This is a genomic window from Sphingomonas sp. P3_C6 (genome assembly GCF_056402595.1).
Genome location: NZ_JBFUHB010000002.1, coordinates 114312 through 171154, shown reverse-complemented (window position 1 = coordinate 171154; position 56843 = coordinate 114312). Strand labels below are relative to the sequence as shown.

Sequence of the window (56843 nt, the reverse complement as noted above, 5' to 3'; positions counted from 1 at the left end):
GGCAGCCTCGAGCCGGAGCTGATGTTCGCGCTGGCGACGCGCAACAATATCGCGATCCCCTATGCCAGCGTGGAGGAGGTTCGCGCCGCCTACAGCTTCTCCCGCCTGCAGGATTTCCTCGACATCTATTATGCCGGCGCCAACGTGCTGCAGACCGAGCAGGATTTCCGCGATCTCGCCATCGCCTATTTCGATCGCGCCGCGGCCGACGGGGTCGTTCACGCCGAGATCATGTTCGATCCCCAGACCCATACCGATCGCGGCATCCCCTTCGGCACCGTGATCGAAGGGCTGCTCTCCGGCATGGCCGACGCGAAGGCGCGTCACGGCATGACGTCGAAGCTGATCCTGTCCTTCCTGCGCCATCTCGACGAGGATGCCGCCTTCGCCACGCTGGAGGCGGCCGAACCCTGGCTCGACCGGATCGACGCGGTCGGCCTCGATTCGTCCGAACTCGGCCACCCGCCCGAGAAGTTCGCCCGGGTGTTCGCCGCGGCCCGCACCAGGGGCCTGCGCCTCGTCGCCCATGCCGGCGAGGAAGGCCCGCCCGATTATGTCTATCAGGCGCTCGACCTGCTCGGGGTCGACCGGCTCGATCATGGCAATCGCAGCCTGGAGGATCCCGTCCTCACCGCCCGCCTCGCCCGCACCGGCATGACCCTGACGGTCTGCCCCTTGTCCAACCTGAAGCTGTGCGTGGTCGACGACATGGCCGATCATCCGATCGACCGGATGCTCCGCGCCGGCCTGCGCGCCACGATCAACTCGGACGATCCAGCCTATTTCGGCGGCTATATTGCCGACAATTACCGGGCGGCGGCATCGGCGCGCGGGCTCGACCGCGACGATCTGGCGCTGCTCGCGCGCAACTCGTTCCTCGGCTCCTTCCTGCCGGACGATGCGGTGGCCACGCATCTCGCCAGACTGGACGCCTATATGGAGGCGCACCGATGACCGTCTTCACCGAGATCCCGCACGAGGACTTCGTCTCGGCGGTCCGCGCGCTCGCCGTGCAATTGGCCGGGGATGACTGGAAGCCCGATTTCATCATCGGCATCGGGCGCGGCGGCCTGTCGCCGGCGGTCTATCTCAGCCATGCGACCGGCATGCAGATGCTGTCGGTCGATTATTCGAGCCAGGTGAAGGATTTCGCCGACGAGCCGCTGACCAGGCTCGCCGCTCGCACCCGTGCCGGCGAACGGCTGCTGTTCCTCGACGACATCAACGATTCGGGCCGCACCATCGGCCATCTGCGCGAGGTGTTGAACGCCGCCGGCGCGGTGCCCGGCAGCATCCGCTTCGCCACGCTGATCGACAATGTCAGCTCGGCGCAGAAGGTGGACTATCGTGCGCGCACGATCGACCGGCGCATCGACAAGGACTGGTTCGTCTTCCCCTGGGAAGCGGTCGCCCCGGCCCAGTCTCTGGCCGAGGATGCGGCGGCCGTGCCGGAACGGATTGCCTGAAAAACCCTCTCCCATCGGGAGAGCGACGTTACGCCAGCGAATCGAGCGCCTTCGCCACCGCGTCCATCGTGAAGGGCTTGGGCAAGGTCGGCCGGTCGCGATACGCCTCGGCCAGGCTGTCGGCCGATCCGCCAGTGGCGAAGATATAGGGAATGCCCTTCGCGCTCAGCGCATCCGCGATCGGCCAGCTCTTCTCACCGGCGCGCAGGTTCACATCGAGGATCGCCGCGTCGATGCCGCCCGCCTCGACCAGCGCGAGCGCATCGGCGACATTATCGGCAGTGCCGACCATCGTCTTGCCGAGGACGTCGAGGAAATCCTCCAACATCATCGCGATCAGGGGTTCGTCCTCGACGATGAGGATATTGCTCGGCGCAGTCATCACTGCCCCATAGTATCCCGCGCCCATTGCCGCCAAGTCATTTCGCGGCCAGCACGTCCCGCGCCGCCTCCGCAAGCTGTTGAACCGAGAAGGGTTTCGCGAGGAAGGAGACATTGTCCAGGTCGATCGACTTGCGCAGCTGCTCCTCGGCATAGCCCGACATGAACAGGATCGGCAGGTCGGGATAGCGCGCGCGGACCTGGCGGACCATGGTCGGCCCGTCCATCACCGGCATGACGACGTCGGAGATCAACAGGTCGGGCCGCTCGTTCCGGCTCAGCAGGTCGAGCGCAACCTCGCCATTTTCCGCGGTCAGCACGGTATAGCCCTGCCGCGCCAGCGCGCGCTCGGCCACAGCGCGCACCATGTCCTCGTCCTCCACCAGCAGGATGGTGCCGGTGCCCCACAGGTCGGTCGGCTTGGCTTTGCCCTTGGCTGGGCTGGCCGCCTTGGCCGGCTGAGTCGCCGTATGCACGGGCAGATAGATGGTGAAGACCGCGCCCAGTACCTTGTTATCCGCCCCCTTATTGTCGGCGAAGATATAGCCGCCCGACTGCTTGACGATGCCATAGACGGTCGATAGGCCAAGCCCGGTGCCCTTGCCGACATCCTTGGTGGTGAAGAAGGGCTCGAAAATCTTGGGCAATATCTCGGGCGGAATGCCACCGCCGGTATCGGACACTTCGAGCGCGATATAATCGGCGATCGGCAGGATGTCGGATCCCATCCGGCGCACATCCGCCGCGGTCACCGCCATCGTGTGTATCGACAGCGTGCCGCCACCGCGCGGATCCTTGGCCAGCATCGCGTCGCGCGCATTCACCGCCAGATTGACCACGACCTGTTCGAGCTGACCGGGATCGGCGCGCACCGGCCCCAGGTTGCGGCCATGCTTGACAGTAAGGGTCACCGTCTCGCCGAGCAGCCGCTTCAGCAATTGCGAGACTTCGGAGATCACGTCGGGCAGTTGCAGCACCTGCGGCACCAGGGTCTGCTGCCGCGAAAAGGCGAGCAACTGGCGAGTCAGGCTGGCCGCGCGGTTCGAATTGGCGCGGATCTGCTGGATGTCGTCATAATCGCTGTCACCCGGCGAATGGCGCATCAGCATCAGGTCGCAATGCCCGATGATCGCGGTCAGGATATTGTTGAAGTCGTGCGCGACGCCGCCGGCAAGCTGGCCCACCGCCTGCATCTTGGTCGCCTGCGCCACCTCGCGCTTCAGTCGCGTCTCTTCACTATTATCCTTCAGGCTGAGCAGCACCGCCGCATCGCCCAGGCCCCGCGCGCCGGCGATCGACAGCGCGACCGGCTCATCCGGATGATCCTTGAGGCGCACCGCAAGATCGGTCGAATGAGTCGCCCCATTGGCGAAACGCCGGATCGCGTCGGCGACGACACCCTTGTCCTCGCGCACCAGCAGGTCGCCGGGATAGAGCGGCGGCGCGGCCGGATCGACCTCGGCCGCGCGCGCGAACGCATCGTTCATCTGCAGGAAGCGGCCGTCGCGATCGACCAGCGCCATGCCGAACGGCATCAGCGACACCAGGCTGCGGACATGCGCCGTCGCACTGGCGCCGATCGCCGGCGCGCTCGCCCCGCCTTCCTCGTCGAGCATCACGACCAGCATCGGGGCGTCGTCGCCATCAATGAACGGCACCTGCAACACGCGAAGTGGACTGCCGGTCAGCCCTTCGCGTTCGAACCGGACCAGGCCGTGGCTGTCGGTGATCAGGAACCGTGCAAAGTCGCGGCCAGCGACCGCCCCCTCCTCATGTCCCATCGCCCGGGCGCGCAACACGCGATTCGCCGCACGGATCCGGCCGTCCGGGGCGATCAGCGCCGCCATGATGCCGGCCGCGGCAAGGCGGTCGCCGGTCGGGCCGCCGATGACCGTCTCCACCGTGGCCGCGAGATCGAGCGCCTCGACGCCGCGGAAACGCCACACCAGCAGATCGTCGTCGGCCCCTGCCCGTTCGATTTCCGCCCGCAACGGTGTCCCCCGCGCGAGCAGCCGCGCGACCGAGGCAGCGCCGTCACGCCATGCCGCGCGGCCGGCGGTGCCGAGCTCGCTGATCCCCGCTTCATCCACCGGCAGGCCCGGCGGCGTCGGGAAACCGGCGAACAGCGTCTCATAACGGTCATTGGCGCAGACCAGCCGTCCGGCACGGTCGGTGATCGCGACGGCGTCCGGGCTGTTGGCCGCCAGCGTTCGCGCGATGCTCCAGTCTGGTTCGATCGCCTGTCCCCGGCTGGACGGGAACAGCCGGCGGAATGCCAGAAGCCCACCGGCAATCACCAGCGTAGCCGCCAGGAACCCCGCCGCGACGGTGAGATTGCCGACCACGCCAAGGATCAGCAGCGCCGCAATCAGCCCGCACGCGCTCGCGATCAGCGCCGCGCCCCGTGCGGGGGAGAGCGGCGACGCGGAAGATGCGGGAAGACTTGCCATCCCGGTTTGTCTTGGGCCGCGAGGGCGAGGCGTCAAGGGCCAGAGTGGAATTCGAACAGGTTGACCCCTTCGTCACCCCGGACTTGTTCCGGGGTCCACCGTGCAGCAAAACAATCAGCCGATGAATATGCGGAACGGTGGATGCCGGAACAAGTCCGGCATGACGGAAATGGAGATTCGCCTCGACTCGGGGTACTCAGCCCGCGAACCTTTGAAAAACTACCAGATGCGGACGCGTCGTTCCGGCGTCAGATAGAGCTTGTCGGTCGGCTTCGGCTTGAACGCGTCATACCAGGGGTCGAGGTTGCGGACGATCCAGGCGCGCTGCTGCGACGGAGCGTGCGGATCGGTCAGCAGCCGGTTGCGCATGTCCGCCTCGCGGTAACTGCGCCGCCACACCTGCGCCCAGCCGAGATAGAAACGCTGGTCGCCGGTATAGCCTTTGATCACCGGCGCCGGCTTGCCGTTCAGCGATGCATGATAGGCGTCATAGGCGGCGCTCAGCCCCGCGAGATCGGCGGTATTCTCGCCCAGGGTCAGGCGACCTTTCAGCTTCGTGCCCGGCAGCGGCTCATAGGCATCATATTCGGCGACGAGCGCATCGGTGCGCTTGTTGAAATTCTCGACGTCCTGCGGTGTCCACCAATCGGTCAACTGGCCGTGCAGGTCGAAGCTCGCGCCCTGATCGTCGAAATGATGGCTCATCTCATGCCCGATCACCGCGCCGATACCGCCATAATTGACTGCCGCGTCGGCGTTCGGATCGAAGAAAGGCGGCTGCAGGATCGCCGCCGGAAAGGTGATCGCCACCAGGGTCGGGTTGGCCTGGGCGTTCACCGTCATCGGGGTCATGCCCCATTCCCAGCGATAGATCGGCTTGCCGAGCTTCTGGATATTATAGTCGTGCGCCCATTGGTTGGCGCGCAGCGCATTGCCGAAGGCGTCGCCCGCCACGATCTTCAGCGCCGAATAGTCGCGCCACTGGCTCGGATAGCCGATCCGCGGCGTGAAGGCGGCCAGCTTGGCATGCGCCTTGACCTTGGTTTCCGGTGTCATCCAGTCGAGCTTGTCGATCCGCACGTTCATCGCGGCGATGATGTTCTTCACCAGCGCGTCAGCCGCCGCCTTGGTCTCGGGCGGGAAATATTGCGCGACGTACAGCTTGCTGACGTCGTCGGTCAGGATCGTGCTGGTGTGGTCGACGGCGCGCTTCCAGCGATCCTGTTGCTGCGGCGTACCCGAGATGACCGTCCCGAACATCGCGAACCGCTCATTGTCGAACGCCGCCGGCAGCACCGCCGCATAGCCGTCGAGCGAGCGGATCAGCAACTGGTCGCGCAGCACCTCGACCGGTGCCTGGGCAATCAGCCTGGCGATACCGGTGACCGCGGCCGGCTGGGCCACGATCACCGTATCGACCGGGGTGCCGATACCCTTGAAATAGGCGACGAAGTCGAATCCCGGCGCGGCCTTCTTCAGGTCGGCGACGGCCATCTTGTTATAGGTCTTGTTGGCATCGCGATTCTGGATGTTGGTCCAGCTCACCTGGGCGATGGCCGTCTCGAAATCGACGATCGCCTTGGCGCGGGCGGCCGCGTCCGGTTCGCCGGCAAGGGTGAACATGCTGGCGATATGGGCCTGATAGGCGGCCTTCGCCTCGGCCAGCTTGCCCTCGGTCGCGAGGTAATAGTCGCGGTCCAATGCCAGGCCGCCCTGGCGCATCTGCAGCGCGTAATGTTCCGGGTCCTTGGCATCCTGGCCGACGCCGGCGTTGAACGGCACGCCGACACCGTTGATATCGGCCTCCGCCACGAGCGTGGCATAGCCCGACTTCGACTTCAGCCCCTTGATCCGGTCGAGCCAGGGCTTGATCGGGGCCAGGCCCTTCGCCTCGATCGCTGCCGTGTCGAGATAGGCGGCATAGGCCTGGCCGATCTTGGAGCCCTTTGCCTTCTCCGCTTGGAGGATATCATGGGTCCGCTCGCGCGACAGGTCCTGCAGCGCATCGAACGCGCCGTAATTCGCCTTGTCGGCTGGGATCGGGGTATTCTTCTCCCAGGTTCCGTTCACGAAGCCATAAAAATCATCGCCGGGCTGGATCGCCCTGTCCATGCCGGCTTCATCGACGCCGAAATCACCGAAGGTGGGTTTGGCCATGGGCGCGGCCGCCGGTGCGTCGGCGGGGAGCCGGCCTTGCGGTGCGGGGTTCGCCGCGGCGAGGCCGGCGAGCATGGTGGCGGAAAGCAGAAGAACGGCAAAGGACGATGTGCGCATGTCGCATCCTGGAAAGGAAGTGGATGCGAGCGTGTTCTAATCGGATAACACGGCCAGTCAATTTCGCGGCCGTGAAGGTCCCTTATTCGGGCCGACCGTGTGCCCGGGCGCGCCATTTGCGCGCGACCCGCCAGCGCCAGCCGAGCGCCGCCACCGCATAACCGACCACAGACAGGGTCACGGTGATGATGAACAACCCGACCACCGTCGCCGGGCCGGCGGTCGAGAGCAACCAGTGAAGCCAGCTCGAATTGGCGGCGACCTGGGTCGCGATCGGGGCGCCGGGCACCTGGGAATCGAGGTGAAGCACCCATTTGCCGATCCAGTAGGCGGCAACCCACAGCGGCGGCGTGGTGAAGGGATTGGTGATGAAGGTCATCGCCGCGGCAACCGGGATGTTGGCGCGGATCGGCAAGGCGAGCACGGCCGAAAAGGCGATCTGCGCGACCGGAAACAGGATGCCCGTCACCATGCCGAGCGCGACGCCGCGCGGCACGGATCGACGGGTGAAGCGCCACAGGGCAGGTGCAAGCACGCGGTGCGCGACCGGCCGGAGCAGGCGGTTCTCCTCCATGCTCTCGCGCGTCGGCATGGTGCGCTGCCACCAGTCGGCGACGCGCGTGGAAAGGCCGGGCTTCTCAGCCACGATCACGCATGATCCTTCCCTGCTCACGCTTCCAGTCGCGCTCCTTGATCGTCGCGCGCTTGTCGTGATCCTTCTTCCCCTTCGCCAGGGCCAGCTCCACTTTGGCGCGCCCCTTCGAATTGAAATAGATCATCAGCGGCACCAGGGTCATGCCCTCGCGCGCCACCGCGCCGTGCATCTTGTTTATCTCGCGCTCATGAAGAAGCAGTTTACGGGCGCGCTTCGGCTCGTGGTTGAATCGGTTGCCATGGCTGAATTCGGGCACGTTCGAATTGATCAGCCAGACCTGCCCGTCCTTCACCTCGGCATAGCTTTCCGCGATCGAGCCGGTGCCGCTACGCAGCGACTTCACCTCGGTGCCGGTCAGCGCGATGCCCGCCTCATAGACCGTGTCGATGGCATAATCGAACCGCGCCCGCCGGTTCTCGGCGACGATCTTGGTTTTCTCGAAGACGGGGGGCTTGGGACGCGACATGGGACGGGCGATGTAGGCGTTTGATCGCCAGAACGGAAGCGGGGTCGGCACGATAACGTCAATCGAGCCCGACCGGCCTGTTTCTTTTGCCCGAGCAGGCGAAGCGCATGCGCCTTTCACGCAGCTTTGGGCTCATCGATTCAAATCGACGCCAGTCTCCGCCACCCTCGCCCCATGAAAAGAGGACGCCCCACCCGCTACGAACCTGCCTTCGCCCGGCAGGCACGCCTGCTTTGCCGCCTCGGCACGTCCAACGCCGATCTCGCGAGGATCTTTTCGGTCAGCAACGCCACGCTCTATCGCTGGCTGGACCGATATCCCGACTTCGGCCTGGCGGTCGCGATGGGACGGGGAGAACATGCCGGGCTGGAGAAGCCGGGCATGTACAAGCGAGCCATCGGCTACACCTTTCGCACCGAACGCATCTACCGCGCCAACAGCGTCGATCCGGTCGCCGCCGACTATGACTATCGCGTTCACGCCGATGCGAAAGTGGCGCTGCGCTGGCTGCGCAACCGATGCCCTGAAACATGGCGTATCCGCACCGGCCGCCGCGGCGGCCGATCGACGGACTGACCGCGCAGCCCCGCGTCGACCACAGCACGCCTTTTGCCGGAAGGCGCCAACTATTTCGACCGATCCGGCCCACGCTGACCAGAAGGCTGATGGTGCTCAGCATCGATTCTCATAAATCGGGAAGTATATGGCATATAATCATCCATCGACGCCCGCCAAAATGGCACAACTTCTCTCCAGGGAAATCGACACACTGCCGTCGAATATTTCGTTTTGCTCACGCCTTCCGGCGAGACGCGCTAAAAATCGGGGTCGACGTGGGCTGGCAAAAAGCCCTTTTAACTGTCCGGTTTTCGCATCCCCAGCCCGGTATTACTTCATTTGTCTTCGGCATGCTGCGCGGCCGCTCCCGGCATTCACTGCGAAAGGGGCTCGAGACAAGGCATCGCCGATTACACCGTCACTTCCGCCCGAACAGCTTCTCGATATCGCCATGCGCCAGCTTCACCCAGGTCGGGCGGCCATGGTTGCACTGGCCGGAATGCGGTGTGATCTCCATCTCGCGGAGCAGCGCGTTCATCTCGGTGACGGAAAGGATGCGCCCTGCCCTCACCGATCCATGGCACGCCATGGTCGCGGCGACATGGTCGAGCCGCTCCTTCAGGCTCAGCGCCTCGTCGAACGCCGCCAGTTCGTCGGCGAGATCGGTGACGAGCCCGGTCACGTCGCTCTGCCCGAGCATCGCGGGCACGCTGCGCACCAGCATCGCGCGCGGGCCGAACCGCTCCAGGTCGAGCCCGAACTCGGTCAGCTCGGCGGCCCGCGCTTCAAGGCGGTCGCAGGCAGGCTCGTCGAGTTCGATCACTTCGGGCAGCAACAGCGCCTGGGCGGCGACGCCGCCATCTGCCATCGCCTTGCGCATGCGCTCGAGCACCAGTCGTTCGTGCGCCGCATGCTGATCGACCAGGACGAGCCCGTCCTCCGCCTCGGCGACGATATAGGTCTTGGCGACCTGCCCTCGCGCAACGCCGAGCGGGAAGGAAATTGTCTCGGGCGGCGTTGTATAGGCCGGCTCGGCGCGCGCCATCGGCGGAGCGATGAAGGTGGGCCGGCGCTCGAAGACGGCATGGCGGCTTTCGGTACGCGGTGCTTCCCATTGCGCCTCCCTTGTCGGCTCCTCCCACAAGCGCGGCGAGGCGGAGGCGAGCGGTTCCTGTTGCCAGGCGGCCAGCGCCGTCTCCGACGGCCGCTGCACGCTGCGATGCCCTGCCTCGTCGAGCGCGCGCTTCAGTCCGCTGACGATCATGCCGCGCACCATTGCCGGCTCGCGGAAGCGCACTTCGGTCTTAGCCGGATGGACGTTCACGTCGACCATGTCGGCCGGCACGTCGAGGAAGAGCGCCACCACCGCATGCCGGTCGCGCGCAAGCAACTCGGCATAGGCGCCGCGCACCGCCCCCACGAGCAGCCGGTCCTTCACGGGTCGTCCGTTGACGAACAGATATTGATGATCGGCCACGCCGCGGTTGAACGTCGGCAGGCCCGCGACCCCGCCGAGCCTGAGGCCCTCGCGTTCCAGGTCGATCGGCACGCCATTGTCGATCAGCGCCCGGTCGGTCAGCGCGGCGACCCGGTCGGGCAGGCTCTCACCCGCCGAAACCGACAGCGACCGTCGTCCGTCATGCTCCAGGCTGAAGGCGATATCCGGCCGCGCCATCGCCAGCCGGCGCACCACATCGAGGCTTGCCGCATATTCGGACCGTGCAGACCGCAGGAACTTGCGCCGTGCCGGCACGCGCTCGAACAGTGCCTCGACGCGGACCCGGGTGCCGGGCGGAATCGCTGCCGGTCCTTCCGAGACGACCGCGCCATTGTCGACGACCCGCGACCAGCCCTCGGCGCCGCGCAGCCGGCTCTCCAGGGTCAGGCGCGCGACACTCGCAATGGAGGGCAACGCCTCGCCGCGAAATCCCAACGTCGCGACGTTTTCGATCGCTTCGTCGGGAAGCTTGGATGTCGCATGCCGCTCGAGCGCGAGCGCCATGTCGGGGGGCGTCATCCCGCATCCATCGTCGGTCACCTCGATCAGGTCGGTCCCGCCGCTCACGAGACGAATCGCGATACGGCGGGCGCCTGCGTCGATGGCGTTTTCCACCAGTTCCTTCAACGCGCTGGCGGGGCGTTCCACCACTTCACCGGCGGCGATGCGATTGACGAGATGTTCGGGCAGGCGGCGTATTGACATGCATCTGGCTCTAGCCCAAGCGACGGCATCCCGCGACCCGCATCTACTCGGCAAACTGAGCGTGGAATTTTCCAGCTCTGGCCGGGACATCATAGGTGTTGGGAAGCGACTGTGCGAACTGCCGGACCGTAAAGCGGCTGGCCTGGAACGGAACGATCAATGGGCTTCTTTTCGCGTTTCTTCAGACTCACGTCGCACGATATGGCGATCGACCTCGGGACCGCGAACACGGTGGTATATCTGCGCGGACGCGGCATCGTCCTCAACGAACCGTCAGTGGTCGCAGTGGAAACCATCAATGGCGTCAAGCGCGTCAAGGCCGTCGGTGACGACGCCAAGCTGATGATGGGCAAGACCCCTGACAGCATCCAGGCGATCCGCCCCTTGCGTGACGGCGTTATCGCCGACATCGACGTCGCCGAGCAGATGATCAAGCACTTCATCCACAAGGTGCATGGTGGTCAGCGGCGCTTCATGCGCTGGCCGCAGATCGTCATCTGCGTGCCGTCGGGCTCGACGTCGGTCGAGCGTCGCGCGATCCGCGATGCCGCCTCCAACGCCGGTGCGTCGCAGGTCTGGCTGATCGAGGAGCCGATGGCCGCCGCTATCGGCGCCGATATGCCCGTCACCGAGCCGATCGGCTCGATGGTCGTCGATATAGGCGGCGGCACGACCGAAGTCGCCGTGCTCTCGCTGCGTGGTCTCGCCTACACCACTTCGGTGCGTGTCGGCGGCGACAAGATGGACGAGGCGATCGTCTCGTACGTCCGCCGCAACCATAACCTGCTGATCGGCGATTCGACCGCCGAGCGCATCAAGCAGGAAGTCGGCGTGGCGAAGCCGCCGCCAGACGGCATCGGCCTCACCATCCACGTCAAGGGCCGCGACCTGGTCAATGGCGTGCCGAAGGAGATCCAGATCAACCAGGGCCAGATCGCCGAGGCGCTGTCCGAACCGGTCGGCCAGATCGTCGAAGGTGTGCGCATCGCGCTCGAGAACACCGCGCCGGAACTGGCGGCGGACATCGTCGATCAGGGCATCGTGCTCACCGGCGGCGGCGCGTTGCTCAAAGGCATCGACGAGGTACTGCGCGACGAGACCGGCCTGCCCGTGACGATCGCCGACGATCCCCTCACCTGCGTTGCGCTCGGTACCGGGCGCGCGCTCGAGGATCCGGTTTTCCGCGGTGTGCTGCACAGCGCGTAATCATCTGATGAAGCGCCGGTGCCGATGGGCGGCACCGGTCCTTCCTTGAGGGGAAATATGGCGCCGTCTCGTAACCGGCGCCCGGGTTTTTCGCGGCGGGCGCAGTATAGCCTATTCCTGAGTTACGTGATCGCCGTAGCGGGAGCGCTGGTCGGCGCGGTCCTGCTCGCGCTTGCGACGCTGGACCCGCCCGCCTTCGCGGCGTTGCGGGCGGCCACGGCCGAGGTCACCACCCCGGTCTCCTCAGGAATCGCCGCGATCGGCCGGGGCATCGCCTCCATCCCTGCCTCCGTGTCCGACTATATCGGCGTGCGCAGGCAGAACGAGCAGCTCCGCAAGGAGCTGGCCGACAATCACGCGCTGCTGATGCGCGCGCGCACCCTGTCCTATGACAACCGCCGGTTGAAGACGCTGCTGCAACTCCGTGAAAGCGTGCCCAATCCGGTGGTGGCGGCGCGGCTGGTCAGTTCCTCGGCATCGAGCACGCGGCGCTTCGCCGTGCTCAACGCCGGGTCCTGGCAGGGCGTGAAGCAGGGCCAACCGGTACGCGGCCCCGAAGGCCTTATCGGCCGTGTCCTCGAAACCGGTCCCAACACAGCCCGCGTGCTGCTGCTGTCCGATCCTGAAAGCGTCGTGCCGGTACGGCGGACGCGCGACGGCCTGCCCGCGCTCGCCGCCGGGCGCGGTGACGGGCTGCTCGACATCCGCTCGGCGTCGCTCGCCAATGTCGGGTTCGAGCCGGGAGATATCTTCGTCACCTCCGGCACTGGTGGCATCTATTCGCCCAACATCCCCGTCGCGCGCGTGCTGAAGCGCGCCCGCGACACCGCGCTGGCGCGCACCTTCGCGCAACCCGATACGCTCGATTTCGCCTTGGTTCAGGAGGGGTTCCTGCCGGTCACGTCGCCGACGGCAACACCCGCGCCATGAGGCAACAGACCCGCGGCCCCTTCGACGCCGCGCCACCGCCCGCCGCCGTGCGCCTGGTGCCGTCGGCGTCGGTGCTGGTCGCCTCGCTGGTCACGACCTGGCCGTTCATCGCCAGCTTCCCCGTGCTGCCCCCGCTCGGGCTGATGGTGCTGCTCGGCTGGCGGCTCAGGCGGCCCGACGTGTTCCGCATCTGGGCGCCGCTGCCGCTCGGCTTCTTCGACGATCTGGTCAGCGGGCAGCCGCTGGGCAATGCGATGCTGCTCTGGACCCTGTGCTTCTTCATGATCGACCTGATCGATCAGCGGCTGGTGTTCCGCGACTTCTGGCAGGACTGGCTGATCGCATCCGGCTCGATCGGTTTCTGCCTCATCGTCGGACGGCTCGTCGCAGCTCCTATCGGTGCACATGTCGATACCGTGCTATTACTTCAGATCGTGATCTCGACCATGCTCTTCCCTCTGGTGGCGCGATTCTGCGCCTGGCTTGACCGCAAGCGCGGGGGCGAATGAACCAGCCCACTCGCGTCATCACCGAAGCGACGCAGACCTACAGCTTTTCGCGCCGCGCCCTGGTGCTGGGCGCCGGACAAGCCGCGGTCGGGCTGCTGCTCGCCGGCCGGATGACCTGGCTCGCCGTTGCCGAGAACGAGCATTACAGCCTGCTCTCCGAGAGCAACCGCGTGAACATGACCCCGGTCTTGCCTCGGCGCGGCTGGATCGTCGATCGCAATGGCGTACCCATCGCCAACAACCGCACCGATTTCCGCGTCGACATCATTCCCGACCGGCTGGAGAACAAGGATCGCACCCTTGGCCTGCTCCGCGACATACTGCGCCTGCCGCCCGAGGAGATGGATCGGATCAGGACCGACCTGAAGCATGCGGTGGGTTTCCAGCCAGTCCAGGTCGCCGAGAATCTCGATCTCGACACATTCGCCGCGGTCAGCGTCCACCTGCCCGAACTGCCGGGCGTCGCGCCGTCGCGCGGCTTTGCCCGCACCTACCCCGCGGGCGCTGCGGTCGCGCATCTCACCGGCTATGTCGGGACTGCCTCGGCCGAGCAGTATCAGAAGACCAAGGATCCACTGATGATCACGCCCGGCTTCAAGCTGGGCAAGGACGGCCTGGAAAAGGCGCTCGAGCCGGAATTGCGCGGCAAGCCCGGTGCCAAGCGGATCGAGGTCACGGCGCGCGGCAAGCTGGTTCGCGAATTGGCGACCCGGCCCGACGAGCCGGGCAAGACCGCGCGTCTGACGATCGACGCCGGCCTTCAGGAATATGCCGCGCGCCGGCTCGGCACTAATTCAGGCTCGGCCGTGGTGATCGACTGCCAGAATGGCGAGATCCTCGCGATGGTCTCGATGCCGGCCTACGATCCCAACAGTTTCTCCGACGGGATCAGCCATCTCGAATGGAAGATGCTGTCGGACGACGATCACGTGCCGCTGATGAACAAGGTGCTGCAGGGGCTTTACCCGCCCGGCTCCACCGTCAAGCCGATGAACGCGCTGGCGCTGCTTGAGGCGGGCGTTCATCCGGACGACCGGGTAAGCTGTTCCGGGGCGATGCGCGTCGGGAACGGCGTTTTCCACTGTCATAAGCGAAACGGCCACGGCCCGCTCGACATGAAACATGCCGTCATGCAGAGCTGCGACATCTATTTCTATGAAATGGCGCGGCGGCTCGGGTACGACAAGATCGCGCCGATCGCGCGCGCCGTCGGGCTTGGTCAGAAATTCGACCTTCCCTTCACCACGCAGCGCTATGGCACCATGCCGGATCCTGCGTGGAAGCTGCGACGGTACAAGCAAGCCTGGACCGTTGCGGATTCCCTCAACGCATCGATCGGTCAGGGCTATGTGCTCGCCAATCCCCTTCAACTCGCCGTGATGGCCTCGCGTATCGCATCGGGCCGTGCCCTGATGCCCAGCATCCTTGCCGATCACGTCCATCGGGGTGCCCAACCCCTGGCAGTATCGCCAGACAATCTCGCGATCGTTCGAAATGCGATGTACGGCGTGGTCAATGAAGGCGGAACCGGCGGCGCCTCGCGCATGCAGGTCCCGGGGGTGTCGCTTGCAGCGAAAACCGGCACCGCTCAGGTCCGCCGGATCACCATGGCGGAGCGCAGTTCGGGAGTCCTGAAGAACGGCGCGCTACCATTCAAGCTTCGTGACCACGCGCTGTTCGTCTGCTTCGCGCCCGCCGACAACCCGCGTTACGCAGCGGCGGTCGTGCTCGAACATAACGGCCATATTATCCGCAACCTGGATACCCCGCTGATCGGCCGGGATATCATGACCTACCTGTTCGACCGCGATCGCGCGCGCGCTGCGTTGGCCGAGGCGGAGCCGACCTGGGGTGGTGATATCAAGACGCGCATGGCGGCACAGGCATCCGCCTATCGCACCGCCGCCAACGCGCCGCCACCCGTCGTGGCAGCGCAGACCGAGCTCAATGCGACAGCAGCGACGGACGCGCCAGCAGTCGAGGCTGCAACCAGCGCAGCCGACGCGCGCGCCGAGGCGAGCGCAAATGCGACACGAAGCGGCGCTGGCGTCGCGGAGACCGGATCCACGGAGAGCGACCAGTGAGCGGGCTGAACTTCGTTCCCGAGCCTCTGGCGCAGCTTCCCTGGAAGATCATCCTGCTGGTGCTGGCGATCGGCTGTTTCGGGCTGCTCGTTCTCTATTCGGCGGCGGGCGGCAGCCTGCGGCCCTGGGCGATGATCCAGGGCATCCGATTCTTCGTCTTCCTCGCCGGCGCCGTCGTGCTGTCGCGGGTGCGGGAATCGATGTGGGCCAGCCTAGCCTTTCCGGCCTATATCGGGCTGATCGGGATGCTCATCCTGGTCGAGCTGATCGGCGCGGTGCGCGGCGGCGGGCAGCGATGGCTCGACCTCGGCATCATCCGCCTGCAGCCTTCCGAACTGATGAAAGTGTTCATCGTCCTCGCAGTGGCACGCTTCTATCATGTGCTGCCCCCAAACGAGACACGGCGGTTCGGCGCGATCTGGCCGGCCGCGGTGCTGATTCTGATCCCTGCCGCGCTGGTGATGAAACAGCCCGATCTCGGCACCGCGCTGATGATTACCGTCGGCGGCATCACCGTGATGTTCCTGGCCGGGGTGCCCCTGCGACTGTTCATCGGCGGCGCGCTGGCGCTTGGCGCGGCGATCCCGCTTGCGGTCAATTTCGTGCTGCACGGCTATCAGCGTAACCGCATCCTCGTCTTCCTCGACCCGGAGAGCGATCCGCTCGGTATCGGCTATCATATCAGCCAGTCGAAGATCGCGATCGGATCGGGCGGGATCTTCGGCAAGGGGTTCCTCAACGGCACCCAGAGCCATCTCGACTATCTGCCAGAGGGACATACGGATTTCGCCCTGGCGACGATGATGGAGGAATGGGGGCTGGTCGGTGGAGTCCTGCTGATCCTCGCCTTCCTGATCATCATCCAATGGGGCATGATGGTCGCGTTGCGCGCCCAGACCCGATTCGCGCGCCTGACGGCAGCAGGCATCGCGACGACGATCTTCTTCTACTTCGCGATCAATATGGCGATGGTGATGGGCTTGGCGCCGGTGGTCGGCGTGCCCCTGCCCCTGATCAGCTTCGGGGGATCGTCCCAGATGACGATCATGCTGTGCATCGGAATCCTGATGTCGATCGATCGCCAGAACCGCCAGACTACGCGCTGGTAGGTTGTATGAACGGTTTTTTGCAGTTCGCGGAAAAAAGGGTTTGCAACCGGCGGCACGAATGCTAACCGGCGCCCTCCCCGATGCGGCGGCGCTCTCCAACGCGCCACTTCAGCTGCCCGGTATGGACGCATAGCTCAGTTGGTAGAGCAGCTGACTCTTAATCAGCGGGTCCTTGGTTCGAGCCCAAGTGCGTCCACCACATTCCTCAGTAATATCAGCGATTTACCAAGTTGCAGCATGCTGCGGCAGGCTGATGATTTGGAAATTAGGCTCCGTATAGGCTCCGGCAAAGCGTCGATTTCCAGCGGTCCGAACTGGATAAATTCAGACGATTTTGGACCGCAGGCGTCGCCTGAAGCCGCGCAAATTTATTTTTCCAAACGGCGGCGATCGATCAGGTTGCGAAGCTCATCCATCGGAATCAGCGTGGATCGGCCAAGTTTGATGCTCTTGAGATCGCCTCGGTTGATGAGCTCGTAAACCGAGGAACGCCCGATCCCGAGCAACTGCGCAGCTTGTGGGATCCGCACCGCGAGGCAATCGTCCAGCCTAGCAAGGCCTCGCCGCTCCTGGGCAGGAGTCATGATTTCGCGCCGGTGCTTGTTCGCACCGCCCGCAAACGCTGAAACTCGCGATCACTGTCCAGAAAAGCAGTTAGCATCGCCGGCACGAGGCCCAAAGCCATCACCCTGCCTCCATCTTCGAAAACACTGCGACCGCGCCGGAATGGCGGGGTGGGCGGCAGGAGCGAACCGGCAAGCCCCGCCGGATGAGGCGGGCCGCACCCTTCCGGGCCCCCGTCGCGCTTGCGCTACGGGGTGGGCCAAAGGGCTGGAACATAGTGGAGGAGCCGGGCGCCGCCCGGCTTGCGGCACGCCGCGGCGAGGTTAGAGGGCAGCGACGCCCACCTCGCCCGTTCGCGGCGACGACGTCGTCGTCGGCAGGGCATATGCCCGAACCGGAGCGCATCCCGGCTTGGCTTCAGAGCATGTCATCTCCGGCCCGCCGTGGAAGCCGCCGATCGCCCGCACCAGTATCGGCTCCGGTCGCCGAGCGACGGAGCACTCTCGCCCGTTGTCGTCGCCAGCGTGATCCAGGGCAGCCCCTGTGAGAACGGCGGTGAACACGCAACGTTCGCCACCCGAATTCCGGTGCGCTGTCAGGGGAGCGTAACAGGGACCAGTGGCTCGATCAGCGATCTCCAAGCGTACCCTGGCACCTCACATCTCGCGGCCGTCATGCGGCCCCATTGCCGTGATGTCGCGTGGCAAAAACGGTGACGCAAAGGCCGATCAATGCGGTGGCAGCGCCTGCCAGTGCCACCGCGGGATAGCCAAGCCGCGCAGCGATGATGCCGCCGCCCAAAGCCGCGCCGAAGGCATTGCCAAGGTTGAAGGCGCCAATATTCACGGAAGAAGCAAGGTTCGGCGCGTCCGCGGCCGCCGCCAGAACGTGCACCTGCAATGGCGGCACCAGCGCGAAGCTCGCCACGCCCCACAGGAAGATCAGCACCACGCTCGGCGCAGCATGGGACATGCCCCATGCGAAGCCGATGAGGATCGCCGAGAGTGCGGCAAGCGTGACCATGAGCGTGCGATCCACCGACCGGTCTGCAAATCGCCCCCCCAGCCAATTGCCGACGGTCAGGCCCACGCCGTAGATCACCAGCATCGCGGTCACGAACCCAAGTGACGCATGCGTCGCGACGCGCAGGATCGGCGTGATGTAGGTGAACACGGTGAACATCGCGCTCGATCCGATCACCGTGAGCCCGAACGCGCCCAACACCGTCGGCCGTGCGAGCACGCGCACCTCGGCCCAGGCGTCGCCGCGGCCCGGTGCAGGCAGGACGGGCAACGTCGCCCGCAGCGCCACCATCGTTGCCACGCCGAGCCCGGCGATGCCCCAGAAGGACGCGCGCCAGCCCAGATGCTCGCCGGCCCAGGTGGCAAGCGGCACGCCGACGACATTGGCGATGGTCAGCCCCATGAACATCGCTGCGACCGCGCCGGCGCGCTTCTCCGGGGCGACGAGGGTTGCGGCGACCACCGAACCCACGCCGAAGAACGCGCCATGGTTGAGCGCCGTCAGCGCACGTGCTGCGAGCAGCATCCCGTAGCTGTCCGACACCGCGGCGAGCAGGTTGCCAAGGGTGAAGATGCCGGCCAGCGAGATCAGCAGCGCACGGCGCGGCACACGGCCGGTGGTCAGCGTCATCAGCGGCGCGCCGACCATCACGCCCAGCGCATAGGCGCTGATCAGCAGGCCGGCCGCAGGAATCGATACGCCGAGATCGGTTGCGATGACCGGCAACAGCCCCATCGGCGCGAATTCCGTGACACCGATGCCGAAGGCGCCGACCGACAAAGCGATCAGCCCGGGATTGAGCTTCATGGGAACAGGTCCTCAGGCGAGCGGCGGATACAGGCAGGCAAGCCTGCCTGCGATCGGGCGTATCGGATGACGCGGCAACTCGTCACTGGCCGCGGCGAGCGCGACGACCAGTCTGGAGCTCAGCGTATGGGCGGCTCATGGCTCCGTTCGTCGACCCGTCATCAGGGATGGATCGACGAGAAGACGATCTTGGCGAATTCGGGTGCGGTGGCCTCCCGGCGCCAGTCGCGCTGGAGCTCGCAGGCCAGCTGGATCCAGGTGATCGGTCGTGCGCCGGCCTGCACGATGCGCGTGAGCCCGGCGCGGTGGGCGAGCAGCGACGTGCCGCCCACTGCATCGACCACGGGATACACCTCGTACCCCTCGCGCATCGCATCCAGCGCGGGAAAGACCAGGCACACTTCGGTCCACAGCGCGACCATGACCAGCTTCCTGCGCCCGGTGGCTTTGACCGCCGCGACGAAATCCTCGTCCTCCCACGCGTTGATCGAGGTCCGGTCGATCGGCGTGATGTCGCCCAGCACCTCGGTCAGTTGATGGATCGTCGGCGTGTTGCGACCGGTCGCGACGTTCACGGTCGAAAGCACCACCGGCAGGCTGAACAGCTTTGCCGCCTGCGCGACGGCGACGACATTGGCGATAAGCTCGCGCCGCTCCATCGAGACGATCGACGCCACCTGGACGGGCTGGAAATCGATGATGACGAGCGCGGCATTTTCGGACGTCAGAAGCTCGTCCGCGATCGGGTCGCGGATCGTATTGGGCGAAGTCATGGCATGTCCTTTCGTCGGGCCGTGGCCGGCTGGGTGCTGCGACGCCCCCTTTCAGGGCCTGGCCGTGAAGCGTGTGCTGGTCGGGCCCCAGCCGTGGATATAGACCACCACCGGCTCGTCCCGCGTGATGGCGAAATGGGGGACGCCGGCAGGCTCGGTGTAGAAGCTGCCCGGCGGCAGCGCCTTTACCCGGGCTTCGTCAGCGACGGATCCATATCCGAAGTACCAGGTGCCGCGGACGACCGTCGCGGTGCGCGTATCGCGATGGTCATGGGCCGCGATGCGCGTGTTCGGCGGCACGCGGATTTCGATCGTATAGGGTCCGGCCCTGGAAGGGTCGCCATACAGGGTTGTCGTCTGGATGCCCGCGACGCCCGAGGTCCCCGGCCCAGCGCCGCCCTTGGCCAGCGCGTCGATCTCGGCAGGCGTCAGTCGCACCTCGCTCGATTGCGCGAGATCGGGGCTGCTCGACAGGAGGGCAGCCAGTGCAACGGCGATCGCCCGGGCGTTCACTTGCCGTTGTCCAGGAACGGCGCGACCAGGGCGATCACCGCCTTGGGATTTTCCTCCATGATCCAGTGGCCGGAATCCGGAACGATGCCGCCGGTGACGTTGGTCGCCGCCGGTCGGATCACTGCCGCCATCATCGTGCCGAACGATTTCTCGCCGCCCAGTGCCAGAATGGGCATGGTCAGCCGGCCGCCGGCGCCAAGCCAGGCGCGGTTGTCGATGGCGTCCTGATCGAAGGCGGCGAATTGCGCAAAGCCCGAATGCATGCCGCCAGGGCGCGCGTAGAGAGCGGCATAATGCTGGCGCGACGCTTCGTCGAAACGCGCCGGGTTGGCCGAGAACTCGTTCCAGAAGCGGTCGAGATAGATGCGTTCGCGGCCGGCGACGAGGCGCTCCATATCGGGCCCGCCGAAGCGGAAATGCCAGAGCAGGGGATTCTTCAGGATCTCCTCCCACGGACCGACGCCCGGGACTGGTGCGTCGATCAGGACGAAATGGTCGATCCGATCGGGCTGCTGGGTGGCAAGCGCGAAGCCGACCATGTTGCCGATATCGTGGGTGACCAGATCGTAGCGCTCCACTTTCAGCGCCGCGAGGACGCCCTGCATGTCGCGGCCCTGGTTCACCTTGTCGAACCCGCCCGCGGGATGCGACGACAGCCCCATGCCGCGCAGATCGGGGACGATGACGGTATGATCATCGTCCAGCGCGTCGGCGAGCGGCGCCCACATGTCGCCGGTCTCGCCATAGCCGTGGAGCAGCAGCACCGCTGGCCCATGCCCGCCGACACGGACATGTATGGTAACGCCGTTGGTCGCGATGTCGCGCGCCTGGAAGCTAGCCGGAAAGGCCGGGACCTGGGCGGCCGCGGGCGCGGTCGCCAACAACGCTGTCGCCAGCAACAAGGATCGTAGCATCGTCATCTCCTCCGAGCCGGGCAGCCGCCGGGCGGCGCGCCCCTGATTTCCGATGACAGTTTTCGACCAATGTGGTTGATCCACCCATCCCAGCCTGGGGGGCGGGAAAATACCCGGATGGGGATGCGCATCGATCGCAGGGAGGTGCAGAGTGCGCGGCAATGACGCGAGACCACCATTCGGCACGTCGCGAGTCTCGCGCGGGATCCCTCCGTTGAGATCGTTTCTGACCCCGATTGCGATGCTGATGTCGGTCTCGGTCGTGATGGCGCAACCTGTCCGCGCGCAGGTCACGCCGCCGGGTTTCGGGGCGTTCAAGCACGTCCGCTGGTCGGCCGATGACGGCGCGCCGGGCACGACCTACAAGATCGCCCAGACGCCCGACGGGTATCTCTGGCTCGCCGGTGACGCCCTGTTCCGGTTCGACGGCATGACGTTCGAGCGCATCGAATGGCCGGCGGGCACGCCGCGATCGACCTGGCCGGCCGAGCTGATGGTCAGCCGCGACGGCGAACTCTGGGTCGGCCTCAGCAACAAGGGCGGCGTCCTGGCATATCGCGGCGGACGCCTGGTCGACATGCGCATGCCCGACCCGCCGTCAGCGATCGCAGCCATGGCGCAGGCACCGGACGGAACGATCTGGGCGGCGTCGGGCCGTTTCGACCAGGAGCTGCGCCGGCTGCGCGGCAAGAAGTGGGAGTCGGTCGGCAAGCCGCTTGGCCTTCCTGCGGGCGCAGTGATCGGATTGATCACGACGTCCGCCGGCGGCCTGTGGGTTTCTCTCACGCATCAGGATGGCGAGAGTGGCGCCATCGCCTATCTTGCGCCGCATGCAAGCCGTTTCCGGGAGATGCCGTTCCGGCTTGGCGGTCGGCCGAAAATCGTGCTCGATAGCGGTGGCGCGCTCTGGGCTTCGGACGGCAACGGAACGCGGATGCTGCTGGATGGAGAGGGCAAGCCGCCCGCCTCCCCAGCCCGTTTTCCGCCACTGGCCAATCTCCGCACTGCCTGGCCCGCATTTGATAGGCAGGGCGGGATCTGGGGGACTACGGCATCGGTCGGAATCTTCTACATTCCGGGCGCGGCGACATCACCCGGTGGTGCGGGCCGCGTCTATCAGTTCGGCGCGGCGAATGGCCTGACCTCGGACATCAGCTACAAACCGTTCGTAGATCGCGAAGGCAGTGTCTGGATCGCGACCGAAAGCGGGATCGACCAATTCCGCCGGGGCAGCGCGACCCAGGAACTGGCGATCCCCGATGACCCGGTCCATGGTCTGTCGATCGCGAGTGCGAGGGACGGCAGCGTCTATTTCAGATCCCGGCAGAGCCTGTTCCGCGCTGAGGCCGGCAAGGCCCCGGAGCGCATTCTCGATCTGAAGATGGGCGAACCGACGCTTTGCGCCGCGCGGAATGATGGAATCTGGGTGATAGAGGCCGCGCGAATTCTGCGGGTCGCAGCCGAGCGCGCCTCGTTGTCGCTACCCAACCCGAGCAAGGAGCCGATCACGGCCTGCGCCGAAGACCGGCTCGGCCGGCTGTGGATAGCACTGGAAAGCGGCAAGCTTCTCCGTCGGGACGCCAGCGGATGGCGGATGGCCGACGGAGCACCGGCGGCAGGTCAGGTCTGGGACCTGATCGGCACGCCCTGGGGCGATCCCGCGTTCAGTACGAGGGGATCGAAGGTGGGGATCATTCGCGGCGACCGTCTCACCATCGTCGATCTGGCGGGTTCGGGTATCGGCGTGCGCTCGATGATCGCGGCCGGCACCCGCGATTTGTTCCTCAGCGGCGACGGCGGTCTGATCCGGATGCGTGACGGGCGATGGCAACGATTGAGCGAGATTCGCTTTCCATGGCTGGCCGATCTGCGCAGCCTCGTTCAGACGGAGGACGAGACGTGGCTGATAGGTCGTCGCAGCATCTCGCGGGTCGTGACCGCCGATCTCGATCGTGCCTTCGGCGACCACAATGCGGCGCTGAAGCGCACCCTGTTCGATGCGCAGGATGGCCTGGGGAGCACGACGCAGCATCCAGGCTTTACGGGACCGCAAAGCGCGACGGGCGGGGATGGCAGAGTCTGGTTCCTCAACCGCCAGGGCGCATCGTTCTTCGAGCCGGCCGCACTCGAACGGAGCCCGCCGGCGCCCGCCGTTGCAATCCGCTCCGTGTCCAGCGGGGCCAAGTCCTGGCGTGATCCTGGAAAGCTGGTCCTGCCGCCGGGCACGCGAGCGGTCGACATCCTCTATGCCGGACTCAGCCTCGCGGCGCCGACGCGCATCACGTTCCGCTATCGTCTGGAGGGGGTCGACGAAGGCTGGGTCGATGCCGGTGCGGGGCGACGTGCATCCTACACCAACCTGTCACCCGGTGCCTATCGGTTCCATGTGACAGCAGCGAATGGTGACGGAGCCTGGAGCAGCACCGGTGTCGTTCTCGAATTCCAGATTCGACCGACCTTCGTTCAGGGCTGGCCTTTCAAGCTGCTCTGCAGTGTCGCCCTGCTCGGGATTCTCTCGTTCGCCTATGCAATGCGAATGCGCACAGTCGCGCGGCATATCCGGTCGCGCATGACCGAACGTATCGCGGAGCGGGAACGTATCGCCCGCGAGCTGCACGATACGCTGATCCAGAGCGTTCAGGGCCTGATCCTCCGCCTCCAGCTGATCGCCGAGGACATGTCTCCGGGCGAAGCGCAACGGTTGCCGCTGGAGCGCGCGCTCGACAGTGCAGACGCCGTACTCGGGCAGGCGCGCGACAGGGTCCTGAACCTCCGTGCCGCCGACCGGATCGAGGAGCTTGAAGCCGCGCTCGGCGCGCTTGCCAACGATCATCAGGGAAGCGTGCCGATCGACGTGTTCGTCAATGGCAGGCCGCGTGCCGTCAGCCAGACCGTGACGGACGAACTGATCCGGATCGTGGGCGAAGCCTTGGTGAACGCCCGCGCGCATGCGGCCGCCGACTGCGTCGAAATCCAGATCCGATTTGGGTGGTGGCGCCTTTCGGTTTCGGTAGTCGACGGCGGTCGCGGGATCGAACCGGAACTGTTGCGCAATGGCGGGCGCCCCGGCCATTTCGGCCTTGCCGGCATGCGAGAACGAGCGCGGGCGATCCACGGGCGGCTTGAGATTGATAGCAAGCCGGGTGGCGGTACGAACGTCAGGGTGACAATTCCCGCGCGTATCGCGTATTTTCCTGATTGGCGGCGGAGGGTGACCCATGGATGAGACAGGGCGTATCCGCATTCTGGTGGTCGATGATCATCCGATCGTTCGCGACGGCATTACCGGTCTTGTCGATCGCCAGGCCGACATGCAGATCGTGGGCGAAGCGGCGGACGGCGCCCAGGCAGTCGAGCGGTTCGTCGACCTGCGACCCGATATCGTCCTCATGGACATACAGATGCCAGAGATGGACGGTGTCTCCGCGATCGCGCGCATCCGCGCGTTGGACCCGCGCGCTGGCATCATCGTTTTGACGACTTATCCAGGCGACACCCTCGCGCGCAGCGCGTTGCGGGCCGGTGCCAGTGGCTACCTACTGAAGAACTGCATCCGAACGGATCTCTTCAAAACCATCCGGGATATTCACGCCGGGCGCAGGTTCGTGGCCCCCGAAGTGGCGCAGCAAATTGCGCTCCATTCTTTCGATGAACCCCTCAACGATCGGGAAAAGCTCGTGCTGCTGGAAGTCGCGGAAGGCCGGGAGAATAAGGAGATCGCCAGACGGATGAGACTGTCGCCCGAAACGGTAAAGGCGATTCTGAAAGCGATTTATCTCAAGCTCGACGTCAATGACCGTACCCAAGCTGTGGTGGTCGCGGCGCGACGCGGATACATACAACTCTAGGGATCGACGGCGGTCTGATCGCCTCGATCTCGATGCGATCATCTTCAACTATGGCGATTCGACCCTGCCCGGCGTGGTGCTGGCGGGCGGCTCGCAACAGCCGCCTCGAGCGATGCATCGGTGATCGCGGCGTACAACGCGCTGGTGAAGGAACTGCTCAAGATCGCCCGCAATGCTTCGCCGCTGGCCGGTCTGAACATAGACGAAGTTCCAGCCGCAACGGCGGCCTGTGCAAGCGCGATGAGACCGAGCTTCACGACACCTATGCCTCGATCCCGGCGCGCGGCCAGCGCGATTCGATCAGCGTCGAAGCGACGCCGCCGCAGCACCTGGAGACGATGCAGTGGTCGATGCACAGCCACCCGGCGATGTTCTGCGAGGTGCGCGTCAACAGCGTCACCGGGGAAGTGCGCGTCAGCCGTTTCCGCGGCTCGCTCGATTGCGGCCGTATGCGCCGCGCCTTCGAATTCATGGACCAAGACAAGGGTGTGAAGCTCGACCTAGCGACCATCCCGGGCGAGGATCTGACGACCTATGCGATGATCCGCAAGGCCGATACGCTCGGCGTCTTCCACACGGTCGTCCATGTCCGCCCCGACCGCTGCGACATCTGGGTGGGCACCCAAGTCCCGAGCCGGGTCGAGGATTGCGCGGTCCGGATGACCGGCATCTCGCGCGATGCCGTCCACATCCGAAATGAGCTGATGGGCGGCGGCTTCGGCCGCCGGCTGGAAACCTGCTCGATCGAGCAGGTTCTGGCGCTGGCGATGCAGGCTCCCTTCCCGCTGCAAATAGTCTGGCCGCGCGAGGAGGAAATCCGCCAGGATTTCTACCGACCGAGCCACCATGACCGCATCCGGGCAACGTTGGACCAGATGGCTTACCTGACGCACTCGGGCATCGCACTGTCGGCGCATCGGGTACGGAACGTTGGGCACCCGCGTGGATCAAGGATGGCCTCGACCTCGATACGGCCGATGGCATCGTAGAGATGGTCTACACGGTGCCGTGCCGCCATCTGGAATGGGATATCTGACACCGCTCAGCGGCACGATCGACTGGATCGACTGGCCATCGATGAAAGTGGTGCGAACGCTGCGCGCGGGCGCAACCGACCGCGCCCAAAGCTATACCAGCGAAGGCATGGCGCTGAAGGGCCGCGATCTCTTCGTCATTCCGGAAGACGGCCCGAGCCGGTTGTTCCACTTCAAGCTCGACGCCTGAGGTTCAGCGGCGCGCCCTGATCCGCCGCCGCAGCCGGCGGATATCACGGCCGACCTTGCGGAAGCTCATCCAGGTCCCCGTCCCGCACACCAATGTCACGGCGAGAAGCATCGGCAGGACGACGATATCCCAGAGCGGTCGCGAGCGTAGGACCGGGAAGTCGAGGCTGTGCAACCCATCCTGCAGCCAGCGGAAACCGCGAGCGTTGCGATCAAAGGCTCGGACCAGCCTGCCCGAGTCGGGATCGATATAGAGCCGGGTCTGCTCGGCATCGGACAGGATGGCCCGCCACACCGGAAGCTTCAGCGGGAATTTGTGGGTGTAGTAATAGTCGTCCTCTGTACCGAGCTTTTCGAGCGAGGCGACAGGCGGGCCGTTGCGCAGGGCAGCCTTCAACGTCTCGACCCGAAGCGGATCGGGCCTGCCGCCCGAATCGAAACGGGTCGTCCGGTCATCGCGGTCGATGGCGACGAGGAAGATACGCCCGCCGAGGGGCGCGCTTTCCAGCCTTACCGTTCCCGTCGGCAGGGTGCCGGGCCGCGACATCGCACCGCGGACGTCGCCCCAAGTGACGGTTCCGGCCAGCCGCCTGCCTTCCGCAAAGCCGGCCATGCTGTCGAGGAAACCCCAGGGGTTCATCGAGAAAAGACCGCTGGCGACCCAGGTCAGCGTCAGCAGGCCGAGGAACAGGCCGAGCATGTGATGCCACCACCACAGCCCGTTATAGGGCGAGCCGATGCTTCCGTCCCGCCGTCGGCGCAGGCGGGAAATGCCGACCCACAGGCCGGTAATCGTCAGGAAACAGCCGCTGAGCGAGGTCCAGATGACGACCTGACTCCACGCCTCGCCATCCTGCCGGAGGATCGTGGGATAGAGCCAGTGCGGCACCGCACCGAGCCAGCCCCAGAAACGCTCGAACCGGGTCGTTTGCTGTACCGCCTCGCCGCTATTGCCCGCGACATAGAGGGTCGTGGCGGCAGGATCGTCATAGTCGATGCGATAGAGCGGCTGATTGCGCCGGAACGTCTGCACCGTCCATTGATCCATCGCCGTCGGCGCGACGGACAGGGGCGCCCCCGCTATACCCGACTGCCGCGCGAAAACGGTCGCGATGGCGCGGATATCGGCCGGGGAAAGCGTCGCGATCGCCTTGCCGGTCGTCAGGTCATAGCTTCCCGGCGTCACCCGCATCTGCGCGATCGGCCTGCTCGGATCCATGACCGGGACGATCCGCAGCACGGGCCGTCCCGCCATCATCTCCAGCGTCGCCGATGCGAGCGGCGTATCTGCGGGCAGATCGATACGTGCCAATGCCGCCGCCCCGGGCAGGTGCAGGGGCGCGAGCCCCCGCACCTGCTCGTCCGGCATCAGCCTGGGGTAATCGACATACATCATGACGAACCCGGACAGGCACCAGAGCGTCATCAGCGCGCCGATGACCACTCCAAGCCAGCGATGCAGGAACAGGATGGGGCGGAGCATGGCGGCCTCAGAAGCTCAGGCCGTAGCTGACCCGCAGAGTCCGGGGCACGCCGCGGTTGAAATATAGGAAGCGCCCACCGGTATCGGCCGGTGCCGAGCCGTGGCCGCGCGTCGCATAGTCCTGGCCGGTCACATTCTCGATATTGACGCCGAACCGGTGCCGCCGGGCAGCACCGTCGACATAGAGATGCGCGCCCAGATCGACGATCGCATAATTGCCGTAGTTCTGACGCGGAAAACCAAAGGGCGACGAGAAGGCGTCTCCCACCCAGTTGATCGAGACATTGGCGCCGAACGGCAGGTCCTGCGGCGCATAGGCGATCGATCCCTTGGCGAACTGCTCGGGCGTGCGGTCGCGCTGAGTTTTCGATCCCTCGTCGCGGGTGCGGTTGAAGGTGTAGCTCGCCATGACCTGCCAGTCGCGCGCCACATTGGCGTCGAGCGAGACCTCGGCGCCGTGCACGTTCACTTTGTTGTCGACGTTGATGTAGGTGCCGTTCGGGAAGGCGGGATTCTCGTAGTCATAGTCGATCAGGTCGGTGATCCGGCGCTGAAAATAGGTAACCTTCCAGTCCAGTCCGCCGCCCGCCAACGCGACCCTGCCGCCGCCGGTCAGGTTGACGTTGAGGCTCTGCTCGGGCTTGAGGTTCGGGTTGCCGATCTCGCAGCACGGATCGATGCCGTAGAGCGACGACGCGTCGGGCAGGATGAACGACGTGCCGCCATTACCCTCGACATAGAGGCTGTCGGTCAGGTCGTAGCGGCCGCTGACATTCCAGATCGTCTTCTTTGCGCCGCCGGTCTCGTTGTAGCGCACGCCGGCCGTGAGCCGCCCGCGCTTGCTGATCTCGTCAGTGGTGCGGACCTGGAAGATGCCGGCATGGACCTGCTCGGTGAGCTTGCCGATCAGCAGCACGTCGTCGCGGCCGTTGAAGTTCTGGAAGTCGTAACCGATCAGATATTCGAGGCCCTTGTGCGGGTGCAACTTCACCACGGCGCTGCCGCCATAATCCTGGAAGCCCCAGAAAGTGCCCTCGGGATAGACGGTGACCGGCGGGCCGGCCGGGATCGGGTTGAGGATCTGGACATAGGCCGTCCGCCAGTCGTGATAGTAGCCCTTCAGGTAGAACTGGACCGTGTCGCTGCCGGTATAGTCGAGCCGGAGGCTCGCAATCTCCTCGTTGCGGTCGTTGCGGCTCTTGTTGACCCGCGTCGGCGAGAGATTGTCGAGATTCGCCTCGGTATGCTGATATTCGGCGTTGAGGCGCAGGTCCGACGTGAAGTCGAACTGATATTTCCCGCCGACCGACCAGAGGTGATAGCCGCGCAGCTGGTCGGTCGCGCTCGGCTGCATCACGCTGTACGGGCGATAGCCGTCGGCGTCGTTGCGCGATACCCAGGCGACGAATTTGTGCTCGCCGAGGCTGCCGCGGACATAGCCGTCGACATTGGTGCCGCCTCGGCTGTCGACATTGGCGTTGACCTGCCCATTGAAGTCGTCGGTGAAACCGCGCGTCACGACGTTGATCACGCCGGCCGCCGCTTGGGTGCCGTAGAACAGGCTCTCGCCGCCCTTCAGCACCTCGATCCGCTCGATCATGCTGGCGGGCAGCGTGTCGTTGGGCGAGGTGCTGCCATAGAGGCGGTTGTTGATGCGGACGCCGTCGACAGTCCACAGCACGTCCTGCGTGCGTGATCCCTGGAGCGAGACGTCGACATAGCTGAACGGGCCGGCGCCGGGCTCGATGTACAGGCCGGGCACGCTTTCGAGCGCGCTGGCAACGTCCACCACCCCGCGATCGCGGACCTGCTTGTCGGTGACGATCTCGATGTCGCTGCCGTAGCGTGCGAGTTCCTGCGGCAGCGTCTCTTCGAGGCTGGTGCCGGTGACGATGATGTCGCCGGGATTGGACGCTGAATCCTCGGCATTGCGGTCGGTGGTCCGTGCGCTGGCGGCGGTGCTGGCGAACGTGGCGAGAGCGGCGGCAAGCGCCATCTGCGAGATGAGTGCGAGCTTCTGCATTTGGTACCCCCTTTGGCGTCGGTCGACGTCGGGCGGGGGCGTGCCGTTCACGAACGGTCGGCACGCGCGGCGGCCGGACGCCAAGGGCGACCGACGCACGTATCCGATGCGGCCCCAGCCGCTCGTTCGTCGCTCAGACGGAGTACACCGTGCCGCGGCCATCCCCTGGGCCAGGGCAAGAGCGACCAGACGCCGGCAGGTATCCTGGCTCACGGGTCATCGCTTGATGCATGCCTTCCCAGACCTCGCATGTCTCAGCGTCCGGCCCAGTGGCTGCTCCTTCGAAGGGGAGCGATATGCATCGCGCTCGCCGCTTACAGTTGCAGGGACAGCCTCGGCTTCGGGTGACCTGCGCCACCCATACCGTGTTCCCTTTTAAGCCTCTTTCGAGGCACCGACGCGATCATTGTTCGAGAAGCAGGCCGAAGCCCGCGGCAAGAACCCGGCGCTGATATGCAAGAAAAGGGCAGTTCGCAAGCGCAACAAAATCGCATGCGTTCAGGCGCGACAGATTCCCTGAAGTCGCCAGCCCCGGTTGAAGGATAGGGTCGTGGCGGAAAGCGGCGCGATGTCTATGCGCAGTGCTGCGGCGATGGGAATATCGATCGCCAGTGCGACCAATACGCGGATGATACTGGGCCCGGCGACTGCGCGGATCGCGCTTTCGAGCCGTGCCATGTCCGACAGCCAGTCCCCTACCCTGGCGGCGGCGTCGGCAAAGCACTCCCCGCCCGGCGCGCCCGCCGCCGGGTCGGCGATCCAGCCCGCGAACGCTTCCGGGTCCGCCGCATGAACCTCGGCGAAGCGTCGCCCGATCCAGTCGCCATGATCTAGATCGCGCAGCGCTTCCTCTATTGCCGGCTCCCCGCCCAGCGCCTCGGCGGTCTGCCGCGCCGCGTGTTCGGGAGCGCTGAAAAGCAGTCCGGCGTTGCTCCCGACAGACACCAGTCCGGCCGCCTTCCGCAAACCGCCGTCGTCGAGCGGCTCGTCCCGCGCGGGAAAGCCGCCCTCGCGCATCGAGCGTGTGCCGGCATGGCAGAGAAGGGTCAGTCGAGTGGCCAGGCGAGCCTCCGGTGATCGTTGACGCTATCCGGGATCGGCCCTACTGGCGGGGCAAGGCCGAGGAAGAAGCCGGTGAGATTCCGGCGCGGTCGCGCCACTGTTATCGTTTGTGCCGCTCGGCTGTCGAGGGGCGCAGACGGGAGTCAGACCTTCCTCGATCAACACCGGAACCAGAGGGACGCGGAATCCCTGAAGGAGCGCATCATGGCCAGCACGGCACTCTTCGCCGACGACATCTTCATCCCGGTTGACGGCAAGGCGGCGATCCCGCTGGGCGAAATCCTGCCCTGGGCCGTCTTCGGCACGATCCTGGCCCTCATCTTCCTCTATTTCGTCAGCACCGAACAGGGCGCGCTCGCGCTGTTCAAGGGCATGTATGTGCACGAGATCGTGCATGACGGGCGACATCTCCTCGGCTTCCCCTGCCACTAAGGCGGGCTGATCATGGCCAGGAGCCTGCTGATCCGCGGCATGATTGTCGGGGTCATCGCCGCATTGTTCGTCATGCTGTTCGCGCGGGTGATCGCCGAGCCTCAGGTCGATCTCGCCATCGCCTTTGAGGCGCGGCAGGAAGCACACGCCGCCCGGATGGCGCCCGACCATATGGCTGCAGCCGACGAACCCGAAATCGTCAGCCGGGACACGCAGAAAGGCCTTGGCCTGCTGACGGCGCTGACGCTGTACGGCGCGGCGATGGGCGGCATCTTCTCGCTCGTCTTCGCCGCCAGCTATGGCCGGCTTGGCACGGCGATGGGGCCGCGCACGCTCTCGCTGCTGCTGGCATCGGGCGCCTTTCTCGCCATCGCCCTGGTGCCGGCGCTGAAATATCCGCCGACGCCGCCGGCGGTGGGGCTGCATGAAACAGTGGCATTCCGTACCCTGGTCTATTTCGCCATGATCGCGCTGTCTCTCGCCAGCCTGGTGATGGCGATCCGGACCGGCCGGGGGCTGGTCGCCAGGATCGGCGCGTTCAACGCGGTACTCGCCGCCGCCGGGCTCTATGTGCTGGCGATGATCGTCGTCCAGCTCGCCCTGCCGGTGGTCGACGAGGTACCGGCCGACTTCCCCGCCACCGTCCTCTGGCAGTTCAGGATCGCGTCACTCGGCATGCAGGCAATCCTCTGGTCGGTGATCGGCATCGGCTTCGGGGCATTGGCCGAAACGCTGCTGCGGGCACAGGCGGGCCGGCGGGGCTAGTCCACCGCATTTTCAGGAGCACCCCGCGCGACACGGGCACCCATGGCCCGGCGGGTATTTCACCAAGAGAGTTTCGTACGGCCCGACACGCGTCGTGGCCGCGCGGTCGAGAAGGAGAATAAGCGTGAGCAAGGTACCAACCACCGTCATCACCGGGTTCCTGGGAGCCGGCAAGACCACGCTGATCCGGCACCTGCTGGAAAACGCCAAGGGCCGGCGGCTTGCGCTGATCATCAACGAATTCGGCGATGTCGGTGTCGATGGCGAGTTGGTGAAGGGCTGCAACGACGATGCCTGCCCCGAGGACGATATCGTCGAGCTGGCCAATGGCTGCATTTGCTGCACCGTCGCCGACGACTTCCTGCCGACGATGGAGAAGCTGCTCGACCGGCCGAACCCGCCCGAACACATCATCATCGAAACCTCGGGCCTCGCTCTGCCCAAGCCTCTGGTCAAGGCCTTCCAATGGCCCGCCATCCGCACCCGCGCGACGGTGGACGGGGTGGTCGCACTGATCGACGCCGATGCAGTCGCAGCCGGCCGTTTTGCCACCGACGAGGTTGCCTTGGCGGCGGCCCGGGCGGCCGACCCCAATCTCGACCATGACTCCCCGCTGGAGGAATTGTTCGAGGAACAGCTCGGCTGCGCCGACATGGTCGTGCTCAACAAGACCGATCTGGTCGATGCCGAAACGCTGGCGCGGGTCGAGGCACTGGTCGAGGCGGAGACCCGCCCCGGTGTGAAGATCGTGCGCGCCGATCATGGCGCGGTCGATATCGCGGCCCTGCTTGGCATCACCGCGGCGGCCGAGGACGATCTCGATTCACGCAAGTCGCACATCGACGATGGCGAAGAGCATGATCACGACGATTTCGACAGCTTCGTCGCAGCGGGCGGCGACGTGGCCGATCTCGACGCGCTGGTCGCCCGGCTGGGTGAGATCATCGCGCAGCACGACGTGCTGCGGATCAAGGGCATGGTCGCCGTCGCCGGCAAGCCGAGCCGGCTGGTTATTCAGGCCGTCGGCCCACGCATCCAGCACTTCTTCGACCGCGCCTGGAAGGCCGGGGAGCTGCGCCGTACCGGCCTTGTCGTGATCGGCCAGAAGGGCCTGGACCGCACTGCAATCGAAGCCGAGCTGGCGGGCGTCATCGGCTGATGCATCTCCTGTCCGCCACGCCGGGAACGGTTTCGAACGGCGACGAGGCGATCGACCTCGATCAGTCGCCGGGCGATATCGTGTTCCTCACCGTGGCGGACAGCGAGCTCGCCTGTTTCTCGCGCGCGGCGGAGATCATCGGCGATGGCGGGCCGACCATCCGCCTTGCCAACCTGTTGCAGCTGAAACATCCCTATTCGGTCGACCTTTATGTCGAGAAAGTCGTGGCGCACGCGAAGTTCGTCTGCGTCGTGCTGCTCGGCGGCAAGGCCTATTGGCCCTATGGGATCGACGAGATCGCCGCGGTCGCGCGTGATCGGGGCATCTCCTTTGCCGCGATCGCCGATGGGCGTGAGGACGATCCCGCGCTTCAGGCCGCATCGACTCTCCCGGCCGAGACGTGCAACCGGCTGCGCGACTATCTGCGCCAGGGTGGTGTCGCCAATGCGGTGAGCTTCCTGCGATCCGCCGCGCGGCTGATCAGGCGCGATGTCGGGATGCCGGACGATCCCGTGCCGGTCGCCGACGCCGGACTCTATCTGAAGGGCGTCGAGCGCCCCGGCCTCGCCGATCTGCGCGCCCGTTGGGTCGAGGGACGGCCGGTGGCCCTGTTCGTCTTCTACCGCGCGCTGCTGATCGCCGGAACGCTCGACGCGGTCGATGCGATGGTGTCTGCCCTGGAGGATCGCGGGCTCAACGTCGCCGCGGTCCATGTCCGTGCATTGCGGGAACCCTTCGCGGTCGACTGGCTGCGCGGCCTGCTTGCCGGGATCGGGCCGGACGTCATCCTCAACGCCACGTCGTTCGCGGCATCGTCGCCCGGAGAGAACCGCACCGGGAGTGTGCTCGAACTGGCTGACTGCCCGATCCTGCAGACGGTGTTCGCAGGCGTCGAGCAGCGTGCCTGGGCAGAGTCGGCACGCGGCCTCGGCCCGCGCGACCTCGCGATGAACGTCGCGCTTCCCGAGGTGGATGGCCGGCTGTTCACGCGGGCCGTCGCGTTCAAGGCGGCCGAGCGGTTCGATGCCCGGACCGAATGCGGCATCGTCGTCCCCCGGGTGGCATCCGACCGGGTCACCTTTGTCGCCGATCTCGCCGCCAATTGGGCGACGCTGCGCCGTACTCCCACTGCCGAGCGCCGGATTGCGTTGGTGCTCGCCAATTATCCCAATCGCGATGGCCGGATCGGTAACGGCGTCGGGCTCGACACGCCGGCAAGCGCTGCCGCCATCCTCTCCGCACTGCGCGACGCGGGCTATGCGGTGGGCGAAGCGCCGGGCGACGGCGCCGCGCTCATGGAGGTGATGCTCGGCGGCGTCACCAACGCGCTCGATTCGATTGACCGCGGCGGCGAAATCGCGCTCTCGCTGACCGAGTATAGCGCCGCGTTCGACGCGATGCCCGAGGCGGTTCGTGCGGCGGTGATCGAGCGTTGGGGAGAAGCCCAAACTGACCCGTTCGTGCGCGAAGGTGCCTTCCGGCTTGCGGTCCATCGTTTCGGCAATGTCGTGGTCGCGGTGCAGCCTGCCCGTGGTTACAATGTCGATCCCAAGGCGACCTATCACGATCCCGCGCTGGTACCGCCGCACGCCTATCTGGCGTTCCATATCTGGCTGAACCGCGCGTTCGGCGCGCATGCCGTGGTCCATGTCGGCAAGCACGGCAACCTCGAATGGCTGCCGGGCAAGGCGCTGGCGCTGTCGGAGACCTGCTTTCCTGAGATCTGCGCCGGGCCGGTGCCGCAGCTCTATCCGTTCATCGTCAACGATCCCGGCGAAGGCACGCAGGCGAAGCGCCGCATCGGGGCGGTGATTATCGACCATCTTACCCCTCCCCTCACCCGCGCCGAAAGCTATGGCCCGCTCAAGCAGCTCGAGGCGCTGGTCGACGAATATTATCTGGCGGCCGGCATGGACCCGCGCCGGATCGATCATCTGAAGGGCGAGATCCTCAACCTCGCACGCAGCCAGGGGCTGGACACAGACGCCGGTGCGGTCGGAGACGGCGACGATGCCCTCGCGGCGCTCGACAATTATCTGTGCGAGTTGAAGGAAATGCAGATCCGCGACGGACTGCACATCTTCACCCGCTCGCCCGAAGGGCGGCTGCGCACCGATCTGCTGATCGCGCTGTCGCGGACGCCGCGCGGGTACGACACGCCGGGCCAGGCATCGCTGCTGCGGGCAATGGCGGACGATCTCGGGCTCGACTTCGACCCGCTCGACTGCACGATGGGCGATCCGTGGCAGGGCCCGAAGCCGGCGGTGTTGGCGGCTATCTCAGCGGATCCCTGGCGAACGCTGGGCGACACGGTCGAACGGCTGGAACTGCTGGCGATCACAATGGTGGAGGGTGCCGCAGCCCCCGGCCCGACCTCGCAGATCGTGTTGCAGACCGTTCTTGGCGACCTCGCCTCGCGGGTCGATGCATGCGGCGGTGCCGAACGAGCGGCACTGCTCGCGGGGCTCGACGCACGGTTCATTGCTCCCGGGCCTTCCGGCGCACCGACGCGCGGGCGCCCCGATGTGCTGCCGACCGGGCGCAATTTCTATTCGGTGGACACGCGTTCCGTACCGACAGCGACCGCCTGGGACCTCGGCCAGCGCTCCGCGCAGCTGTTGGTCGACGATTATCTGCAGCGTAAGGGCGATTATCCCAAGGCGATGTCGCTGAGCGCCTGGGGCACCGCCAATATGCGCACCGGCGGCGACGACATCGCCCAGGCGCTCGCGCTGATGGGCGCGCGTCCGCGCTGGGACTGGACCTCCGGCCGCGTGATCGGGTTCGAGGTGATGACCGTGACCGAGCTCGGCCGGCCTCGTATCGATGTCACTTTCCGCGTCTCGGGCTTCTTCCGCGATGCCTTTCCCGAGCAGATCGACCTGCTCGACAGCGCCGCACGCGCGATCATGGCGCTCGACGAGCCCGACCAAAACAACCCCGCCGCTGCGCGCCACCGCGCCGAGACGGCGCGGCTGATCGACCAGGGCGAGGAGGCGAAGGCCGCCGCGCTGCGAGCAGGCTTCCGGGTGTTCGGGTCGAAGCCGGGCGCCTATGGTGCCGGCCTGCAGGCGATGATCGACGAGAAGATCTGGCACAGCCGCGCCGATCTGGCCGAGGTGTATCTCGACTGGGGCAGCTATGCTTACGGTGCGGGCGTCGAGGGCGATGCCGAGCGCGACCTGTTCGCCGAGCGGCTGACCCAGGCCGATGCGGTGGTGCAGAACCAGGACAATCGCGAGCACGACCTGCTCGACAGCGACGATTATTATCAGTTCGAAGGCGGCATCGCCGCAGCGGTCGAACATCTTTCGGGCAAGCGCCCGCTTTCCTACCATAACGACCATAGCCGCCCCGACCGGCCGGTCGTCCGCACGCTGGAAGACGAAATCGGCCGGGTGGTCCGCGCGCGCGTAACCAATCCCAAATGGATCGCGGGCGTGATGCGCCACGGGTACAAGGGCGCGTTCGAGATCGCGGCGAGCGTCGACTATCTGTTCGCCTTCGCCGCAACGACCCATGCGGTGCGCGACCATCATTTCGACGCGGTCTATGCGGCTTTTATCGAGGATCGCGACGTCCGCGCCTTCATGGCCGACGCCAATCCGGCAGCACTGCGCGAAACGGCCGCGCGCCTGGCCGAAGCGCTCGAGCGCAGCCTGTGGAAACCCAGATCGAACAGCGCGGGCGTCCTGCTCGCCGAACTAGCGGGAGCATGACGATGGTGGAACGCACCGAGGCCGAACACGCAGCGAAGATGGCCAAGAAGAAGGCGGCACATGACCGCATCGTCGATTCCCGCCAGGGCGAGAAAGGCCTGCTGATCGTCCACACCGGCAAGGGCAAGGGCAAGACCAGCGCCGCGCTTGGCATGGTCGTGCGCGCGATCGGGCACGGGATGAAGGTCGGCGTCGTCCAGTTCGTGAAGGGCGCGATGGYGACCGGCGAGAAGGCCGTGTTCGACCGTTTCGACAATGTCGAATTCAAGCCGATGGGCGAAGGCTTCACCTGGGACACGCAGGACCGGACCCGCGACATCGCGGTCGCGCGCGGGGCATGGGAAGAGGTCAAGCGGATGATCGCCGACCCGTCCTACGACATGGTGCTCGCCGACGAGCTCAACATCGTGCTGCGCTACGATTATTTGCCGCTGGACGAGGTGCTCGCAGTCCTCACCACCAAGCCGGAGATGACCCATGTCATCGTCACCGGCCGCAACGCGCCCGAGGCACTGATCGAAGCTGCCGACCTGGTGACCGAGATGACGCTGGTGAAGCATCCCTTCCGCGAACAGGGCGTGAAGGCGCAGGCCGGGATCGAGTTCTGACCTTGACCGAAACGCCACCGGTCTTCGACGCGCATTTCCGGGAAGAGCTGGATAGCCTGCTCGCCTGGCGGCGGGACGTGCGCCATTTCAGGCCCGATCCTCTGCCGGATGGCCTGCTGGACGATCTGCTCGCGACCGCCCAGCGTGCTCCATCGGTCGGCAATTCGCAGCCCTGGCGTTTCGTGAGACTCGTGTCAGCGGATATCCGGGCAACGCTGGCCGATCAGGTCGATCACGCGGCTGCGCGCGCCGGCGAACGTTATGGCGATACCGATCGCGGTGCACTGTATCGAAGGCTCAGGCTTCACGGCCTGCGCGAGGCGCCCGAGATCATGGCGGTGTTCTGCGACGATGCGCCAGAGGCAGGCTTCGGCCTAGGCGCGGCGACCATGCCTGAGACACTGGCCTATTCCGTGGTGATGGCGATCCATACGCTCTGGCTGGCGGCGCGGGCGCGGGGTGTCGCGCTCGGCTGGGTCTCGATCCTCGATCCCGATCGGGTAACGGCCCTGCTCGACGTGCCCCCATCCTGGCGGCTCATCGCCGTCCTGTGCCTTGGCTATCCGACGGAGGAGCAGGCCGTAGCCGAGCTTGAACGCCGAGGCTGGCAGGCGCGTCGGAATTGGCGCGACGCCATGACCGAGCGCTGACATGAAGCCGCCGCTCCACCAGCCTGTTTCGCGGGCGCTTCGAACAACCTCCCCGGATTGCTATCCCCCCGAGCGGAAGCGCACAGGCCCGTCATGCCGGACCTTTTCCGGCCTCCACCATGCAGCAAGAGCCAAAGCCCGCAGGCGCGCGGCACGGTGGCCCCCGGGACAAGCCCGGGTTGACGACTATGATCGAATGAGGCCTCTAGCGCCGCACCGAAACTTGCGCCGCGAGGCTGCGCGCCGCGCGCACATAGGCGGGGCCGCCGCACACCGTCCAGGCTTGCGGAAGGCGCAGCCGCTTGATGCCGCGCAACGCCGGATGCTGCAGCATCTCAGTGCCCTGGTCGACGACATGCTCGCTGGCGCTTTCGAGCAGGATATAGTCGGGCTGGGCCGCGACCAGATCCTCGATCGAAAGCTGCGAGAGCGCGGGCTTGCCGAGCTTGCCGGCAAGATTGGTCAGGCCGGCGCGGGTCAGCAGGTCGTCGATCAGCGTGCCCGTGCCGGTCAGATAGCCGCGCCGCTGATAATAGGCCGCCACACCGGCATTGTGCGGGTGCGGCAGCGCGGCAAGCTCGGCATTCATGCGGGCGATCAGCGCTTCGCCGCGATCGGGATGACCGACCGCTTTCGCCACGGTGCGGATCCGGTCGAGGATGTCGGCATAGCTCTTCGCCGCGGGCAGGTTGACCATGTTGTAATGCCGCCCGGCCAAAGCCCCCATCATCTCGCTGCGGCGCGCGGGCATGCCGACAATGAGATCGGGCTCGACCGCAAGCACTTCCTCGGCCGAGCCTCCCAGGATCGGCATGGCCCTGGCTTTTTCGGCGCCGGCGGACATGGCGGAATCGCGGGCGAAGCGGGTCAGCCCGGCGATCTGGCCGGGATCGGCCAGCGCGAGCAGATACTGGTCGGCACACAGATTGAGCGAAACGATCCGCGTCGGGCGGGGCGGCCGGCGCGTATCGCCCGACGCCGGCGCACCGGTTGCTACTGTCAGGGCAGCGAGAAGGAGAAGAACTCGATGCATGATCTTTGGCATTCCCGCAGGCGACGACACTGACCCAATGACCATGACTGCCCCGGGACACAAGCGTGACGGGGAAGACCGATCCAGAGCGAGGTCCTTCGTGCAACTTTCAGGCAACCGCGTCGCCCTTCTAACGACGCTCTTCATTATCGCGATGCTCGCGGGGGCGGCCTCGCTGTTCACCGGGTCGGCGCCGATCGCGCTTGGGCGGCTGCTCGCGGCGCTCGCCGGGCATGGCGACCACATCGCCACCGCCATCCTGTTCGACCTGCGCCTGCCGCGCATGCTGCTCGGCCTCGCGGTCGGCGCGATGCTCGGTCTCGCCGGTGCGGCGCTGCAGGGCTATCTGCGCAATCCGCTGGCCGAACCCTCGGTGCTCGGCGCCTCGAATGCGGCCGCGCTGGGCGCAGTGGCGGCGATCTATTTCGGTCTGGCCGAGTTGCACCCGCTGATGCTGCCCCTGCTGGCGATCATCGGCGCCGTCGCGGCGCTGGCGATGCTGTTCGCGCTGGCGCGCCGATCCGAAAGCCCGCTCACGCTGATCCTCGCCGGAATCGCGGTGGCGACCCTGGCGGGCGCGGGCATCAGCCTGGCGCTCAACCTCTCGCCCAATCCCTTCGCGGCCATGGAGATCATGAGCTGGCTGCTCGGCAGCCTGGAAAACCGGTCGTTTAGCCATGTCTGGGTTGCGCTGCCCTGCATCGCGATCGGATCATTGCTGTTGCTCTGGGACGGCCGTGCACTCGACGCGCTGACCCTGGGCGAGGATGGCGCACGGGCACTGGGCACCGACCTTGGCCGGACGCGGCTCCGGCTGCTGCTGGGCGTGGCGATCGGGGTCGGTGGCGCAGTCGCGGTGTCCGGCTCGATCGGGTTCATCGGGCTGATCGTGCCGCATCTGGTACGCCCATTCACCGACCGTTCGCCCTCTGCGATCCTGCTGCCCTCGGCGCTCGCCGGCGCCGCACTGCTCACCCTTGCCGATCTCGGCGTCCGGCTGATCCCCTCGGCCAGCGAGCTGAAGCTCGGCGTGGTCACCGCGTTCCTGGGAGTGCCGGTCTTCCTTGCCCATCTGATGCGGGAGCGACGGCTATGGTGACCATCCGCATCGAGGCGCTCCAGGTCTCGCTCGGGCGCAGAGCCGTGCTGCATGGAATCGATGCGTCGCTTGAGGCAGGCAGCCTGATCGGCGTCATCGGGCCCAACGGCGCCGGCAAATCGACCCTGGCGCGCGCGCTGCTCGCGCTGACGCCCTATCGCGGCCGGGTGGACATCGATGGCGAGGATGCGGGGGCGATGAATCGCGCCGGCCTGGCCCGCCGCATCGCCTACCTCCCCCAGGGACAGACGCTGCACTGGCCATTGACGGCGGAGCGGCTGGTGGGTCTCGGCCGGCTGCCGCACCTCACGCCGATGTCGCGGATCGGCGAGCGCGATCAGGCGGCGATCGAGGCGGCGATGGCAAAGGCCGACGTGCTCCCGCTACGCGATCGGATCGCGACCGAATTGTCGGGCGGCGAGCGCGCCCGCGTGTTGCTCGCCCGGGCGCTGGCGGTCGAAGCCCCGGCGCTGATCGCCGACGAACCGCTCACCTCGCTCGATCCCGGGCATCAGATCGAGGTGATGAAGCTGCTGGCCCGCGAAGCGCGCGCCGGTGCACTGGTGGTCGTCATCCTGCACGACCTGACCATGGCGGCGCGCCACTGCGACCGGCTGATCCTGCTGGATCAGGGCCGCATCGTCGCCGACGGTCCGCCGCTGGACGTGCTGACCGAGGCCCGGCTCGCCTCGGTCTATGGTATCGGCGCACGGATCGAGATGGTGGGGTCGGCGCCGCTGGTGGTCCCGCTCGACTGCGGCGATTGAGTATTCGCGCGGCCGGCGGACATCAGAAACCGAAGTCGGACAGGCTGGAATGATCGTGCGGCCGACGCCCGAGTGGCCAGTGGAACTTGCGATCGGCCTCGGCGATCGGGTGTTCGTTGATGCTGGCGATACGGCGGCGCATCAGGCCGTCAGGGTCGAATTCCCAATTCTCGTCGCCATAGGCACGGAACCAGGTGTCGCTGTGGTCGCGATATTCGCACCCAAACCGCACGGCGCAGGACGAACTTCCGAAGCGGTGGAAAGGCGAATCAATCAAGACCGTTGTCGAGCGCGGTCCAGATCGCGAGGATCGCATCTGCGAGGTGCCTTTCGCCCTCCATCGTGGAAAGCCCGGACCGCTCAGCGATACGCCCAATGTCGAGCGCCGCGACCGGGTGAAGGAGGAGAATCGTCCGGCTCGGCGGCGGCAATGCGTCGACCGCGGCTCAGTATCTTACTCTGTCCACCGCAGATTCCCCTGCAACCGGCCGAGTGGAGTTTGGAGGCCGTCGCGATCGAAGCGCGATGAGGCGATGGCGCAGGGCCAGGACAATGCGAGAAAGGATTTGGAATATGGGGCCTTCCGCTTGAAAGTGCCAGCCCAGCGCCGCCCCCCCTTCCCACCCCCTCCGATTCGACAAAAGGCTCACCAGGGAAAGACGGGCAGCGCAGCTTCGCGGTCGCCATCGCAATCGAGCAGGACATAGTCGCAGCCCAGGCTCCGGCCGAAGGCAAGGATGGCTATCACTTCCTCTGGAAGCCGCGGGTCGATCGGCTGAGCCAGCGCACGCATCGGCAGGAACCAGCCATATTGAGTCGGCGCTACGGCCAGCGGCTGGTCAACCGGCTCAAGCCGAGACCACGCGGTCAGCAATTCTCCGGTCGCGCAGCGGACATACACCGTGCTGAGCACGACGTAGCGGCCGAATTCCATGACGGTTTCCTCTTGGGATGGGGCACCAGCAAGAGTCGCCGTCTGGGCCCCCGGGGAATCAGTTGGCGCGTTCCAGGAGCCTGCGAGCCTTGCCCTCAAGCTCGATACGATCGTCCTGATAGGTCTTGCCGCGTGCGACCGCGGCGATGCGCTGGACAAAATCATAGAGCGAGGCTGGCGGGTAGCCTTCCTCGTCGAGCGCCGTCGCAATGATCCGCGGGGGCGGCGCGCTGCCGAAGCTGATGAATGCACCTATCGCGAGCAGCACGATACCGATGACAAGGGCAACCCGCGGGTTCAGCTTCATGCTATTCTCCAAGCTTGTTCGTCACGCGTCGAACTTCGGGCAGAGCCGGAAGTGCCCCCTTCACAGCCCACCCTGGAAATCGAAAGTGAAGCGATATGACAAAGCCCTGCTTAGATGCCCGTCCGTTTGCCGGGTTGGGGCCGCGCTCACCAAGGTCAGCTTGCCGTCGGCGATGTCTATCGGCACGCCGAGCGTGAGCTCGACCTGCTTCGACCACCCTCCCCCAAGAACCGTCACCGCCACGATTAGATGACCCGCCCAGACGCACTGTACGTCCGCAGGACAGCGACTATCCTCGACGATCCGATCAGGCCGAACGCGCGGCCCGCCGACAGTGGCAGTTCGGCCTAGGCGCACAGTCCCTTCGACGGCCCTGTTCGACGTGCAGGATGTGAGGAGCGCAAGGCAAAGCAGGACAGGGATCGGGTTCGTCATCTACAATATCCGCCGGCTGGATTCGGTACGAACGAGCCAGTTGAGAAAACTCCATCCTGCTGGTCGCCCTCTCGTTATGGACGAAGATGCCGCGGCAGTCCTGCCAAGGCGGCCATCATGAGCGCTGGCACGTTGGCAGGTGGGACGCTTACCCGAGCTGGTAGCGCGCTTCTCGACCGGGGACAGAGACGGTGCCTGGAAGCTCCCGGACTACCAAGGGCGGGCCAGTTGGGCCGGGTAAGCCAGTACAAGCTCCAAGGATTGAGGTTCCATGATAGATAGTTCGATCGCGGCCAGAAGACTGGTCGCAAGCTAATTTCTGCCGTCGAACGGCGCACCCAACGCATCCAGGCGAGCGATGGCGTGGTCGTTTCCAGGATCCAGCTCAAGCGACATCCGGTAACTCGCTATGGCAAGGTCGCGTGCTCCCTTAGCCTCATATGCCTCCGCAAGGCTGTCATGCGCATTGGCGCTCTTCGGATTAAGCCGCGTATTGAGCGCGAAGATGTTCACCGCCTCGTCGATCGCGCCTTCGCCAAGCAGCGTACCGCCCCAGCGATTCAAGTCATCCTCGGCAATCGCAAATCCCTTGTCGCGCTGCCTTAGGCGCGCGTACGCATCGGGGGCGGTTGCGAAGCCATTGCGAACCAGCGCTTCGCGGAGCCGCTTGACCGGCAGCGGCAGCCCGCCACCGTTCACGGCCAAAAGATCAGGCAGGAACTGCCCGGCAATCTCGTCGATGAATTCTTCGGGGTTGGCGCCGGCGAGGTTGGTGAGCACGACGATGGACAGATCGTCGCGGGGATAGACGAAGAATGCCGATCGCCGCCCGCCGATCCCAGCAGCAACCGGGTGCCCGCCATGGTCCGAAAGCGGCCATCCCAAGCCCCAGGGCGTCGGCGACCCATCATTGAATCGCCCCGGCGTCCACATACTCTGACGCGCCGATACCGCCATCAGCCTATTGTTCCGCAGCGCGGCGAGCCAGCGGCCCACGTCCTCGGCCGTCGCATTAAGGCCGCCTGCCGTTCGAATGAAGGGCGTGAAATCGTCAAACGCGTGCTCGAGGGGGCGCGAGCGCGCATCCCCGTCCACCGCCCCGCCGGCATAGCGATAGGTTCTTGCGCGCCCCGGAACGATGGTGCGCGAGTCGCCGAAGGTCGTGGCTCGCATTCCGGCAGGATCGAACTGCCTGTCCTTCATGAACTGGGTGAACGGCGTGCCGCTCACCTTGTCGATGATCTTGCCAAGCAAAACGTAGTTCGTCTGGTTATATCTATACTGCGTGCCAGCAGGTGACTGCAGCGGCAATGTCTTGACCGTGGACCATGCGGATTCCTCGTCGCCGTCGCCCACCAAGGTCCCCGTGCCCTGTCCCTTGGGCTGGATGATCACGTCCGGCAATCCAGAGATGTGCGTGAGCAATTGGCGCAGCGTGACCATATTCCAGGCGGTCGGAAGGTCGTCTAGATAGCGCGACGCCGGAGCATCGAGCGAGAGCTTGCCCTCTGCGACCAGCTGCATGACCGCCACCCCAGTGAAACTCTTCGTGGAAGAATTCAGCGTGAACACGGTGGCTGGCGAAACCGCGGTCCCGGCCTCGAGGTCGGCGATGCCGAAACTGCCGCTATAGATGGTGCGGCCATTGCGAACGACGACCACCTGCGCCCCGGGTATCGACCTCTTCGTCATTTGCGACCGCACGACTGCATCGATGGATGCCGCCTGCGGAGGGGTGATCGAAGCGCCGTCAATCTTCTGCGCATTGAGGGGCGCGGCAGTGCCAACCACCAATGCCAATGCAGTCGCCACAGCCCAAGCTTTCATCAGCAGTCCCTTGATCCATCGCCAGCGACACATAGGCGAAAGCTCGACGACTACAAGCGTAGTCGATTGGCTATGGAAAGGTTTTCCACGGTCCCTAGCTCGGTCGCACTGAAGGACTAAATCGAGACCGCAGCGTCAGCGAAGCCCGTGCGGATCCAGTCGTAACCTGCCATCCACGCAGAGCAGGCCTCGGCGCATCGCACAACGCGGGCAGTGATCTTTTGGCGTTGGGTCATCCGGTGCGCGTCGATCGCGCGCCGCAGGGAGACTGGTGATCGCGTTTTGAACTTGTAGTTTTTAGAGATCGCCGCGAGGGAGTTTCCCAAAGTAGGGGTGATTGACGTGAAGCTGAAATCGATGGCGCTGGCCTTGGCGCTCGCCACGCCGTGCGCGGCTCCCGCCCGCGCCCAGCCCGCCGCATCGCCCTCGTTCGCTGACCAGTTGACGGAGGCTGGGTCGAGACTGACTGTCCGGCCGGAGGGCTTCTCGGGTCCGGGAGCAGTGATCCTTTCGGAGGCTATCGACGCCAGCCGGTACGTCTTGATCGGCGAGAGCCATCATTCCCGCGAGATCCCCGCCTTCACCACGAACATCTGTCGATTGATGGCACCAAACGGCCTGACGGCCATGGTTGTCGAGATCGGGCCTGAGGCCGCCGGAGCGGTCAACGCGCGGTTGAGAGCGCCGAACCGGGAACAGCAGATTTCCGATTTCATGCGCTCTCATCCCGACGCCATGGCCTTCCTCAATGGCCGCGACGAGGGTCAGACGGCGGCCGATTGCGCGGGTGCCGCCGGGCCGCAGTTCAAGCTGTGGGGGCTGGATCAGGAATTCCTGGGCGCAAGTGGCTATCTGTTCGAACAGATGCTGGCGGCCAGTCCCGGACCGCTCGCCCGCGCCCAGATCGAAGCGCTGGCGGCCCAGGAGCAGACGGCGATGAAAGCTGCGCTCGCCTCCGGTTCACCCATGGACCTATTCCTGCTCAAGGCCACCGACCCGATGCTGGATCAGGCGGAGGCTGCTATCGCCCGGGACGGCGGCGACCGGGCCAAGGCGCTGTTCGCCGCCTTGCGCGAAACCCGTGCCATCTATCAGGCCTCGCAGTCCCGCCGCGGCGATCCAAACGGACGCAGGGCGCGGCTGATGAAGACGACCCTGGCCGCGCATTTTGCCGAGGCGCCGCAGGCACGCCTGTTGATGAAGTTCGGCGCCTACCATCTCTACAAGGGCTACAATCCCCTCGCCCAGCGCGACCTGGGCAATTTCATGGCTGAACATGCCGACGGAGAGGGGGTGAAATCCCTCCATATCGTCGTCGCCGGCGCGAGAGGCGTCCAAGCCGGATATAATGGGGTCGGCCGCCAGGTGGCCGTGCACAACTTTGATGCGACCACGGGCAAGGATGCCGACTGGTCCAGGGAGGTGATGCTAGCCCGCCCGGCGGGCACGCCGCCAGGTGACTGGTTCGTCGTGGATCTGCGCCGTTTGCGCGGCGCGGATCTCGAAGCCCTGACGCCTGAATGGCGCGCGCTCATTCGCGGCTACGACCTCGCCGTCGTGGCGCCGGAACTGTCTGCGTCCACCGTGCTAGGGGTTCCTGACGCCCCATAAGCTCAGGATCCCATCCTCATCAACACAATAGCAGGATGCCAGCGACGGCCATAGCGGGGTCGGCTTTTCGTCTCCCCAGAGCTCCGGCATGTCCGCTTTCGGCGCAAGAAACCGGCTTTGTCGGTGCCGGTCGGTCCCGGTCACTTCAGGGGCGCGTTTGACGAACCACCCCGCGTTTCCGATCCGGCGAGGCTGGAGAGCTCGGCGCGAAGCTCGATCGCTACGACCTTCAGGGTAAGGGTTCGGGCACTCGCATGACTATCGAGCGCGCGGGCGCGGCTCCCTCGATGTCGAAACCGCGCGGAAAAGCGAGGCCAGCTGGCGCCGGGCGGCCTGCGCGGTATCATAATCATCTCCGCTTATGGCGAGCTCGGCGCATTTGCTGATCGCGCCATGTTCGCTAGCGTCGTTGTCGCACTGCCTTGTCCACGATGCGGCGCGCGCAACCTCGCGGCGATAGAGTTGGCGGGCCTCGTTGCAGACAGTCTTGGCATCATCGGTGCAGCCCTGCGCGAAGGCGAGATAAGCGAGATAATCCGCCCGGGCCGCATCGCGCGGCGAACGGCTGCGAAGTTCGAGCGCCGTCCTGCCAAGGAAATGGCATCCCTCCGGATCGATAAGGATCGCGTCATTGTGCAGGAAGCAGGCCCTGCCGAGGTAGCCGAACGCCATGTCGAGATTGCGCGGCACACCGGTGCCGGTGAACGACATCCAGCCGAGATATTTGCAGGCATAAGGCCCCTGGCCGGAATCGTCGCCCGCGCAGGTGCGCGCGAGCCTATCCTTCGCGCGGGCATAATCGCGCAGCTGCCGAATGTGGAGGTAGAGTTTGCCGGCCTCGTAGCAGCCCATGGTGCCGATGCGGGCGTCGCAGGACAGGTCATAATGTTCGAGCGCGGCGCGCAGGTCGCCCCGCCTTGCAGCATCGACGCCGCGGCTCCAGCAGGTATCGACATTGTTGTCCGGCTTGCACGCCGGCGCGTCGGCGGCGCGGATCGGCGGGTCGATCGGATAGTTCGGAAAGGTCATGCCGTCAGACGTCCGTTGGCGGTTGATGCTGCGCATCCGCGCCAACAAGCGGTCTGGACTCCGCACGATGCTCGCGGGAGCGCAGGCCAGATTGGCGAGTGGTTTCCCAGCCCGGCTCACAGTCAGCAGTCCGAACGGGCGCAGGGCGGACGGATCAGGCTGCGCGCCATTCCTGAACCCTGCGGCAAAGCGATAGGCGGTGTCGCCATTCGTGAAGGTCGCAATCTCGTCGATCGTGTCGCCCGCGCCGTCTTGCCGCCGATAGTCGAGATCGGCCAGCGGGCTGGACAAAGTGAGTTCGGCTTCCTGCCCGGGGCGACCGTAGCGATAGATCGCCCGCGTACCCACCAGCGAGATGGAGGCCATCCGGTAATGGCCTTCGATCCGGCAGGTAAGGACGGTTTCCTCGGCCTTCCATTGTGCCGCGACCGGCGTCACGGCCCAGAAACAGCCGAAGATCATCGCGGCGCGCAGTGACATCAGGCGATCAATTATGCGCGTCATCATCGTGCTTTACATCTCTCATGGTCTGCTCGCCGGACTGGCCTTTCGGATCCTCGACCGGCGCTCGGGCGAGCGCCAAGGCTTTTTCGGCCTCGGCCGCCGATGGCGTCTTAGGGTCGAGCGCCAGCGTCCGTTCGAGCAAGGCGATCGCGCGCGCAGCGTCGCGCTCGCGGCCGTTGCCGGTCTGATAGGCGCGGCCCAGCGAGAAACAGGCCTCTGGTTCGCCCAGACTGCAGGCTTTTTCGAACAGTCCGAGCGCGCGCTGGCGGTCTTTGCGGCCTGCCCGCCCGTCGTCCACCATCAGACCAAGATTGCCGCAGGCTCTGGAATCGCCAGCCGCGCAGGATGACTCGAACAAGGCCACGGCGCGCTTGTAGTTGCGGGAGACGCCGAGCCCATCTCGATAGTGCACGCCGAGATTATAGCAGGCATGCTGGTCGTTGCCGTCGCACGCCTTGCGAAACAGCTGCGCCGCCCGGCGGTAGTTGCGTGTTACGCCGGTGCCAAGCGAGTAGGACGCGCCCAGGTTCGCGCAGGCGCCCGCCGCGCCCTTGTCACAGGCCTCCTCGAACAAGGCAGTGGCCCGGACATCGTCCTTGGGGACGCCCTTCCCGGCGACATAGGCAAGCCCGAGATTGTTGCATCCGGTGACCTCGCCACCTTCGCAGGCTTGGGCGAAGTAAGAGGCAGCGCGCCTGGGATCTGCCTCCACGCCATTCCCTCCGCCATAGGCATTTCCGGCCATGGTGCAGCCGCGCATGCTCCCGAACGCGCAAGCCTGCGCAAAGATCACGGCAGACCGGGCCTCATCTTTCGGCAACCCGTCGCCTTCAAGAAGCTGGAAACCGAGTGCGGTGCACGCTTCGGCGTCGTCCGCTTCGCAGGTCGGCCCGAGCCTCGCGACGACGCCCGGCTCAACGCGCTCCTGGACCGTCTCCCCGGATGTCTGAGGGGCGGTTTCCTGCGCCAAGGCGGTGTCCCCGAGGCCGATGCTCGCCAGCACTGACAGGCAAAGCAAGCTGCGGGAAAGCGCGGCTTTCGAGGATGCCGGCTCCTGACGCTGGCAGAATCGGCGGCTAAAGAACATGCCGCAGCCTAGGTTACGCCTCGTGGATTGTCATCTCGGACACGTCGCCAGACTGCGGAAGATCACCGACCAGCGAGGCGCTTACATGGGCAGGATACCGTACTTCCAGTCGTGGCGGATCGATCCTGAGAGATGATAGATCGAGCGCGACGCCAGCGGCGCCGATAATCTCTCGAAACCCGCCTGGGTCCGACAGCGGAACCGCATCGCGGCGTCGCTGCCCGGCGACACGCCGACGACATGCTCGAACACCGGCCGACCCTTGTGCCAACCGATGCCGGCGCCGGGATCGTAGCGGATGAGCAGCGCCTGCACGAGATCGACAGGCGCAAGTCCGGCGAAACCGGTCCCCTCACCTTCAACGCCTCCAGCCAGTCCGGGATCGGCGCGGCCGGCGCGAACACGCCCGTCTGGAAATCATAGCGCAAGCCAAAACTGTGGGTGAGGCGCTTGCCGGTCCACTGCCGGAACCGGGACGAGCTCAATTCGGTATGGTCGATCGCCGCGATCAGCGCGGCCTCTTCGGCCGGCGTGACGAACGCGTCAGCATAAGCGAGCCCAGGCCGCAGAGGCGCGCCGAACAAATCGGCCTGGCCGCGCCGCGTCCCGATCGACTGGGACATAGTCATGACGCGCCGAGCACGCGCCCGATTGTTGAGATTTCGATCCACCGTCATGTATGAACGGAAGCGCGCTCTTCAATTATGAAACATACGCGGACACTGGAAAGCAATCGCATGGAAACGCGCGTTACGGTCATCAGCGATACGCACTACAGGCACGACGAGATCGAGCTGCCTACTGGCGATTTGCTGATCCATTGCGGCGACATGTTCAATCTCTCAGGCGGGGTGCCGCAACAAATCCGTGCAATAGATGAGTGGTTCGGGAGGCAAAAGTTCGAGCGGATCCTGTGTACGGGTGGCAATCACGACCGACCGCTTGAATTCGATTTGACGCGCAGATCGCAGCCTTTTCGGCATGCGCATTTCCTGAAGGATGAAGTCGTCGAGTTTCGGGGCCTGAAAATCTACGGCGCTCCGTGGGTGCCGAATTTGAGGACCCATGCATTCTTCCAGGATCAATCAGGGCTCGCAGCTGCGTGGGCACAGATTCCGACCGATATCGATATCCTGATCACACACACACCGCCGAGAGGGATTCTCGACACATCCAGCAGGGGCAGACCGCTGGGATGCCCATCTCTGGCAAAAGAACTGAAGCGCATATCGCCGCGAGTTCACTGCTTCGGGCATGTGCATGCGAGTGCGGGGCGTCAACAGGTCGGTAAATCGTTGTTCATCAACGCAGCGTCTTTCGACGGCGACACCGGCGTGATGCGGACCCCGACGACGTTTACTTTGTCGTCTGGCGACGAGTCTCGAACGTCACCCTGGTCGCGAATGCGGATCGCGCAACGCTGGCTGGGTATTGGCAATCGCTGGCATAGTGGCTCGTAGCTCTCCGGTTGTTTCGAGACCGTTTATTGATAGTTGACGTTCCGGAAGCGGCCAGTCCCGCCGGTTAGTGGCTGCTCACGGAAAAACCGGTTTCAGGAAAATCGAAAAACCGCGCTGACCGGCTGGGATTGGGCGAAGCACGAACCCGCTGCGCGGGAGTGGCGTGCGCGGTGAGGTTGAGGCGCAAATACGAGGTTCGCGCCTGGGTTGAGCGCCGCCTGAGGCGGGCAGACCATCGAGGCTCCTTCAAGCGAGGAGTCATAAGATGAACGACCTCATACCGGTTATTGCCGCGAGCCCGCTTCGCCAGCGCCTGATCGATGACATGACCCTGCGCAACTTCTCGCACGAGACGCAGCGCAACTGTCTCCGCGACGTCGGGCGGTTTGCGACCTGGCCGAGGCGATCGCCACACACCGCCACCGCAGAGGATCTCCGCCAGTTTCAGATCGAGCAGCAGGAGGCCGGCGTGCCAGCGCCGACCATGAACAGCATCGTGGTGTCGTTACGGTTCTTCACCCACACGCTCGATCGGCCGGACCTAGCGCGCAAGCTGGTCCGCACCGCGCATGCTCGCAAGATCCCGGTCGTGCTTACCCTGGCCGAGGTGAAGCGCGTGCTGGAGGCGACCACCTGCCTCAAGCATCAGGCCGCACTCTCGGTCGCCTATGGTGCGGGGCTGCGCGTCGCCGAGGTCTCCGCGCTCAAGGTGAGCGATATAGATAGTACGCGCATGCTGCTGCGGATCCAGCGCGGCAAGGGCGGGCGCTATCGCAACGCCATGCTGCCCGAGGGCCTGCTCCCGCTGCTGCGCGACTGGTAGCGGGCGGGACGGTAGCTGGGCTTTCGACATCTGGAATTCAGCCGAGATAGGCCCATGGTCGAAGCGACCGGTCAGCGACCCGGAAAGCCGCAATTTCGGCACCGCGCTCGAGCGTCAGGTCGATCGCGTCGATGCCGAACAACAGCATCCGCCGCGCCTCGTCGTCGATCCGGAAGGCCCATTCGCGATCCGCCACGACCACGCGCATAGTCTCTAGATCGATCGTGACCAGTTCGCTGCCATCGCGCGCCTCGACCAGGGCTGCGATCGCACGCACCGCATCCTCGGACAGTTCGACCGGCACGATGCCGTTGCGCACGCAGTTGCCGCGAAAGATCGGGTTGAAGCTCGTCGCGATCACGGCGCGAAAACCATATTCCCCCAGTGCCCAGGCGGCATGTTCCCGGCTTGAGCCACAGCCGAAATTCGCGCCGCCTATGAGGATTCGCGCGGCGGCATATCCCGGACGGTTCAGCACGAAACCCGGCGCGGGCTCGCGCCCGCCGATCTCTGTGTAGCGCCATCCGGCGAACAGCCCGTCCGCCAGCCCCTTTTTCGATACCGATTTCATCTCGCGTGACGGGATGATCGCATCCGTGTCGATATTGTCCCGCACCAACGGCAGCGCGACCGCAGTGAGCGACCGGAACGGGGCCGCGCTCATGCCACCAGCGCCCGCGGATCGGCGATATGCCCGGCGATTGCCGATGCTGCCACCGTCTCCGGCGAAGCCAGGTGCGATCGCGTCTCCGGCCCCTGCCGGCTCTCGAAATTCCGGTTGGTCGAGGTGATCACCCGCTGCCGGAAACCGAAACTCTCGCCACCGGCGAAGAAACACATGGAGCACCCTGCCTCGCGCCATTCGAACCCGGCGTCGCGGAACACGCGGTCGAGCCCCTCGGCCTCCGCCGCGGCCTTGACGGCGGTCGAGCCAGGCACGCAGATCGCCTTCACGCCCGCCGCCACCTTGCGCCCGCGCAAGATGTCGGCCGCGCGTCGCAGGTCGGAAATGCGGGCATTGGTGCAGGATCCGATGAACGCGGCATCGATCGGCAGAGCCTCGAGCCGGTCGCCGGGCTGAAGCCCCATATAATTGAGCGCGCGATCATGCCCTGCCTGAGTCCCGCACGCCATTGCATCGAAGGCCGGCACCGGATCGCCCAGCGCCAGCGCCTGTTGCGGGCTGGTGCCCCAGGACACCATCGGCGCCACATCGGCCGCGTCGATGACATGATCCTTGTCGAACACTGCGTCCTCGTCCGAGTTCAGCGTGCGCCAGAATGCCACCGCCCCGTCCCATGCCGCGGCATCGGGCGCGTAGCTGCGTCCCTGCAGATAAGCGAACACCACGTCGTCCGGCGCGATGATGGCGGAAAAGGCAGCGAGCTCGGTCGCCATGTTGCAAAGGGTCAGCCGCGCTTCGACATCGAGCGCCCGCACGGCCTCGCCGGCATATTCGAGATGATGCCCGCTCGCGCCCGCAGATCCAAACCGCGAAACGATGTGCAGCGCGAGGTCCTTCGCGGTCACGCCGGTGCCGAGCCGCCCGTGGACGGTGATCCGCATCGTCTTAGGCTTGCGCACGCGGAGCGTAGCGGTCGCCAGCGCATGTTCGGCTTCGGTCGATCCGATGCCCCAGGCCAGCGCGCCAAGCGCCCCTTGCGTGCAGGTATGGCTGTCCGGACACACAAGCGACAGGCCCGGCAGTACGATGCCCTGCTCCGGCGAGATCACGTGAACGATGCCCTGCCGCGGGTCACCGATGTCGAACAGGCTCAGCCCAGCATCGAGCGCCGCCTTGCGCGTGGCGGTGATGAATTGCGTGCCGGTCGGCATCATCGTGCGATCGCCCCGCCCCGGCAGCGTATCGACGATATGGTCCATCGTCACGAACACCTGGGCCGGTACGGCGACCGCACGGCCCGCCTCGGCCAGGCTTTCCAGCGCAACGCTGCCGGTGCGCTCGTGCAGCAGGATCCGGTCGATCAGGAGCAGGTCGGTGCCCTCCCCCAGACTGGCGATGGCGTGCAGGCCCCATAATTTGTCGAACAGGGTGCGGCCCATGGTCAGGCGACTCCGCCGTTCGCCCGCAGCTCGGCGATCGCCGGCGCCCCATAACCAAGCTCGGTCAGCACTGCATCGCTGTCCGCGCCGATCCGGGGAATATCGCGCTGAAGCCCAAGCCGCGCGCCGTCCAGTTCCACCGGCAGGCCCGGCAGCTTGGTCGTGCGGCCATCGGGCAGGGTCAGCTCGATCAGGCCGCCCGCATTAAGATGCGCATCGTCGAACAGATCCTCCGGCCGCGCGATCGGGGCGAACGGCAGGCCGACCGCCTCCACCTTCGCGATCAGTTCCGCGCGCGACATCGCGCCGAACAATTCCCGGATCTGTGGCACTATCTCGTCGCGCGCCAGCACGCGCTGGTTGTTCCTGGCGAAGCGCGGATCGGCGCCCAGAGCGTCCAGCCCGAACGCTGCGCAGAATGCGACCCATTGCGCATCGCTCACGACGCCGACGAACAATTGTTCGTCGGGCAAGGCGGTATCGAATACGTCATAGATCGCCCAGGCGGAGATGCGCACCGGCATCGGCCGCGCTGCCTGTCCGGTCACCGCCGCCTGCGCCATATGCTGGCCGACCAGGAAGGCAGTGGTCTCGTACAGCGAGCAGCGCACTTCGCCCCCTTCCCCGGTACGGTGACGGCGTTCCAGGGCGGAGAGGATGCCGATCACGCCGAACATGCCGCCAGTGATGTCGATCACTGAGGAACCCGCGCGAAGCGGGCGCCCGGGCGGCCCGGTCATATAGGCAAGACCGCCCATCATCTGCGTCACTTCGTCGAGCGCGGTGCGGTTCTCATAGGGCCCGGCGAGGAATCCCTTGGCCGAGCAATAGATCAGCCCCGGATTCTCGGCCTTCAGCGATTCGTAGGACAGGCCCAGCCGCGCAAGCGTGCCCGGGCGGAAATTCTCGATCACGATGTCGGCGTCGACGGCCAGCTGGCGCGCCACCTTCAGCCCGGCTTCGCTCTTCAGATCAAGACAGATGCTGCGCTTGTTGCGGTTGAACATCGGGAAGTAGCCGGCGCCCGAACCAAGCAGCTCGCGAGTCTGATCGCCGCCGATCGGCTCCACCTTGATGACCTCGGCGCCCAGGTCGGCGAGGATCACACCGACCGCTGGACCCATCACCATGTGCGTGAATTCAATGACTTTCAGGCCGGCCAGCGGGAAAGCGCTCTGCTGCATTCGGATCTCGATATTGCTGTACGCACGCCTTGAATGGCGCCTTTCATTTGATATAGACGTATGACAAATAACGCAACGGGCAACGAAAGGTCCATCCACGTGAACGTCATGGACAATATCGACATCCTCGTCAGCGAAGTGGGCCCGCGCGACGGCCTGCAGAGCATTTCGCCGATCATGCCGACCGAGACCAAGAAGGCGTGGATCAGCGCCGAAGCGGCCGCCGGTGTGCGCGAGATCGAGGTCGGCAGCTTCGTGCCCGCCAGCGTTCTGCCTCAGCTCGCCGACACTGCCGAGATCGTTGCCCACGCGCTCACCATCCCCGGGCTTACCGTCGCCGTTCTCGTACCCAATGTGCGCGGCGCTCAGGCGGCGATCGAGGCCGGTGCGCACAAGATCACCCTGCCCCTCTCGGTCTCCGAGACTCATTCGCTGGCCAATCTGCGCCGCACGCACGAACAGGTGCTGGCCGGGGCCAGCGAAATCGCCGCAATGATCGCTGCCTTGCCAGCGGAACGCCGTCCGCATTTCGAGGGCAGCCTGTCTACGGCGTTCGGCTGCACGCTCGAAGGCCCGATCCCCGATGCGCAGATCGCGCGCCTCGCCGAGGGGCTGATGGCGGCTGGCTGCGACGAGGTCGGCATCTCCGACACCACTGGCTATGCCGATCCCGCTGCGGTGAAGCGGCTGATCGCACTGGTACGAAATGCGGTCGGCCATGATGCGGTCACCGGCATCCACCTGCACAACACGCGCGGCCTTGGCCTCGCCAATGCGCTAGCCGCGCTCGAATGCGGCCTTACCACGCTCGATTCCTCGCTGGGCGGTCTTGGCGGTTGTCCCTTTGCGCCGGGCGCATCGGGCAATATCGTTACCGAGGATCTCGTCTTCATGCTCGAGGCGATGGGCTTGCGCACCGGCATCGATATCGATCGTCTGACGGCGGTGCGTGAGATTCTGAAGCACGCCCTGCCGGGCGAGCCCCTTTATGGTTTTATCCCCGATGCGGGCCTGCCGCTCGGGTTCAATACGGCCGCTGCGCGCCGGATCGAGGAGGTTGCATGAATATCGTCGGCACGAAGATGGTCAGCGACGGCAAGACCGCGCGACAGCTGTTCGACGAGGTAATGGCCAACCCGGCCCGCGCCAAGTTCGGCTTCGGCGACAAGCTCGCGATCGTGAACGTCGACTTCCAGAATGCCTATACCCGCATCGACGAATTCAAGACTGCGTATGAAACCGATCCGCGCCAGATCGAATACGTCAACACTATCTCTCGCCTAGCGCGCGCAAAGGGTATGCCGGTGGTGTGGACTCACGTCGCCTATGCCGAGGACGCATCCGATGCCGGCGTGTGGGGAACGCGGACCAACACCCCGGATTCGCTGCAGAACATCAAATACGATTCGCGCCGCCATGCGTTCGACGATCGCTGCGAGATCGATCAGGCAAAAGACGCGATCTATACCAAGCGCATGCCGTCGCCCTTCTTCGAAACACCACTGCAGAGCCTGCTCGTGTGGCACAAGGTGGATACGGTGGTAATCACCGGCGGCTCGACTTCGGGCTGCGTGCGCGCGGCCGCGGTCGACTCGCTCTCGCGCGGTTACCGCACGATCGTCCCGATCGAGACCTGCGCCGATAAGCATGAGAGCTATCACTTCGCCAACCTCACCGATCTTCAGCTGAAATATGCCGATGTCGAACCGGTCCAGACCGTGATCGACTGGCTGGAGGCGCGTTGATGCGGGAAGGTGATGCCGATCCCGGCCTGTATGATTTCCGCCCCTACCGCGATCGTGCGAAGATCGCGTGGCCCGACGGCAAGACCGTCGCGGTCTGGGTCTCTCCCAACATTGAATTCTACGAACTCGATCCGCCGGCCAATCCGCACCGCAAGAGCTGGGCGAAGCCGCATCCGGACGTGGTCGGCTACAGCCACCGCGATTACGGCAACCGCGTCGGCCACCAGCGGCTGGTCGACGTCATGGAACGTCACGGTTTCAGGGGCTCGGTCTCGCTGTCAGTCGCGATGTGCCAGCATCACCCGGAGATCATCGCTCAGGTGAATGCGCTTGGCTGGGAATTCTTCAGCCACGGCGTCTACAACACGCGCTACAGCTACGGCATGGACGAAGCGCAGGAGCGCGCGCTGATCGAGGATTCGATCCGCACGGTCCGCGAGGCGACGGGCCAGACGATCAAGGGATGGCTCGCCCCTGCCCTCACTCACACGCCGCGCACGCTCGATCTGATCGCCGAATATGGCCTCACCTATACCTGCGACCTGTATCATGACGATCAGCCGGGGCCGGTGCATGTCGCCGCGGGCCGGCTGGTGTCGATGCCGTACAGCCTGGAGGTGAACGATCATTACGGCTTCTCGGTCTATAACATGTCCCCCCGCGAATATGCCGAAACGCTGATCCGCCAATTCGATCGCCTCGCGGCGGAGGGCGCGCAGTCCGGCACGGTGATGTGCATTCCGCTGCACGCCTATCTGATCGGCCAGCCGCACCGCATCGGCGCGTTCGAGGAAGTGCTGCGCCACATCGCCGCAGACGGGCGCGCCTGGATCACGCGCAGCGGCGACATCGCCGATCATTTCATGGCTCATGATTACGACGCCGCCACGGCTGACGCGGCGCGCTACACGACGAAAGTACGGTAATGGCGCTCGATCCCGCGTATCTCGAATATTCCCGGCGCCGCCACGGCATGGACCATGATTCCTATCCATGGTCGAGCATCACCGAGCGTCCGCCGCTCGCCTGGCCCGGCGGAAGGGGCGTCGCTGTGTGGATGGTGGTCAACCTCGAATG

General features: G+C 65.6%; 50 protein-coding genes, 1 tRNA gene, 2 pseudogenes and 1 riboswitch (2 of these 54 cut by a window edge). Of the genes and pseudogenes, 28 read left to right on the top strand and 25 right to left on the bottom strand.

Annotated features, from left to right (window positions below; all coding sequences use genetic code 11):
* On the top strand, positions 1-954 hold the 3' portion of the coding sequence (locus AC1DT7_RS04205; RefSeq protein WP_478034467.1) for an adenosine deaminase. Its footprint begins 57 nt before the window's first position; the window shows 954 of its 1011 coding nt (coding positions 58-1011); its start codon lies off the left edge, out of view; its stop codon occupies positions 952-954.
* Positions 951-1466 (top strand): phosphoribosyltransferase, encoded by a 516-nt coding sequence (locus tag AC1DT7_RS04200; RefSeq protein WP_478034466.1) that lies wholly within the window; start codon positions 951-953, stop codon positions 1464-1466. Before AC1DT7_RS04205 ends, AC1DT7_RS04200 begins: the two co-directional genes overlap by 4 nt.
* Before the next feature lie 28 nt (positions 1467-1494).
* Here AC1DT7_RS04200 and AC1DT7_RS04195 read toward each other — a convergent pair whose 3' ends face one another.
* The 5 genes from AC1DT7_RS04195 to smpB form a co-directional block, all read right to left on the bottom strand.
* Positions 1495-1848, bottom strand: a complete 354-nt coding sequence (locus tag AC1DT7_RS04195; RefSeq protein WP_478034464.1) for a response regulator — start codon at positions 1846-1848, stop codon at positions 1495-1497.
* Positions 1849-1885: 37 nt separating this feature from the next.
* Positions 1886-4297, bottom strand: a complete 2412-nt coding sequence (locus AC1DT7_RS04190; RefSeq protein WP_478034463.1) for a hybrid sensor histidine kinase/response regulator — start codon at positions 4295-4297, stop codon at positions 1886-1888.
* A 219-nt stretch (positions 4298-4516) separates the two neighbouring features.
* Positions 4517-6571 carry a M13 family metallopeptidase gene (locus AC1DT7_RS04185; protein WP_478034461.1) on the bottom strand — a complete coding sequence of 685 codons (2055 nt, stop codon included), beginning with the start codon at positions 6569-6571 and terminating at the stop codon, positions 4517-4519.
* 82 nt (positions 6572-6653) lie between these two features.
* Positions 6654-7163, bottom strand: a complete 510-nt coding sequence (locus AC1DT7_RS04180; RefSeq protein WP_478034638.1) for a DUF2062 domain-containing protein — start codon at positions 7161-7163, stop codon at positions 6654-6656.
* Between the two features lie 46 nt (positions 7164-7209).
* The gene (gene smpB, locus AC1DT7_RS04175) at positions 7210-7692 is read right to left on the bottom strand and encodes an SsrA-binding protein SmpB (protein WP_372854156.1); all 483 of its coding nucleotides are present in this window, start codon (positions 7690-7692) and stop codon (positions 7210-7212) included.
* Positions 7693-7866: 174 nt separating this feature from the next.
* On the opposite strand from smpB, the gene AC1DT7_RS04170 reads away from it, so the two are divergent.
* Positions 7867-8268 (top strand): helix-turn-helix domain-containing protein, encoded by a 402-nt coding sequence (locus AC1DT7_RS04170; RefSeq protein WP_478034460.1) that lies wholly within the window; start codon positions 7867-7869, stop codon positions 8266-8268.
* Positions 8269-8668: 400 nt separating this feature from the next.
* Here AC1DT7_RS04170 and mutL read toward each other — a convergent pair whose 3' ends face one another.
* Entirely contained in the window at positions 8669-10453 is a 1785-nt protein-coding gene (mutL, locus tag AC1DT7_RS04165; RefSeq protein WP_478034459.1) for a DNA mismatch repair endonuclease MutL, read from the bottom strand.
* 159 nt (positions 10454-10612) lie between these two features.
* On the opposite strand from mutL, the gene AC1DT7_RS04160 reads away from it, so the two are divergent.
* From AC1DT7_RS04160 to AC1DT7_RS04135, 6 genes are all read left to right on the top strand, one after another.
* Complete coding sequence (locus tag AC1DT7_RS04160; RefSeq protein ID WP_478034457.1) at positions 10613-11659, top strand: rod shape-determining protein; 1047 nt, start codon at positions 10613-10615, stop codon at positions 11657-11659.
* Between the two features lie 126 nt (positions 11660-11785).
* A complete protein-coding gene (gene mreC, locus AC1DT7_RS04155) occupies positions 11786-12589 on the top strand; it encodes a rod shape-determining protein MreC (protein WP_478034456.1) in 804 nt (267 codons plus the stop codon).
* Entirely contained in the window at positions 12586-13098 is a 513-nt protein-coding gene (mreD, locus tag AC1DT7_RS04150; RefSeq protein ID WP_478034454.1) for a rod shape-determining protein MreD, read from the top strand. The genes mreC and mreD overlap by 4 nt, the downstream gene beginning before the upstream one ends.
* Positions 13095-15182 carry a penicillin-binding protein 2 gene (gene mrdA, locus AC1DT7_RS04145; protein WP_478034453.1) on the top strand — a complete coding sequence of 696 codons (2088 nt, stop codon included), beginning with the start codon at positions 13095-13097 and terminating at the stop codon, positions 15180-15182. The genes mreD and mrdA overlap by 4 nt, the downstream gene beginning before the upstream one ends.
* On the top strand, positions 15179-16291 hold the full coding sequence (gene rodA / locus AC1DT7_RS04140) for a rod shape-determining protein RodA (RefSeq protein WP_478034452.1): 1113 nt from the start codon (positions 15179-15181) through the stop codon (positions 16289-16291). The genes mrdA and rodA overlap by 4 nt, the downstream gene beginning before the upstream one ends.
* Positions 16292-16414: 123 nt before the next feature.
* Positions 16415-16490 (top strand) — tRNA-Lys (locus AC1DT7_RS04135).
* A gap of 169 nt (positions 16491-16659) precedes the next feature.
* Here AC1DT7_RS04135 and AC1DT7_RS04130 read toward each other — a convergent pair.
* From AC1DT7_RS04130 to AC1DT7_RS04110, 5 genes are all read right to left on the bottom strand, one after another.
* Positions 16660-16875, bottom strand: coding sequence for a helix-turn-helix domain-containing protein (locus AC1DT7_RS04130; protein WP_478034450.1), 216 nt, complete (start codon positions 16873-16875; stop codon positions 16660-16662).
* A 652-nt stretch (positions 16876-17527) separates the two neighbouring features.
* Entirely contained in the window at positions 17528-18685 is a 1158-nt protein-coding gene (locus AC1DT7_RS04125; protein ID WP_478034448.1) for an MFS transporter, read from the bottom strand.
* Between the two features lie 161 nt (positions 18686-18846).
* Positions 18847-19458 carry an isochorismatase family protein gene (locus AC1DT7_RS04120; RefSeq protein WP_478034446.1) on the bottom strand — a complete coding sequence of 204 codons (612 nt, stop codon included), beginning with the start codon at positions 19456-19458 and terminating at the stop codon, positions 18847-18849.
* Positions 19459-19509: 51 nt separating this feature from the next.
* Complete coding sequence (locus AC1DT7_RS04115) at positions 19510-19971, bottom strand: cupin domain-containing protein (RefSeq protein WP_478034445.1); 462 nt, start codon at positions 19969-19971, stop codon at positions 19510-19512.
* Positions 19968-20885, bottom strand: a complete 918-nt coding sequence (locus AC1DT7_RS04110; RefSeq protein WP_478034443.1) for an alpha/beta fold hydrolase — start codon at positions 20883-20885, stop codon at positions 19968-19970. The genes AC1DT7_RS04115 and AC1DT7_RS04110 overlap by 4 nt, the downstream gene beginning before the upstream one ends.
* Positions 20886-21099: 214 nt before the next feature.
* Between AC1DT7_RS04110 and AC1DT7_RS04105 the strand changes: the two genes are divergently transcribed.
* From AC1DT7_RS04105 to AC1DT7_RS04090, 4 genes are read left to right on the top strand one after another with little or no spacing between them, the layout of a single operon-like run.
* A complete protein-coding gene (locus tag AC1DT7_RS04105) occupies positions 21100-24111 on the top strand; it encodes a sensor histidine kinase (RefSeq protein ID WP_478034442.1) in 3012 nt (1003 codons plus the stop codon).
* Positions 24104-24733: a response regulator transcription factor gene (locus AC1DT7_RS04100; RefSeq protein ID WP_478034440.1), complete on the top strand. Its 630-nt coding sequence runs from the start codon at positions 24104-24106 to the stop codon at positions 24731-24733. The genes AC1DT7_RS04105 and AC1DT7_RS04100 overlap by 8 nt, the downstream gene beginning before the upstream one ends.
* Before the next feature lie 50 nt (positions 24734-24783).
* Entirely contained in the window at positions 24784-25722 is a 939-nt protein-coding gene (locus tag AC1DT7_RS04095; protein ID WP_478034438.1) for a molybdopterin cofactor-binding domain-containing protein, read from the top strand.
* Positions 25723-25756: 34 nt separating this feature from the next.
* On the top strand, positions 25757-25957 hold the full coding sequence (locus tag AC1DT7_RS04090; protein ID WP_478034437.1) for a hypothetical protein: 201 nt from the start codon (positions 25757-25759) through the stop codon (positions 25955-25957).
* A 3-nt stretch (positions 25958-25960) separates the two neighbouring features.
* On the opposite strand, the gene AC1DT7_RS04085 is transcribed toward AC1DT7_RS04090, so the two are convergent.
* The 3 genes from AC1DT7_RS04085 to AC1DT7_RS04075 form a co-directional block, all read right to left on the bottom strand.
* Entirely contained in the window at positions 25961-27439 is a 1479-nt protein-coding gene (locus AC1DT7_RS04085; RefSeq protein WP_478034436.1) for a PepSY domain-containing protein, read from the bottom strand.
* 7 nt (positions 27440-27446) lie between these two features.
* Positions 27447-29462, bottom strand: a complete 2016-nt coding sequence (locus AC1DT7_RS04080) for a TonB-dependent receptor plug domain-containing protein (protein ID WP_478034434.1) — start codon at positions 29460-29462, stop codon at positions 27447-27449.
* 177 nt (positions 29463-29639) lie between these two features.
* Positions 29640-29876: riboswitch (cobalamin riboswitch) on the bottom strand.
* 84 nt (positions 29877-29960) lie between these two features.
* Positions 29961-30512, bottom strand: coding sequence for a histidine phosphatase family protein (locus AC1DT7_RS04075; RefSeq protein WP_478034637.1), 552 nt, complete (start codon positions 30510-30512; stop codon positions 29961-29963).
* Between the two features lie 216 nt (positions 30513-30728).
* Between AC1DT7_RS04075 and AC1DT7_RS04070 the strand changes: the two genes are divergently transcribed.
* The 6 genes from AC1DT7_RS04070 to bluB all read left to right on the top strand — a co-directional run bounded on the left by AC1DT7_RS04070 (position 30729) and on the right by bluB (position 37857).
* Positions 30729-30956: a CbtB domain-containing protein gene (locus AC1DT7_RS04070; RefSeq protein WP_478034433.1), complete on the top strand. Its 228-nt coding sequence runs from the start codon at positions 30729-30731 to the stop codon at positions 30954-30956.
* 12 nt (positions 30957-30968) lie between these two features.
* The gene (locus tag AC1DT7_RS04065) at positions 30969-31721 is read left to right on the top strand and encodes a CbtA family protein (RefSeq protein ID WP_478034432.1); all 753 of its coding nucleotides are present in this window, start codon (positions 30969-30971) and stop codon (positions 31719-31721) included.
* A gap of 124 nt (positions 31722-31845) precedes the next feature.
* Entirely contained in the window at positions 31846-32880 is a 1035-nt protein-coding gene (cobW, locus tag AC1DT7_RS04060; protein ID WP_478034431.1) for a cobalamin biosynthesis protein CobW, read from the top strand.
* Positions 32880-36599, top strand: a complete 3720-nt coding sequence (cobN, locus tag AC1DT7_RS04055) for a cobaltochelatase subunit CobN (RefSeq protein ID WP_478034429.1) — start codon at positions 32880-32882, stop codon at positions 36597-36599. Before cobW ends, cobN begins: the two co-directional genes overlap by 1 nt.
* A 2-nt stretch (positions 36600-36601) precedes the next feature.
* Positions 36602-37207, top strand: a complete 606-nt coding sequence (gene cobO / locus AC1DT7_RS04050) for a cob(I)yrinic acid a,c-diamide adenosyltransferase (protein ID WP_478034427.1) — start codon at positions 36602-36604, stop codon at positions 37205-37207.
* 2 nt (positions 37208-37209) lie between these two features.
* Positions 37210-37857 (top strand): 5,6-dimethylbenzimidazole synthase, encoded by a 648-nt coding sequence (bluB, locus tag AC1DT7_RS04045; RefSeq protein ID WP_478034425.1) that lies wholly within the window; start codon positions 37210-37212, stop codon positions 37855-37857.
* A 205-nt stretch (positions 37858-38062) separates the two neighbouring features.
* On the opposite strand, the gene AC1DT7_RS04040 is transcribed toward bluB, so the two are convergent.
* Complete coding sequence (locus AC1DT7_RS04040; protein ID WP_478034424.1) at positions 38063-38890, bottom strand: ABC transporter substrate-binding protein; 828 nt, start codon at positions 38888-38890, stop codon at positions 38063-38065.
* 154 nt (positions 38891-39044) lie between these two features.
* Here AC1DT7_RS04040 and AC1DT7_RS04035 point away from each other — a divergent pair, with 154 nt between their 5' ends.
* Together AC1DT7_RS04035 and AC1DT7_RS04030 are read left to right on the top strand one after the other, a co-directional pair.
* On the top strand, positions 39045-39989 hold the full coding sequence (locus AC1DT7_RS04035; RefSeq protein WP_478034636.1) for a FecCD family ABC transporter permease: 945 nt from the start codon (positions 39045-39047) through the stop codon (positions 39987-39989).
* On the top strand, positions 39983-40756 hold the full coding sequence (locus tag AC1DT7_RS04030) for an ABC transporter ATP-binding protein (protein ID WP_478034422.1): 774 nt from the start codon (positions 39983-39985) through the stop codon (positions 40754-40756). Before AC1DT7_RS04035 ends, AC1DT7_RS04030 begins: the two co-directional genes overlap by 7 nt.
* A 22-nt stretch (positions 40757-40778) precedes the next feature.
* On the opposite strand, the pseudogene AC1DT7_RS04025 reads toward AC1DT7_RS04030, so the two are convergent.
* From AC1DT7_RS04025 to AC1DT7_RS04010, 4 genes and pseudogenes are all read right to left on the bottom strand, one after another.
* A pseudogene (locus AC1DT7_RS04025) lies at positions 40779-41009 on the bottom strand (DUF1348 family protein); the annotation flags it as partial.
* Between the two features lie 393 nt (positions 41010-41402).
* On the bottom strand, positions 41403-41690 hold the full coding sequence (locus tag AC1DT7_RS04020; RefSeq protein WP_478034420.1) for a DUF5983 family protein: 288 nt from the start codon (positions 41688-41690) through the stop codon (positions 41403-41405).
* 58 nt (positions 41691-41748) lie between these two features.
* Positions 41749-41997, bottom strand: coding sequence for a hypothetical protein (locus tag AC1DT7_RS04015; protein WP_478034419.1), 249 nt, complete (start codon positions 41995-41997; stop codon positions 41749-41751).
* 747 nt (positions 41998-42744) lie between these two features.
* Positions 42745-44259 carry a serine hydrolase domain-containing protein gene (locus AC1DT7_RS04010; protein WP_478034417.1) on the bottom strand — a complete coding sequence of 505 codons (1515 nt, stop codon included), beginning with the start codon at positions 44257-44259 and terminating at the stop codon, positions 42745-42747.
* A gap of 342 nt (positions 44260-44601) precedes the next feature.
* Between AC1DT7_RS04010 and AC1DT7_RS04005 the strand changes: the two genes are divergently transcribed.
* Positions 44602-45870: a hypothetical protein gene (locus AC1DT7_RS04005; protein WP_478034415.1), complete on the top strand. Its 1269-nt coding sequence runs from the start codon at positions 44602-44604 to the stop codon at positions 45868-45870.
* 258 nt (positions 45871-46128) lie between these two features.
* Here the strand turns inward: AC1DT7_RS04005 and AC1DT7_RS04000 are convergent, their stop codons facing one another.
* The 3 genes from AC1DT7_RS04000 to AC1DT7_RS03990 form a co-directional block, all read right to left on the bottom strand.
* Complete coding sequence (locus tag AC1DT7_RS04000) at positions 46129-47403, bottom strand: SEL1-like repeat protein (protein ID WP_478034414.1); 1275 nt, start codon at positions 47401-47403, stop codon at positions 46129-46131.
* Positions 47387-48490, bottom strand: a complete 1104-nt coding sequence (locus AC1DT7_RS03995) for a tetratricopeptide repeat protein (protein WP_478034412.1) — start codon at positions 48488-48490, stop codon at positions 47387-47389. The genes AC1DT7_RS04000 and AC1DT7_RS03995 overlap by 17 nt, the downstream gene beginning before the upstream one ends.
* An 81-nt stretch (positions 48491-48571) precedes the next feature.
* On the bottom strand, positions 48572-48805 hold the full coding sequence (locus tag AC1DT7_RS03990; protein WP_478034410.1) for a 2OG-Fe(II) oxygenase family protein: 234 nt from the start codon (positions 48803-48805) through the stop codon (positions 48572-48574).
* Between the two features lie 422 nt (positions 48806-49227).
* Between AC1DT7_RS03990 and AC1DT7_RS03985 the strand changes: the two genes are divergently transcribed.
* Positions 49228-49950 (top strand): metallophosphatase domain-containing protein, encoded by a 723-nt coding sequence (locus AC1DT7_RS03985; protein WP_478034408.1) that lies wholly within the window; start codon positions 49228-49230, stop codon positions 49948-49950.
* Between the two features lie 265 nt (positions 49951-50215).
* A pseudogene (locus AC1DT7_RS03980) lies at positions 50216-50770 on the top strand (tyrosine-type recombinase/integrase); the annotation flags it as partial.
* Positions 50771-50810: 40 nt separating this feature from the next.
* Here the strand turns inward: AC1DT7_RS03980 and leuD are convergent.
* The 3 genes from leuD to AC1DT7_RS03965 are packed head-to-tail and all read right to left on the bottom strand — an operon-like array spanning position 50811 to position 54021.
* Entirely contained in the window at positions 50811-51437 is a 627-nt protein-coding gene (gene leuD, locus AC1DT7_RS03975; protein WP_478034406.1) for a 3-isopropylmalate dehydratase small subunit, read from the bottom strand.
* Positions 51434-52837 carry a 3-isopropylmalate dehydratase large subunit gene (locus AC1DT7_RS03970; RefSeq protein ID WP_478034405.1) on the bottom strand — a complete coding sequence of 468 codons (1404 nt, stop codon included), beginning with the start codon at positions 52835-52837 and terminating at the stop codon, positions 51434-51436. Before AC1DT7_RS03970 ends, leuD begins: the two co-directional genes overlap by 4 nt.
* A gap of 2 nt (positions 52838-52839) precedes the next feature.
* Positions 52840-54021, bottom strand: a complete 1182-nt coding sequence (locus tag AC1DT7_RS03965) for a CaiB/BaiF CoA transferase family protein (RefSeq protein WP_478034403.1) — start codon at positions 54019-54021, stop codon at positions 52840-52842.
* Between the two features lie 108 nt (positions 54022-54129).
* Here AC1DT7_RS03965 and AC1DT7_RS03960 point away from each other — a divergent pair, with 108 nt between their 5' ends.
* The 4 genes in view from AC1DT7_RS03960 to AC1DT7_RS03945 are tightly spaced (each overlapping or abutting the next) and all read left to right on the top strand, a layout consistent with a single transcriptional unit that may run on beyond the window.
* Positions 54130-55086, top strand: coding sequence for a hydroxymethylglutaryl-CoA lyase (locus AC1DT7_RS03960; protein ID WP_478034635.1), 957 nt, complete (start codon positions 54130-54132; stop codon positions 55084-55086).
* Positions 55083-55766, top strand: coding sequence for an isochorismatase family protein (locus AC1DT7_RS03955; protein ID WP_478034402.1), 684 nt, complete (start codon positions 55083-55085; stop codon positions 55764-55766). The genes AC1DT7_RS03960 and AC1DT7_RS03955 overlap by 4 nt, the downstream gene beginning before the upstream one ends.
* Positions 55766-56692 (top strand): polysaccharide deacetylase family protein, encoded by a 927-nt coding sequence (locus AC1DT7_RS03950; protein WP_478034400.1) that lies wholly within the window; start codon positions 55766-55768, stop codon positions 56690-56692. The genes AC1DT7_RS03955 and AC1DT7_RS03950 overlap by 1 nt, the downstream gene beginning before the upstream one ends.
* Positions 56692-56843 carry the 5' portion of a polysaccharide deacetylase family protein gene (locus AC1DT7_RS03945; protein WP_478034399.1) on the top strand. 772 nt of this gene lie beyond the right edge of the window, so the window shows 152 of its 924 coding nt (coding positions 1-152); its start codon is at positions 56692-56694; the stop codon falls past the right edge of the window. Before AC1DT7_RS03950 ends, AC1DT7_RS03945 begins: the two co-directional genes overlap by 1 nt.

Excerpts from the sequence above, each read along its gene's own strand:
- AC1DT7_RS04200 (WP_478034466.1), top strand. The coding sequence starts at position 951 with ATGACCGTCTTCACCGAGATCCCGCACGAGGACTTCGTCTCGGCGGTC.
- AC1DT7_RS04195 (WP_478034464.1), bottom strand. The coding sequence starts at position 1,848 with ATGACTGCGCCGAGCAATATCCTCATCGTCGAGGACGAACCCCTGATC.
- AC1DT7_RS04190 (WP_478034463.1), bottom strand. The coding sequence starts at position 4,297 with ATGGCAAGTCTTCCCGCATCTTCCGCGTCGCCGCTCTCCCCCGCACGG.
- AC1DT7_RS04185 (WP_478034461.1), bottom strand. The coding sequence starts at position 6,571 with ATGCGCACATCGTCCTTTGCCGTTCTTCTGCTTTCCGCCACCATGCTC.
- AC1DT7_RS04180 (WP_478034638.1), bottom strand. The coding sequence starts at position 7,163 with ATGCCGACGCGCGAGAGCATGGAGGAGAACCGCCTGCTCCGGCCGGTC.
- smpB (WP_372854156.1), bottom strand. The coding sequence starts at position 7,692 with ATGTCGCGTCCCAAGCCCCCCGTCTTCGAGAAAACCAAGATCGTCGCC.
- AC1DT7_RS04170 (WP_478034460.1), top strand. The coding sequence starts at position 7,867 with ATGAAAAGAGGACGCCCCACCCGCTACGAACCTGCCTTCGCCCGGCAG.
- mutL (WP_478034459.1), bottom strand. The coding sequence starts at position 10,453 with ATGTCAATACGCCGCCTGCCCGAACATCTCGTCAATCGCATCGCCGCC.
- AC1DT7_RS04160 (WP_478034457.1), top strand. The coding sequence starts at position 10,613 with ATGGGCTTCTTTTCGCGTTTCTTCAGACTCACGTCGCACGATATGGCG.
- mreD (WP_478034454.1), top strand. The coding sequence starts at position 12,586 with ATGAGGCAACAGACCCGCGGCCCCTTCGACGCCGCGCCACCGCCCGCC.
- mrdA (WP_478034453.1), top strand. The coding sequence starts at position 13,095 with ATGAACCAGCCCACTCGCGTCATCACCGAAGCGACGCAGACCTACAGC.
- AC1DT7_RS04130 (WP_478034450.1), bottom strand. The coding sequence starts at position 16,875 with ATGACTCCTGCCCAGGAGCGGCGAGGCCTTGCTAGGCTGGACGATTGC.
- AC1DT7_RS04125 (WP_478034448.1), bottom strand. The coding sequence starts at position 18,685 with ATGAAGCTCAATCCCGGGCTGATCGCTTTGTCGGTCGGCGCCTTCGGC.
- AC1DT7_RS04120 (WP_478034446.1), bottom strand. The coding sequence starts at position 19,458 with ATGACTTCGCCCAATACGATCCGCGACCCGATCGCGGACGAGCTTCTG.
- AC1DT7_RS04110 (WP_478034443.1), bottom strand. The coding sequence starts at position 20,885 with ATGCTACGATCCTTGTTGCTGGCGACAGCGTTGTTGGCGACCGCGCCC.
- AC1DT7_RS04100 (WP_478034440.1), top strand. The coding sequence starts at position 24,104 with ATGGATGAGACAGGGCGTATCCGCATTCTGGTGGTCGATGATCATCCG.
- AC1DT7_RS04095 (WP_478034438.1), top strand. The coding sequence starts at position 24,784 with ATGGCGATTCGACCCTGCCCGGCGTGGTGCTGGCGGGCGGCTCGCAAC.
- AC1DT7_RS04090 (WP_478034437.1), top strand. The coding sequence starts at position 25,757 with ATGGGATATCTGACACCGCTCAGCGGCACGATCGACTGGATCGACTGG.
- AC1DT7_RS04085 (WP_478034436.1), bottom strand. The coding sequence starts at position 27,439 with ATGCTCCGCCCCATCCTGTTCCTGCATCGCTGGCTTGGAGTGGTCATC.
- AC1DT7_RS04080 (WP_478034434.1), bottom strand. The coding sequence starts at position 29,462 with ATGCAGAAGCTCGCACTCATCTCGCAGATGGCGCTTGCCGCCGCTCTC.
- AC1DT7_RS04070 (WP_478034433.1), top strand. The coding sequence starts at position 30,729 with ATGGCCAGCACGGCACTCTTCGCCGACGACATCTTCATCCCGGTTGAC.
- AC1DT7_RS04065 (WP_478034432.1), top strand. The coding sequence starts at position 30,969 with ATGGCCAGGAGCCTGCTGATCCGCGGCATGATTGTCGGGGTCATCGCC.
- cobN (WP_478034429.1), top strand. The coding sequence starts at position 32,880 with ATGCATCTCCTGTCCGCCACGCCGGGAACGGTTTCGAACGGCGACGAG.
- AC1DT7_RS04040 (WP_478034424.1), bottom strand. The coding sequence starts at position 38,890 with ATGCATCGAGTTCTTCTCCTTCTCGCTGCCCTGACAGTAGCAACCGGT.
- AC1DT7_RS04035 (WP_478034636.1), top strand. The coding sequence starts at position 39,045 with ATGCTCGCGGGGGCGGCCTCGCTGTTCACCGGGTCGGCGCCGATCGCG.
- AC1DT7_RS04030 (WP_478034422.1), top strand. The coding sequence starts at position 39,983 with ATGGTGACCATCCGCATCGAGGCGCTCCAGGTCTCGCTCGGGCGCAGA.
- AC1DT7_RS04020 (WP_478034420.1), bottom strand. The coding sequence starts at position 41,690 with ATGGAATTCGGCCGCTACGTCGTGCTCAGCACGGTGTATGTCCGCTGC.
- AC1DT7_RS04015 (WP_478034419.1), bottom strand. The coding sequence starts at position 41,997 with ATGAAGCTGAACCCGCGGGTTGCCCTTGTCATCGGTATCGTGCTGCTC.
- AC1DT7_RS04010 (WP_478034417.1), bottom strand. The coding sequence starts at position 44,259 with ATGAAAGCTTGGGCTGTGGCGACTGCATTGGCATTGGTGGTTGGCACT.
- AC1DT7_RS04000 (WP_478034414.1), bottom strand. The coding sequence starts at position 47,403 with ATGACGCGCATAATTGATCGCCTGATGTCACTGCGCGCCGCGATGATC.
- AC1DT7_RS03995 (WP_478034412.1), bottom strand. The coding sequence starts at position 48,490 with ATGTTCTTTAGCCGCCGATTCTGCCAGCGTCAGGAGCCGGCATCCTCG.
- AC1DT7_RS03985 (WP_478034408.1), top strand. The coding sequence starts at position 49,228 with ATGGAAACGCGCGTTACGGTCATCAGCGATACGCACTACAGGCACGAC.
- leuD (WP_478034406.1), bottom strand. The coding sequence starts at position 51,437 with ATGAGCGCGGCCCCGTTCCGGTCGCTCACTGCGGTCGCGCTGCCGTTG.
- AC1DT7_RS03970 (WP_478034405.1), bottom strand. The coding sequence starts at position 52,837 with ATGGGCCGCACCCTGTTCGACAAATTATGGGGCCTGCACGCCATCGCC.
- AC1DT7_RS03965 (WP_478034403.1), bottom strand. The coding sequence starts at position 54,021 with ATGCAGCAGAGCGCTTTCCCGCTGGCCGGCCTGAAAGTCATTGAATTC.
- AC1DT7_RS03960 (WP_478034635.1), top strand. The coding sequence starts at position 54,130 with ATGGACAATATCGACATCCTCGTCAGCGAAGTGGGCCCGCGCGACGGC.
- AC1DT7_RS03955 (WP_478034402.1), top strand. The coding sequence starts at position 55,083 with ATGAATATCGTCGGCACGAAGATGGTCAGCGACGGCAAGACCGCGCGA.
- AC1DT7_RS03950 (WP_478034400.1), top strand. The coding sequence starts at position 55,766 with ATGCGGGAAGGTGATGCCGATCCCGGCCTGTATGATTTCCGCCCCTAC.